Annotated in this window: 36 protein-coding genes and 1 rRNA gene (1 of these 37 running past the window's edge); 13 read left to right on the top strand and 24 right to left on the bottom strand. The window is 63.0% G+C overall.

Going from position 1 to position 57671, the window contains the following annotated elements:
- From ACQ4WN_RS08375 to ACQ4WN_RS08300, 16 genes are all read right to left on the bottom strand, one after another.
- Positions 1–3886, bottom strand: the 5' portion of a protein-coding gene (locus tag ACQ4WN_RS08375) for a glutamate synthase-related protein (protein ID WP_436551111.1). It extends 815 nt beyond the left edge of the window; the window shows 3886 of its 4701 coding nt (coding positions 1–3886); the start codon lies at positions 3884–3886; its stop codon lies off the left edge, out of view.
- A 194-nt stretch (positions 3887–4080) separates the two neighbouring features.
- On the bottom strand, positions 4081–4788 hold the full coding sequence (locus ACQ4WN_RS08370) for a transposase (RefSeq protein WP_436551110.1): 708 nt from the start codon (positions 4786–4788) through the stop codon (positions 4081–4083).
- Between the two features lie 154 nt (positions 4789–4942).
- The gene (locus tag ACQ4WN_RS08365; protein WP_426073973.1) at positions 4943–5623 is read right to left on the bottom strand and encodes a response regulator transcription factor; all 681 of its coding nucleotides are present in this window, start codon (positions 5621–5623) and stop codon (positions 4943–4945) included.
- 85 nt (positions 5624–5708) lie between these two features.
- Complete coding sequence (locus tag ACQ4WN_RS08360; RefSeq protein ID WP_436551109.1) at positions 5709–6890, bottom strand: PAS domain-containing sensor histidine kinase; 1182 nt, start codon at positions 6888–6890, stop codon at positions 5709–5711.
- 49 nt (positions 6891–6939) lie between these two features.
- Positions 6940–10044 carry a DEAD/DEAH box helicase gene (locus ACQ4WN_RS08355; RefSeq protein WP_436551108.1) on the bottom strand — a complete coding sequence of 1035 codons (3105 nt, stop codon included), beginning with the start codon at positions 10042–10044 and terminating at the stop codon, positions 6940–6942.
- 208 nt (positions 10045–10252) lie between these two features.
- Entirely contained in the window at positions 10253–10744 is a 492-nt protein-coding gene (locus ACQ4WN_RS08350) for a YbjN domain-containing protein (protein WP_436551107.1), read from the bottom strand.
- Between the two features lie 25 nt (positions 10745–10769).
- A complete protein-coding gene (locus tag ACQ4WN_RS08345) occupies positions 10770–11465 on the bottom strand; it encodes a hypothetical protein (protein ID WP_436551106.1) in 696 nt (231 codons plus the stop codon).
- A 6-nt stretch (positions 11466–11471) separates the two neighbouring features.
- Positions 11472–13211, bottom strand: coding sequence for a putative porin (locus tag ACQ4WN_RS08340; protein ID WP_436551105.1), 1740 nt, complete (start codon positions 13209–13211; stop codon positions 11472–11474).
- Positions 13212–13247: 36 nt separating this feature from the next.
- The gene (locus ACQ4WN_RS08335) at positions 13248–13964 is read right to left on the bottom strand and encodes an energy transducer TonB family protein (RefSeq protein WP_436551104.1); all 717 of its coding nucleotides are present in this window, start codon (positions 13962–13964) and stop codon (positions 13248–13250) included.
- 10 nt (positions 13965–13974) lie between these two features.
- The gene (locus ACQ4WN_RS08330) at positions 13975–14385 is read right to left on the bottom strand and encodes an ExbD/TolR family protein (protein WP_034753784.1); all 411 of its coding nucleotides are present in this window, start codon (positions 14383–14385) and stop codon (positions 13975–13977) included.
- Positions 14386–14398: 13 nt separating this feature from the next.
- Positions 14399–16180 (bottom strand): DUF2341 domain-containing protein, encoded by a 1782-nt coding sequence (locus ACQ4WN_RS08325; RefSeq protein ID WP_436551103.1) that lies wholly within the window; start codon positions 16178–16180, stop codon positions 14399–14401.
- Between the two features lie 56 nt (positions 16181–16236).
- On the bottom strand, positions 16237–17868 hold the full coding sequence (locus ACQ4WN_RS08320) for a ShlB/FhaC/HecB family hemolysin secretion/activation protein (RefSeq protein ID WP_436551102.1): 1632 nt from the start codon (positions 17866–17868) through the stop codon (positions 16237–16239).
- 153 nt (positions 17869–18021) lie between these two features.
- Positions 18022–31665, bottom strand: coding sequence for a filamentous hemagglutinin family protein (locus ACQ4WN_RS08315; RefSeq protein ID WP_436551101.1), 13644 nt, complete (start codon positions 31663–31665; stop codon positions 18022–18024).
- A gap of 199 nt (positions 31666–31864) precedes the next feature.
- Positions 31865–32812, bottom strand: coding sequence for a FecR family protein (locus ACQ4WN_RS08310; RefSeq protein WP_436551100.1), 948 nt, complete (start codon positions 32810–32812; stop codon positions 31865–31867).
- Positions 32805–33362 carry an RNA polymerase sigma factor gene (locus ACQ4WN_RS08305; protein WP_436551099.1) on the bottom strand — a complete coding sequence of 186 codons (558 nt, stop codon included), beginning with the start codon at positions 33360–33362 and terminating at the stop codon, positions 32805–32807. The genes ACQ4WN_RS08310 and ACQ4WN_RS08305 overlap by 8 nt, the downstream gene beginning before the upstream one ends.
- Before the next feature lie 2 nt (positions 33363–33364).
- Positions 33365–34093, bottom strand: a complete 729-nt coding sequence (locus ACQ4WN_RS08300) for a secretin and TonB N-terminal domain-containing protein (RefSeq protein ID WP_436551098.1) — start codon at positions 34091–34093, stop codon at positions 33365–33367.
- Between the two features lie 191 nt (positions 34094–34284).
- On the opposite strand from ACQ4WN_RS08300, the gene ACQ4WN_RS08295 reads away from it, so the two are divergent.
- The 5 genes from ACQ4WN_RS08295 (at position 34285) to ACQ4WN_RS08275 (ending at position 38602) form a co-directional block, all read left to right on the top strand.
- Positions 34285–34650, top strand: coding sequence for a hypothetical protein (locus ACQ4WN_RS08295; protein WP_436551097.1), 366 nt, complete (start codon positions 34285–34287; stop codon positions 34648–34650).
- A gap of 94 nt (positions 34651–34744) precedes the next feature.
- Entirely contained in the window at positions 34745–37093 is a 2349-nt protein-coding gene (locus tag ACQ4WN_RS08290; RefSeq protein WP_436551096.1) for a Tex family protein, read from the top strand.
- 4 nt (positions 37094–37097) lie between these two features.
- Complete coding sequence (locus ACQ4WN_RS08285; protein ID WP_436551095.1) at positions 37098–37610, top strand: GNAT family N-acetyltransferase; 513 nt, start codon at positions 37098–37100, stop codon at positions 37608–37610.
- 73 nt (positions 37611–37683) lie between these two features.
- On the top strand, positions 37684–37995 hold the full coding sequence (gene grxD / locus ACQ4WN_RS08280) for a Grx4 family monothiol glutaredoxin (protein ID WP_436476003.1): 312 nt from the start codon (positions 37684–37686) through the stop codon (positions 37993–37995).
- A complete protein-coding gene (locus ACQ4WN_RS08275; RefSeq protein ID WP_436551094.1) occupies positions 37988–38602 on the top strand; it encodes a UbiX family flavin prenyltransferase in 615 nt (204 codons plus the stop codon). Before grxD ends, ACQ4WN_RS08275 begins: the two co-directional genes overlap by 8 nt.
- Before the next feature lie 133 nt (positions 38603–38735).
- Here the strand turns inward: ACQ4WN_RS08275 and ACQ4WN_RS08270 are convergent, their stop codons facing one another.
- Together ACQ4WN_RS08270 and ACQ4WN_RS08265 are read right to left on the bottom strand one after the other, a co-directional pair.
- Positions 38736–39062 carry a hypothetical protein gene (locus ACQ4WN_RS08270; protein WP_102123441.1) on the bottom strand — a complete coding sequence of 109 codons (327 nt, stop codon included), beginning with the start codon at positions 39060–39062 and terminating at the stop codon, positions 38736–38738.
- An 89-nt stretch (positions 39063–39151) separates the two neighbouring features.
- On the bottom strand, positions 39152–39559 hold the full coding sequence (locus tag ACQ4WN_RS08265; RefSeq protein ID WP_034753756.1) for a hypothetical protein: 408 nt from the start codon (positions 39557–39559) through the stop codon (positions 39152–39154).
- A 712-nt stretch (positions 39560–40271) separates the two neighbouring features.
- Here ACQ4WN_RS08265 and ACQ4WN_RS08260 point away from each other — a divergent pair.
- From ACQ4WN_RS08260 to ACQ4WN_RS08235, 6 genes are all read left to right on the top strand, one after another.
- Positions 40272–40676, top strand: coding sequence for a MerR family transcriptional regulator (locus ACQ4WN_RS08260; protein ID WP_436551239.1), 405 nt, complete (start codon positions 40272–40274; stop codon positions 40674–40676).
- 124 nt (positions 40677–40800) lie between these two features.
- Entirely contained in the window at positions 40801–41985 is a 1185-nt protein-coding gene (locus tag ACQ4WN_RS08255; protein WP_436551093.1) for an isovaleryl-CoA dehydrogenase, read from the top strand.
- A 53-nt stretch (positions 41986–42038) separates the two neighbouring features.
- Positions 42039–43853 (top strand): bifunctional isocitrate dehydrogenase kinase/phosphatase, encoded by a 1815-nt coding sequence (aceK, locus tag ACQ4WN_RS08250; protein WP_436551092.1) that lies wholly within the window; start codon positions 42039–42041, stop codon positions 43851–43853.
- Positions 43835–45031: an acetyl-CoA C-acyltransferase gene (locus tag ACQ4WN_RS08245; RefSeq protein ID WP_436551091.1), complete on the top strand. Its 1197-nt coding sequence runs from the start codon at positions 43835–43837 to the stop codon at positions 45029–45031. The genes aceK and ACQ4WN_RS08245 overlap by 19 nt, the downstream gene beginning before the upstream one ends.
- A 76-nt stretch (positions 45032–45107) precedes the next feature.
- Positions 45108–45776: an SDR family oxidoreductase gene (locus tag ACQ4WN_RS08240; protein WP_436551090.1), complete on the top strand. Its 669-nt coding sequence runs from the start codon at positions 45108–45110 to the stop codon at positions 45774–45776.
- 39 nt (positions 45777–45815) lie between these two features.
- Complete coding sequence (locus ACQ4WN_RS08235; protein ID WP_436551089.1) at positions 45816–46943, top strand: acyl-CoA dehydrogenase family protein; 1128 nt, start codon at positions 45816–45818, stop codon at positions 46941–46943.
- A 475-nt stretch (positions 46944–47418) separates the two neighbouring features.
- Here ACQ4WN_RS08235 and ACQ4WN_RS08230 read toward each other — a convergent pair whose 3' ends face one another.
- The 5 genes from ACQ4WN_RS08230 to ACQ4WN_RS08210 form a co-directional block, all read right to left on the bottom strand.
- On the bottom strand, positions 47419–48312 hold the full coding sequence (locus tag ACQ4WN_RS08230) for a YihY/virulence factor BrkB family protein (RefSeq protein WP_436551088.1): 894 nt from the start codon (positions 48310–48312) through the stop codon (positions 47419–47421).
- Between the two features lie 88 nt (positions 48313–48400).
- On the bottom strand, positions 48401–49366 hold the full coding sequence (locus ACQ4WN_RS08225) for a S66 peptidase family protein (RefSeq protein ID WP_436551087.1): 966 nt from the start codon (positions 49364–49366) through the stop codon (positions 48401–48403).
- A gap of 202 nt (positions 49367–49568) precedes the next feature.
- Positions 49569–51449, bottom strand: coding sequence for a TonB-dependent receptor domain-containing protein (locus ACQ4WN_RS08220; RefSeq protein ID WP_436551086.1), 1881 nt, complete (start codon positions 51447–51449; stop codon positions 49569–49571).
- A gap of 15 nt (positions 51450–51464) precedes the next feature.
- Positions 51465–52322, bottom strand: coding sequence for a TonB-dependent receptor plug domain-containing protein (locus ACQ4WN_RS08215; protein WP_436551085.1), 858 nt, complete (start codon positions 52320–52322; stop codon positions 51465–51467).
- 217 nt (positions 52323–52539) lie between these two features.
- On the bottom strand, positions 52540–54342 hold the full coding sequence (locus tag ACQ4WN_RS08210; RefSeq protein WP_436551238.1) for an ABC transporter substrate-binding protein: 1803 nt from the start codon (positions 54340–54342) through the stop codon (positions 52540–52542).
- A 218-nt stretch (positions 54343–54560) separates the two neighbouring features.
- On the opposite strand from ACQ4WN_RS08210, the gene ACQ4WN_RS08205 reads away from it, so the two are divergent.
- The gene (locus tag ACQ4WN_RS08205; RefSeq protein WP_100874942.1) at positions 54561–55799 is read left to right on the top strand and encodes a nucleoside recognition domain-containing protein; all 1239 of its coding nucleotides are present in this window, start codon (positions 54561–54563) and stop codon (positions 55797–55799) included.
- 8 nt (positions 55800–55807) lie between these two features.
- Positions 55808–57310, top strand: coding sequence for a D-alanyl-D-alanine carboxypeptidase/D-alanyl-D-alanine endopeptidase (gene dacB / locus ACQ4WN_RS08200; protein WP_436551084.1), 1503 nt, complete (start codon positions 55808–55810; stop codon positions 57308–57310).
- Between the two features lie 254 nt (positions 57311–57564).
- On the opposite strand, the gene rrf is transcribed toward dacB, so the two are convergent.
- Positions 57565–57671: ribosomal RNA gene (rrf, locus tag ACQ4WN_RS08195) — 5S ribosomal RNA — on the bottom strand; the annotation flags it as partial.

Raw genomic sequence — 57671 nt, 5'->3', positions numbered from 1 at the left:
TGAAGGACACGCGCTCGCCCTTTTCCAGCGCCGCGCGCGCTTGCGCGATCAGCTTGTGATCGAGTGCTTTCTCCAGCGCATGATCCTGGAATTCCACGTGGCGACAGGCTTGGCCATCCGGCGTTTCCGGCTTGTAGAAGATGGCCGAGAAGTCCAGGCCTTGCGCCTTCCAGTGCGAAATCGCCTTCGACTTATCGAGCAAATCGACTCTGCCGATCAGTTCGTCATACGTGCGGATACCCAGCTGCGCCATCAATTGACGCGCTTCCTCGGCAACGAAGAAGAAGTAATTGACGACATACTCGGGTTTGCCCGAGAACTTGGCGCGCAGCACGGGGTCTTGCGTGGCCACGCCCACCGGGCAGGTGTTCAGATGGCATTTGCGCATCATGATGCAGCCTTCGACCACCAGCGGCGCCGTGGCGAAACCGATTTCGTCGGCACCCAGCAGGGCGGCGATGACCACGTCGCGGCCCGTCTTCATCTGGCCATCGGCTTGCACGCGGATACGGCTGCGCAAGCCGTTCAAGACCAGCGTTTGTTGCGTTTCTGCCAGACCCAGCTCCCACGGCGTGCCCGCATGTTTCACGGACGACAATGGCGAGGCGCCCGTGCCGCCATCGTGACCCGCGACGACCACGTGGTCGGCCTTCGCCTTGGTGACGCCGGCGGCCACCGTGCCGATACCCACTTCCGACACCAGTTTCACGGAAATCGAGGCACGCGGATTGGCGTTCTTCAAATCATGGATCAGCTGCGCCAGGTCTTCGATCGAATAGATATCGTGGTGCGGCGGCGGCGAAATCAGGCCCACGCCCGGCACGGAGAAGCGCAGGCTGGCGATGTATTCCGACACTTTATGGCCCGGCAACTGGCCGCCTTCGCCAGGTTTCGCGCCCTGCGCCATCTTGATCTGGATCTGGTCGGCGGAATTGAGGTAGGCGGCCGTCACGCCGAAACGTCCCGACGCCACCTGCTTGATGCGCGAGCGCATGGAATCGCCTTCCTGCAGCGGAATATCGACGACGATCTGCTCGGCGCCCACGATGGAAGCCATGGTGTCGCCCTGGCGGATCGGGATGCCCTTCAATTCCTGCGTGTAGCGGTTCGGATCTTCGCCGCCTTCGCCCGTATTCGACTTGCCGCCGATGCGGTTCATGGCCACTGCCAGGGTCGCATGCGCTTCCGTGCTGATCGAACCGAGCGACATGGCGCCCGTGGCGAAACGCTTGACGATTTCCTTGGCCGGTTCCACTTCATCGAGCGGTATCGCCTTGGTCGGATCGAGCTTGAATTCGAACAGGCCGCGCAGGGTCAGGTGGCGACGGCTCTGGTCGTTGATGATTTGCGCGTACTCTTTATAGCTGGAGAAATTGTTGCTGCGCGTGGAGTGCTGCAACTTCGCAATCGCATCCGGCGTCCACATGTGGTCTTCGCCACGCACGCGGAATGCATATTCGCCACCCGCGTCGAGCTTATCCATCAGCACGGGATCGTTGCCGAAGGCCAGCGCATGCAGGCGCAGCGCTTCCTCCGCCACTTCAAACACGCCGATGCCTTCCACGTTCGACGCCGTGCCCTTGAAGTATTTGTCCACCAGCGACTTGTTCAAGCCGATGGCTTCGAAGATTTGCGCGCCGCAGTACGACATATACGTCGAAATGCCCATCTTCGACATGACTTTCATCAAGCCTTTGCCCACCGCCTTGGTGTAGTTATAAATGGCTTTGTCGGCCGACAAATCGCCGGGCAAGCCGTGCGCCATCTCGGCCAGGGTTTCCATGGCCAGGTAGGGGTGGACGGCTTCCGCGCCGTAACCTGCCAGCAGGGCAAAGTGGTGCGTTTCGCGGGCCGAGCCCGTTTCCACGACGAGGCCGGTGGACGCGCGCAAGCCCTTGCTCACCAGGTGCTGGTGCACGGTCGAGGTGGCCAGCAGCGCGGGGATCGCCACCTGGTCGGCGCAAATGGCGCGGTCCGAGACGATCAGGATGTTGTGGCCGGATTTCACGGCATCGACGGCTTCGGCGCACAGCGAGGCCAGGCAGGCTTCCACGCCTTCCTTGCCCCAGGCCAGCGGGTAGCAGATGTCCAGTTCGTACGACTTGAACTTGCCGCCCGTGTGGGCGCTGATGTTGCGCAGACGCGCCATGTCGTCAAAGCCCAGTACGGGCTGCGCCACTTCCAGGCGCATCGGCGGGTTGACGTTGTTGGTATCGAGCAAGTTCGGTTTCGGGCCGATGAACGACACCAGCGACATCACCATCGCTTCGCGGATCGGGTCGATCGGCGGGTTCGTCACTTGCGCGAACAGTTGCTTGAAGTAGTTATACAGCGGCTTCAATTTGTTCGACATGACAGCCAGCGGCGAGTCATTGCCCATCGAACCCGTCGCCTCTTCGCCGGCCACGGCCATCGGCGCCATGAGGAATTTCAAGTCTTCCTGCGTGTAGCCGAACGCCTGCTGGCGGTCCAGCAGCGATGGCTGCTCTTTTTCGCCCTGCGCGCGGTCTTGCTTGGCTTGTCCTTCGGCCATCTTGATCTCGTCGAGCTTGATGCGCACGGAGTTGATCCACGCTTTATACGGCTTGGCGTTGGCGTAAGTGTTTTTCAATTCCTGGTCGTCGATGATGCGGCCCGCTTCCAGGTCGATCAGGAACATCTTGCCAGGCTGCAAGCGCCATTTCTGGATAATTTTCGATTCGGGAATCGGCAGCACGCCCGACTCCGACGCCATCACCACCAGGTCGTCGTCCGTGACGATATAGCGCGCCGGACGCAAGCCATTGCGGTCCAGCGTGCCACCGATGTGGCGGCCATCCGTAAACGCCATGGCTGCCGGGCCGTCCCACGGTTCCATCATGGCCGCGTGGTATTCATAGAAGGCGCGGCGGTTGTCATCCATGGTCGTGTGGTTTTCCCACGCTTCCGGGATCATCATCATCATCGCCTGGGCGATCGGATAACCGGCCATCAACAGCAGTTCCAGCGCATTGTCGAAGCACGCCGTGTCGGACTGGCCTTCATAGATCAGCGGAAAGAGTTTCTGCAGGTCGTCGCCCAGCACGGCCGACTTCATCACGCCTTCGCGCGCGCGCATCCAGTTGAAGTTGCCTTTGACGGTGTTGATCTCGCCGTTATGGGCGATCAAGCGGTAAGGGTGGGCCAGCGGCCATTCGGGGAAAGTATTCGTCGAGAAACGCTGGTGCACCAGGGCCAGGGCCGAGATGCAGCGCGCGTCCTGCAAGTCCTTGTAATACACGCCCACCTGGTCAGCCAGCAGCAAGCCTTTGTACACAATGGTACGGGCCGACATCGATGGCACAAAGAATTCCTTGCCGTGCAGCAGCTTCAAGGCCTGGATGGCGTGGCCCGACGATTTGCGGATCACATACAGTTTGCGCTCGAGCGCGTCGGTGACCATGATGTCCGGGCCGCGGCCGATGAAAATCTGGCGGATCACGGGTTCCTTGGCGCGCACGGTGGGCGACATCGGCATGTCCGTATCGATGGGCACGTTGCGCCAGCCCAGCACGACCTGGCCTTCGATGCGCACGGCGCGTTCGATTTCCTGCTCGCAGGCGATGCGCGACGCGTGTTCCTTCGGCAAGAAGACCATGCCCACGCCGTATTCGCCAGGCGGCGGCAATTCCACGCCCTGCTTGGCCATTTCTTCGCGGTAGTACTGGTCGGGAATCTGGATCAGGATGCCGGCGCCATCACCCATCAGCGCATCGGCGCCCACGGCGCCCCGGTGATCGAGGTTTTTCAGAATCAGCAAACCCTGTTCGACGATTGAATGGGTCTTGTTGCCCTTGATATGGGCGACGAAACCGACGCCGCAGGCATCGTGTTCATTGGCTGGGTCGTACAGGCCTTGCGCTTTCATGGGCTTCTCCGCTGCATATGACTATCGAAAAACTAGAGTAGTGCAACGCAACAAAAAACTCAACCACAACAATTAGGGTCGGAGTCGAATTAAATTTGTTTGCGTCTCCCTAAAAATTTAATAGGGACATAGTCAAGAGAATCTCATTAAAACATCAGGAAGTGATGATTTTTTGTTTTAGCTGCTCCTGCGTGTCAGTTGGCGTCCGCTGCGGCTGCGACTTTGCGGGGACGACCCCGCTTGGCGGGCAGCACTTGCCGCTGCATTTTCTGCTCCAGCGCTTGCTTGAACGCTTCCGAACCCAGCGGCCAGCCCTTCAGTACAGCCTCTTCCACCACCTTCACCTGGCTGCTGCCCAGGCCTTGCTCAAACAGACGCAGATACGCTGCCTCGCGGTCAAACGGCGTATTGCCCAGCGCCCAGTACAGCGCATGGTCGGTGATGAGGGGATCGGGGCATACACCCGCATGGTGGGCATAGCTGGACCAGTTGTAATCGAGCGCCTGGCCCGCCTGGCCCGTTTGCACGGGCACGCATTCCAGGTAGCGGCAGCAAGTAAGAAAGAAATTGTCGGGATCGATGACGGAGGTTTTGTAGCGTCCCTGCCACAAAGCGCCTTCGCGGCCATACTTTTGATTGAAATACGGCACGTAATAGCGACCCAGCCACTGCATTAGCTGTCCCAGGCCCGTGGCATCGCTGGGAGTGGCCAATAAATGTAGCTGATCTGGCAATAAAACGTAGGCATGGATGGCCACCTTGAACATTTTCGCACCCGTTTTTAGCCAGGACAGGAATTGCGCATAATCAAGCGCATCCTGGAACACAGGCTGGCGGTTGCTGCCGCGCTGGATCACGTAATGGGGCAGTGCGGGAATGATGAGACGGGGCAAACGGGCCATGGCAGAGTCAGTAAGATAGGCTAAGGCCTTGATTTTACACACTCCGGAGTGCAAGACGCGACTCTGACCCTGTTTTATTGAAAATACCGGGAAAAACGATTGACTCTGTCCCTTTTATGCAGCCAGCACGCTTGCGGGTGGCTGGCATCGAGTATCAGGACAGGTTAAAACTGGCCGACAGGCTGTAGCCTTCGCCATACGCGCTGCGCAGCGGCAAGTCCTGACCCAGGCCCGTCTTGGCTTTCTTGCGCAGGCGGTACACGAGCATATCGACGCGGCGGCCCGCATCAGGGTCTTCACCGCCCATGCCGGCCACGATGACGTCGCGCGGCACGGGGCGGGTATTGATGGTCAACAGGTGCAGGAAGTTGAATTCCTTTTCCGTCAGGGCAATGACGGCGCCCATCAGTTCAAGTTGGCGAGCGCTTACTTTCAAGGTCCACTTGCCCGGCTCCAGCACGGGATCTTGCGGCCCGACGCGGCGGTCAAGCGCCTCGATGTGGGCGGCCAGTTCGGGAAATTTGATCGGCTTGGTCAGGTAATGGTCAGCGCCAAGGCGCAAGCCCAGGATGCGGCTGTCGAAAGCGACACGCCCCGTCAGCACCAGTACGCCGATTTGCGGATACAGCTGGCGCATGCGGGGGATGACGTTGAAGCCGTCTTCATCGGGCAAGCCCAGGTCCAGTACGACCACGCCGACATTGCCATGACTCAACGCCGTCCACATCCCGCCAGCGGAGCTGGTGATATGAACTTCGTGTTCGAGTTCAACGAGAAACTCCGCCATGTCTTCGGCGTAGTCCAGATTGTCTTCGACGATCAGTATTTTCGTCATTGCTACGCCATTCTTCCGTTAGTGAGCTACCGTGGGCAAACCATGTGCCATTCACTTCTGCACCATGATGGACGGCACAATAGGTTTACGTCAAGGAATTATCACGGTTGCCTTTAGCGGAAGCAAGGCTTTTCCTTGCCTGGACAGGAAGCGGCAGCCAAATGCGGAAAATGGCCCCGCCTTCGGGCAGATTATGCCCCTGCAAACTCCCCCCGTGCACTTCGACGACGGCGCGTGCCATGTACAGGCCCAGGCCCGCACCCGGATGCGTCGCATGGATTCCACGGCTTCCTTTTTCGAACAAATGCGCCAGTTCTTCTTCCAGCAGGCCGGGCCCCGCATCGCGCACGCACAGCGCCACGCCGCCCTCGGGCACCAGCTTGCCCGACAAGGTGATGCTAGTCCCCGGCGCGCTGAACTTGACGGCGTTATCGAGCAGGATTTTCAGGCATAGTGCCATGCCCGGCACGTCGCAGCGCAGGCTGGCCGGCAAGTCTTCGTCCAGTTCCAGCTGCACCGGGTGGCTGGCGGGCACGGTGGCAGCCGCCTGCTGCAGCAAGGTCAGCGGCGCGATGCCGTCGGCAGTCCGCTCGCGGCCGATGGCCGCCATGCGTTCGGGTGACAAATAATCGTCGATCATGCCCAGCAGGCGGTCGACGGCCGTCTGGATTTTCACATAGCGCTTGCGCGTGGCCTCATCGGCATCTTGCGATGTCGAGACGAGGCGCTGGATGGCGCCGTCGATGGTGGCCAGCGGCGTGCGGAATTCATGCGACAACATCGACGCGAAGCGCTTCTGCTCCTTTTCCCGCTCCGCTTCCTGTGCCTGGGCGGCGCTGACATCGCGCAGCGTGCCCGCCACAGTGACCCCGCGCCCTGACGCAGCGGGCACGATGGTCGAGCTGATTTCCAGCGCCAACGGATGCCCGTCCGCATGCGGCAGCTCCACTTCGCGCAACAGGGTCAAACGGCTGACGTCGCCATCGTGCCAGCGCTGCAGCCGGGCCGGCAAGTCTTGCGCCAGGCGCGCCGCATGCTCGCGCAAGGCGGCCGGGTCATGGCCCGTCAGGCGCTGCGCGGCGGGGCTGATGTAGAGTAATTCGAGGGTAGTGGCGTCGAGCAGGAAGGCCGCGTCGCGGCCGTGTTCGGCCAGCAGGCGGAACTGCGTTTCGCCCGCCCGCGCGCGCAGCAGGGCGCGGCGCAACTGGACGAAACGCAGCGCCATGAGGATGGCGCCCGCAAGCAGCAAGAGGAAAAAGGGCAGCATGCTTTATACCTGGCAAGAAAGATTCGCCAAGTATAGGGCCAGCGGCGCCTTAATCTTCCAGTGGAGCGAAAATCTGCTGCAAGTCCTCTTGCGTCAGCGCCATCTTCTGCGCTTCGCCTTCGGCCAGGATCGATTGCGCCAGTTCCGATTTCTTTTGCTGCAGCAGCTGGATTTTTTCTTCCAGGGTGCCCTTCGCAATCAATTTGTAGACGAACACGGGCTTGTCCTGGCCGATGCGCCAGGCACGGTCGGTGGCCTGGTTTTCCGCCGCCGGATTCCACCACGGATCGTAGTGGATCACCGTGTCGGCCGCCGTCAGGTTCAAGCCCACGCCGCCCGCCTTCAGGCTGATCAGGAAGATGGGCACGGCACCCTGCTGGAAGGCCGCCACTTGCGCACCCCGGTCCTTCGTTTCGCCCGTCAGCAAGGCGTAGGGAATGTCGCGCGATTCCAGCTCTTCCTCGATCAATTCCAGCATGCTGGTAAATTGCGAGAAAACGAGAATCTTGCGCCCTTCGTCGAGCAAGTCTTCCACCATCTGCATCAAATCAATCAGCTTGGCCGAACCGGCCGACTGCTTCTTCGCCGGCAAGGATTTCACCAGGCGCGGGTCGCAGCAGACCTGGCGCAGTTTCAACAGCGCTTCGAGGATGACGATCTGGCTGCGCGCCACGCCCTTCTTGTCGATTTCTTCGCGTACTTTCTGATCCATCGCCAGACGCACGGTTTCATACAGGTCGCGCTGCGGGCCCGTCAATTCCACCTTGCGCACCATTTCCGTTTTCGGCGGGAGTTCTTTGGCCACATTGTCTTTCGTGCGGCGCAGCAGGAAGGGCTTGATGCGACGGTTCAGGAGCATGCGGCGCAGCGGGTCGTCCTGGCGCTCGATCGGATGGCGGAACTGCGTGTTAAACGTCTTTTCGTCGCCCAGCAAGCCCGGCAGCAGGAAATGGAATTGCGACCACAATTCGCCCAAGTGGTTTTCCAGCGGCGTGCCGGACAAACACAGGCGGTGGCGCGCGCGCAACAGGCCCGCGCTTTGCGCCGCCTTGCTGCGCGTATTCTTGATGTAATGCGATTCGTCGAGGATGACCAGGTGGAAATCATGCTCGCGCAGGGTTTCCTCGTCGCGCGGCAACAGCGCGTACGTCGTCAGCACCAGGTCGCATTGATCGATCTGGTCGAATTGCTGCGCGCGGTCCTTGCCTTGCAGCAGCAACACTTTCAGGCTGGGCGCGAACTTGGCCGCCTCGTCCTGCCAGTTGCCCATCAAACTCGTCGGTGCAATCACCAGCGCCGGATGCGTCAAACGGCCCGCTTCCTTTTCCACCAGGATATGCGCCAGCGTCTGCACGGTCTTGCCGAGACCCATGTCATCGGCCAAAATACCGGCCAGGTCATGGTCGCGCAGGAATTGCATCCACGCCAGGCCATCGGCTTGATAATCGCGCAGGGTCGCTTGCAAACCGGCTGGCGCCGCTACTTTTTGCACGGAACCGAACTGGCTCAGCTTGCGCCCCATGGCGCGCAGCTGCTCGCCGCCCGTCCAGCGCAATTCCAGGCCCCGCGCCAGCTCTTCCAGGCGCGCCGCATCCAGAGTCGACATGCGCACCGCATGTTTGATCTTGTCGCTGAAATACAGTTCCCCCAAGGTGTTCAAGATGGGGCGCACTCTGCCCCACGGCAGGGCCACACGCGTGCCGTCCGGCAAGGTCGCCAGCATCTGGTCGTCGTCCGCATGCGCTTCGATGACTTTCGGGTTGAAATCGTTGGGTGCGTTGCGGATCAGCTGCACCAGCACGGGCAGCAGCGGCACGCGCTCATGGTTGACGACGATGCCCAGTTCCAGCTCGAACCAGGCGTTGCCGCTATCCGGGTCCTGGTCGTCGATCTCCGCATACCAGTCACCGGCTTCGCTCACGTCGTAGCGGTACTTGGCCGTCTTTTCCACGATCCATCCCTGCTCCAGCAAGGCATCGATGCCGGACTCGGCAAAACGCAGCCATTCCGCCTGGGACGGCAGCAGCAAGGCGCCCTTCAAGCCACTCAAGGGAGCGGAGCCCGGCTTCTTGAATTGCAGCTCGGCCAGGGTGGCCAGGGCACGCGCTTCATCGAGCGTATTTCTCTGGATAATTTCCGTCACCTCGCCCACTTGCCGCACCACGCGCTGCGACGGGTCGAACGCGACGCGCTCGCCATCGTAGTCGTAGGACAGCACGGCGAAATCGCTCCAGCGCTGCGCGCTGCCATCGGCCAGCATGGCGCTGTCGAGCAGCAGGACCGGTTGCGCGGGTACATCCTTGCGCAAGCGCTGCGGCAGCGGTTGCGGCAGCGGCATCAAATGCTGCAAGCCCTGCGCCAGCAGCAGTTGCGACACGCGCACCTTGTCGTTCGCATTCAGGGGCGGCGCCTGCGCCACCAGCGCTTGTAGATCGGCGAGGGAAATGTCGAAGCCGCCCTGGTTCAGTTCCAGCACGCCGCACGACAGGTTGTCGATGTACCACGGCGGATCGGTGGGCAGCATGTAGTCGATCTGGTCGGCGCCATGGTGCTTCGCGCCTTCCGGCGGGTCCACTTGCCAGCCCAGGCGCATGGTCTTGCCTTCGTCGCGCCAGAACAGGCGCGCAGGGCGCACGGGACCTTCCTTCAATGGATACACGAGGCCATTGCCGACATCGGCCCAGGAATTGGCCCACAACAATTTATCCTGCTCGGCCAGCATTTTCAGCAGGGCCGCGCCCACCTTGCCCTTCGGTTCCGTGGCGCTGCCCGTCTGCGAATTCTGTCCGCTGCGCATGGCCACGAAGAAACGCACGAGGTCTTCATCTGCCGGCGTCAAAAAGGTGGGCGGCGCCGACAGCAGGGAAAAGATTTCGCTGATGGGGGAAGCCGCTGCCACGTCGCCATTCGGCCGCAGCCGCGCCTTGTACAGGCACAGGGCAACGTGGCGGCCACCGCTGGTGGGCGCCAGCACGTAGATCAATCGATGCTGGTTGAGTTTCGGGTCCGGCTCGGCAATCGTCAGCACGGCCTTCGGATGGGCAGCTGCCTCCACCCGCTGCAGCCAGGTGGCGACGGCGTACGGCAAAGGCGCTCCCGGCGCGCTGGCCGGGGCAACTGGGGTTTCACTGGTTTCGTCGCGGGTAAAATCCATGGGGCGCATTTTTGTGTAAAGGTCGTATCCAAATCGGCAACAGGCAATATTATCCGCCATACAGGCGTTGCTGGCTTGATTCACACACGCTCTTTGAGCAGTTTTAATGCGCGATGCCTAAAAAATAAGTATTTAATACGACACTTGGGACCCGCAAGCGGCAAAAAAGGCCCGTCATGGGCCTTTTTCACCGCCTTTGGCCAGCTTATCAGGCCGGCACAGTTTCTTCTTCTGCCACGCTGGCGGCCTCCACTACTGGTGCAGTGCTCGTGTCAGCGGGCGTAAAGTTGCGCAAAAACAAGAAGAACTGGCCCATCATCTGCGTCCACAGTTGCAGATTGATATTCAGGTACTCGCGGCTGACGCCGCCGGCGACCAGTACATCCATTTCCAGCACGACGAAATCGCCATGCTGGGCCACGCGGGCAAAACGCTTGCTGCGGTGCCATTCGGCCAGCAAGCCGGCCGGCAAGTCGCCGCCCTGCACGCGCAGCGGACAGCTCAGGGTCAGGTCCGCGTATTGGCCAGGCGATGCTTCATTGCCCCACAGCACTTGAAAGCCGATGCCATGGCTGGCGCTGTGCAGGCGCACGACGCCGTCGTGTTCGATGCTCGTCACGGCGCAGCCGGCCGCCTTGATGGCGTCAGCCGTTTGTTCTGCATTCAGGGTGGTCAGCAAGTTGGTGTTGGTGTGTTCCATCGTCATTCCATTTCAGCAAATAAAATTATTGGGGTGCCGGTGCGGGAGCGGCCGGCGTGTCACTTGTTTGACGCGCATCGAAGCGGCCCTGGTACAACTGGTCGCCATACTGCTGGGCGATTTGCTCGAGCTTGACGCGGCTTTGCGCGGCGAACGGCTGGCGCGCTTGCATGACGTCCAGCACGTTGAGGCCCTCATACGCTTGCAGGATTTCCTGCCCGGTCGCATACAGCTGGGCATTCTTGCTTTCGCAGCGCGCCAACGCACCGCGCTGCGACGCCACTTCACCGTCGAGGCGCGCACGCTCCGCTTCGATCTGCTTGCTCGTGGCGGCCAGCTGTTCGCTAGCCTGGCGGTACTGCGCCAAATTCGCGGCCGCCTCTTGCGCGGCGGCGGCGGCGCTGCGCTGTTGCTCAGCTGCCAGTTTTTCCCGCTGTGCGCGCTCCTGCGCCAGCTGCGACTGGCTGCGGGCCAGCTCCTTTTTCAAGCCATCGCCGGCGGCAGCGGCCACGGGTGCCGCCTTGGCGGCAGGCACACCCTTGGCTTTGAGCAAGTCCAGCTCGCCGCGCGTCTGCTGCAATTGCGCCGTGACATTGCGCAACTCGGCCCGCAGGCGCTCTTCCATGCTTTGCCCCTTCTGTCCCTGCGCCTGGGCGGCGCCACCGGCCAGCAGCATCAGCAGCAAAACCGGCAAGCGCGTTTTGTTGAATATCAACATCATGGCTCCTTAAAAACGCGCGTTCAATTCGATTTGCAGGGTGTCGATCGACAGCGCCGAGCCGAACACTTCGCGGCTCGACGTCCAGCGGCCGTTCAACCATGTATTCTTGTCGAGCGCATACGCGCCGCCCAGGTAATACCCGCGCGCATTCGTGCCGCCCAGGTGGAAGGTGGAATCGTTGTAGGCGTCCGGCAAGGCGTCCGGTTCGATGCGCTTGTAGCCGAGCAGCACATTCCAGTCGCCGCGCGCCACCGGGCTGGCCTTGCCCAGGGTCGCCTGCAGCATGTAGGCATTGCCCCCGCTCCTGAAATCGGCTTGCGAGACGCCGCCCGTGCCGCCGAAGTTGTTCATGATGCCGCCCTTGGCGCGCGCCCACATGGCATTCTTGTCGTAGGCCATGTTGCGCACATAATCGCCTTCGATGCGCAAGTCCGTGCCACCGGCTACCTTGCTATCCCAGCGCGCATTCAGATTGGCCAGGCGGAATTTCGAGGCCAGGCCGACGAATTGCGGCTGCGGCGTATTCGCCGGGTCGAGCGGGTTCAGGGCGATATTGCGCAGCAGCATCAAGCTATTGCCCTTTTGCATGCTCGACGGACGCGACCAGTCCGTGCTGCAGCCATCGGCACCCGCGTACAGCGCGCACGGCTGCGAATATTCTCCGCTGATGTTGCGGAAGTTGTAGTAGGCCAGCGCACCGCGCAATTGATGGTCGCTATTGATTTTCCACGAGGCGCCCACTTGCGCACCCAGCAGCCACTTGTTTTCGCTGGACATTTTTGCCTGGCTGCGGCTAGGCGCATTGTCGGACGAATACTCGAGCGGAATCAGGCCCAGCGTACCGAACACGGTGACGTCCTTGCTGTCGCCGAGCCCTTGCTGCACCTTGGCGGCGATGCCGTCAAAATTGAGTTCGCTGGAAAACAGTTCGTCGCCCGACACAAACGGGTTATCGAAACGACCCGCCGTCAGTTTCAGCCACGAAGCGGGCTGGTACGACAGCCAGGCCTGGTCCAGCCAGATGTTTTTCTTGCCCAGACCACCGCCCAGGGTTTGCGTGGTGGACACCGGGCTGTCATCGTTGCCGCTGGCCAGGCGAATGCCCGCTTGCGTGCTGTCGGAAATGTCGGCCAGGATACCCAGGCGGGCACGCGCGCGCAGCAAGTTCTTGCGGTCTTCACGCGTGTTGAGCAGCGCCGGCAGGGCCAGGTTGGTGTTTGAATTGACGTCGTAGCCGCTGCCGCTGTTGAGGGAGCGCCAGTCGATCTCGATATTGCTGTTGGCCATGTCGTAATAGCGCGATTCGTAGCGCGCGCGCACATCGCCTTCGACGCGGATGCGCTTGGTCCAGGCCGGTGTTTCATTCGGCGCCGCCCAGCCGCCCGCCTTCGCTTCGGCCATGACCTGGCCCTTGATCTCGTCGCGGATCTGCTCGCGCACGGTTTGTGAAATATACGGCACGCGCACGTCGCCTGGCTGGACCTGCGCCAGGGCCGCTGGCGCAGCAGCCGGACGCGCTTGCGCCGCTGCCAGCGCTTCGCTCTGCGCCTGCGCCAGCAAGGCTTCGCCGGCATCCTTGTTCAGGGCGCCGCTCTGGATCAAGCCACGAATCAGTTTGACCATGGTGCTGTCGGCCGGTGCCTGCGCCTGGGCTTGCACGGCGCCTGCAGCCACACTCAGGGCCAAGGCAGCCAGCGCCAGCGGAAGGCGGCGCGCACGCTGTGGAGAGGAAAATAAGGAATTCATTGTTTCTTTCGGTAAAAATTAATATGAATGTGGGCGCTACGGCCGGCGGCCCTTGATCGATACTCTCGCGGGAAAACGCAATGACGCCGGTGGCCGCTCATCGGCGCGGAAGTCGCGCACCATGGCCAGTACCTGTTCATCCGTCTGCGCATTGCCCGTGCCTTGCACCAGCTGCACCTTCGACGTCCGGCCTTCCGTATCGAGCCACAGGTCGACGCGGATGTCGGCAAACGCCAGCTGGCGCGTGCGCGGGTCGCGGGCGAAGGCCAGCTGCAGCGCGTTGGCCACATAGCGGCCATACGATCCCGCACCGAGTCCGCCACCGCCGCCACCGCCCGTCATGCCGCCGCCGCGCCCGGCCTGGATGCCGAAGGCGTCACTGCCAGCCTGCGCCGCGCCATCGATGGTGACGGGGTCGCCCTTGTCCGGCGACGGACTTTCCGGCGCGTCATCCATGGGCTTGTCGGCCGGCGTCGGTTCCGGCTCCGACACTTCCGGCACCACCTTGTCGGGCGTCGGTTCCGGCAGTTTTTCCGGTTCCGGCGGCGGCGGTGGCGGCGGTGGCAGCATCAGCATCGGCGGGGCCGCCACTTCGCGCTTGGTGGCCGCCGTGTCGGACAGCAAATACCAGACCAGCGCGGCCAGCGCACCGGCCAGCAGCGCGCCGCCGGCCACGCCGCCCCAGCGACGCCACCACTGCGCCGCGTTCGATGGTTCCGAGGCAGCCGTCTTCATCATGTCGTCACGCTTCACCTTGCGCTCCTCATGCCGGCTTGCCGGTCACCAGGCCCACCTGGTTCAGGTCGATGCGGCGCAGCAAGTCGAGCACTTCGACCACTTTCGCGTATTGCACGGCGGCATCGCCGCGCACGATCACGGGAAAGTCGGGCGTCAAGGCCTTTTCCGTGCGCAAGCGCTCTTCCAGCTCGGGCAGGGTGACGGGATAGGCATCGAGGAAGACCTGGCCCGCGTTGTCGATGGTGATGGCCTTGGTCTTCGGTTTTTCCAGCGCCATGGCCGAGCTGGCCTTGGGCAGGTCGACCTTGATGCCGGGAATGCTGGCGTTGCTGGTCAGAATGAAGATCACCAGCACCACCAGCAACACGTCGACGAAGGGCGTGATGTTGATGCCGCCGCTACGCTTGCGGGGGGTAAACTTGGCGGAGGTGGCCATGGTTATGCGCCCCTCACGCCTGTTGCAGCACGGGACGCATCTGCCGTCCGTCGCCCTGCTCTTCAGCCAGACGCGTGGCAAATTCATCGACGAAGACAGCCATATCGGCGACGATGGCGTCCGAACGCGAGGACAGCCAGTTGTAGCCGAACAGGGCGGGAATCGCCACGCCCAGGCCAGCAGCCGTACACAGCAGCGCAGCAGCCATGCCCGGCGCCACCGAGTTGATGTCCACGGCGCCCGCCATGGCGGCCACGACGAACACCAGCATGATGCCGATCACGGTACCGAACAGGCCCACGTATGGCGCGCCTTCGATGGTGGTCGAGAGCCAGATCATGCGTTTCGACATGCGTTCGCTTTCGCGCACCATCACGCCATCCATGGCCGCGCGGATGGCGCCGATGGTCGCGTTCGAGACGGCGTTCAAGTCGTAGCCCCGGTCATGGCGGCGGCGCATCTCGTCGATGGCCACGTCATACAGGCGCCACAGCGAGGAATCCGTCTTCACGGAAGCGCTCAGCTTGCCGTTGCGCGCCAGGTGGTCCAGCGGCGCGCCGGCCGCTTCGTGGAACGACTGCATGAATTGCGCATTGGCGCGCGCGATGGCGCCATAGCTGCGGCCCTTGCCGATCATGATGATCCACGACAAGGCCATCATCAGGCCCAGCAAGCCGACGACGATCCAGGCGTCGAGCGGCATGGCGGCGATGATGAAGCCGAAATGGCTTTTACCGGCCTGCTGTTCATCTGGGCCAAACACGGCCAGGCGCGATTCGGAACCTTGCGAGACGGCATCGGCCAGCAGCAGCGCATCGGGACGGGCCGTACGCGACAGGCGCAGCTCGTCGATGGCGCCCGTGAAGCTGGCCAGGGTGTCGGCGCCGGAGGCGGCCGGCGACGCATCGGCGCCTACCGACGCGGCCGTGGCGAAGGCTGGCAGGGCGGTGGCCAGCGACACGGCCGGACGGCCACCCACATACAGGGCCACATTGGCTTTATCGGCCTTGACAGCCAGGTGCGACCATTGCGCGGCCTGGATCGGCTGGCCGGGCTTGCTGCGCTGACCATTCACCTGCACGAACGGCACGCCCTGGTCGATACCGATCAGCAATTCACTGCTGCCGTCGCGGCGTGCATACAGCACTTGTCGCGCGCCCAGGCTGTCCGGGCGCACCCAGGCCGAGAATGTAAATGGCGCACCGGCGGCCAGCGCCAGCGAAGGCGAGGCGGGCAGCATCAATGGCGTGGTGCCCAGACGGGCACCGGCGCCGATGACGGAACCGTCGAGCGCCGGCACGGCCGTCTGGGCATGGTTGCCGTAGGCGGTGCTGTCGCGCGAGGGAACGCCAGGCTCGGTGAAGTGGTACACCAGGCTGTAGTCGGGATCGAAGGTGCGCTGGCCATTGCCGGAAGCGGGTGCCTTCGGATTGCCGTAGTACATCCACAATTTTTGCGGTGTTCCGGCGCTCAGGGCCGGCACGTCGACCCAGATCAGGGCGATGCCCAGCAGCGGATTGAATTGCTCGATCTGGTGGTTCAGCACCGTCTTGTCGTCGCCCGCCACGAAGCGCAGGTCGGCGCCGTTGTCGCTGACGCCTTCAAAGTTGAAATTACCCGAATGCAAGCGCAGCAGCACGGGAATGCGGCCGGGATCGCCGCCGACGGCACCGGCCTTCGGGCCGGCATCGACGGTGACGGGTTTGCGGTAAGCCCAGTCGGGCTGCCACCAGGCATGCGCCAGGCCGGGAACGAGCGTGCCCAGGATCGTGAGCAGAAAAAGAAAACGTTGCATGACAGTGATTCTCCGAAGAAAAGTCTAAAAAAGTACAGTGCTGGTGAGCTGGCCCGTCAGTAGCTGGCCGACAGGTTGAAATTGATGCGGCGCACGTGTTTGTGCGTGCGTGGGCCATCGCGCAGCGGGTAGGCAAAATCGATGCGGCCATTCAGGTAGCGCAGGAACTGGAAGCTGCTGCCCACGCCCACGGATGCCAGGCCGAACAGGTCTTTCTGTTCCACCATCGGATCGCGCAGGCGCAGACGCGCGCCATCGGCAAACGCATATAGACGCCAGTTTTCCAGGCGGCTGAAATACGTCAGCTGGGGCGTGCGCCATTCGACCGTGCCCGAGACACCGTAGTCGCCCGTCGCTTCGGCCGACAGATAGCCGCGCACGGAATTGGCGCCGCCGGCGGCCATCTGCTCGCCCGACACCAGCGCCGCATCGGCCAGCTGGCCCGCCAGCTTGCCGTACAGCTGCGCGCCGCTGCCCAGGGTGGTGGTCACGTTGGCATCGCCCTTCAGCACGAGGAAGCTGGGCGAGGCCTTGTAGCGCTTGTTGTCGTAGGCGGCGCTGTCGCTGCCATAGCCGAACGCGGCGCGCGTGCCGGCCACCAGCGACAGACCCAGGCCATAGGTCGCCGTCTCCGTCTGTGCAAAGCCGTTGTAGGCCACGCTGAGCGGTACATATTTCAAGGGAATGCTGGAACCGGCGCCATTCAATTGCAGCGCCTCCTGGTTATCCTTGAAATCGATGCCGGCAGAAAAGCTGTGCCACCAGATGCCGCTGTTGGGCACCGTGTAGTTGAGCTTCATGCCCAGCGCATGGCCCTTGCCCAGCACGCTGGTACCGCCCGTGCTGGCCACGTTGCTGTTCGACTGGTAGCCGGTCGCTTCCACGCTCCAGCCCTGCGTGCCGATGGGCGCCACGTACGAGGCGGACCACACGCGGGTCTGATTCAGGTCACCCGGCGTGCCGAAAAAGCTGATCGTGGCGCTATGCCCGAGCTGCCACAGGTTGTCGTGACCGAGCGACACGCTGCTGCGCAACTTTTTCGTATCGGCGCTGTAATCGTTGTTCAAGCCCACGCTGGCGCGCCACGGGCTGCTGTCTTCCACTTTCAAGTCCACGTCCATGGTGCCGGGCAGGCTGCCCTGCTTGACCAGCGGCATCACCTGGCGCTTGGGTCCGCGGTTCAGGGCCGTCAGTTCCACTTGCGCCTGCGTAAAGTCGGGCACCTTGCCCTCCGTCAGTGCCGGCACTTGCTGGCGTACGTCGAGCGGCGAGTTGTATTGCGCACCGACCACGCGCAAACGACCCACCTTGGTTTCGCTCACCTGCAGCACCACCACGCCCTGCTCCACCTGCTGCTCGGGCAAATCCACGTAGACGGACTGGTAACCGCGCGCCTGGTAGGCGGCGACCAAGGCGTCGCGCGCCCCTTCCACGTCCTTCAGGGTGCGGCCCGGCCCCAGGAAGGGCGTGACCGCCTCTTCGATGGCACGCGCATCGAGCACGGTATTGCCGCGCACCAGGTATTCCTCGATCGTCACTTGCCGTTCCGGCGCGGCCGGCGCGGCGACAACTGTTTCCTGAGCGCAGCTCATGCCGGGCAGCGCCAGCATGGCCAGGCACAGCATCGTCAAGGCGGTCGCGGGTGCCGCGGGTGCTGCCCCCTTGCCCTGTTTTTTCATCTCACGCATCTTCCATTCACCTTAAAATCAAACGGTTGCCCTGTGTTGCGGCGCTGGGCCGGCGTTTTGTACTGCGGATGTGGTCCACCGAAGCTTGTCTACTGATGCCTAGACAGCCGCCGCGCGCGGCGACTGTCGAATGTCATCAAATGTTCATAAAACTCACGGTTGCATGCCGCGCCGCTCGTTCGGCGTGAGTGCCTGCAGCTGCGGCGCCGTCAATGGCCCCGCCCCCAGCACCTGCACCACGCCGGCCGGCTGGTAGCTGGACGCTTGCGGCTCGCCGCCCTGGACCTTGCCGACATTGCCCTCGTCCGCCCGCTCGTTGCCAAAGCCCAGCACTTTCACCGTGAACAGCGACGGCAGCGCCTGGCGCGTGGCGGCCCGTTCACGCTGCAGCACGTCCTGCGCCGCGCCCACGGCCTGTGTCGCGGCCGCGCTGGCATTGCTGAGCGCACCCACGTTCACTGCGGCGATGACCGGCATGCCCGCCGACTTGCCCTGCACCTGGATGTTTGCCGCATTCACCACCTGCAAGGCCGCCAGGTTGACGTTGCCCGAGACGCGGATGCCCGCCTCGCCCGCGTCGATGCTGCCCAGCGGGGCGATCAGGTCGATGTCGCCGGGCGGCACCTCCGGGATCGGGTTCAGGGTGGCGATGCCGGCGCCCGTGCTCGGCGTGCTGGGCGACAGGCTGACCAGGCCGATGCTGTCGTACACCCGGCGCTGCGGCGTGTAGACGACGGTGGACTTGGTGCCGCGGCCCGCATTGATGTCGCCCGTGGCCGACCAGGCCAGGATGTTGCCGCCGAAGGTGGTGAAAATGCGGCTCTGGCCTAGCAGGATGCTGTCTTTCGCATACATCTGGATCTCGCCCGCCCCCTGCGTCAACACGCCCGAGCCTTCGCCCGGCGCATAGCCGCCATCGACGCCGATCAGCGCGCGCCCGCCCGGCACCGTGATGCCGATATCGCCGCCGAAATCCGTGTGGATGCCGGCATCGTTGACGATCACGTGCGGCACGTCCATCGATGGACGCCCCGCCTCGGCCCACTCCTGCGGGCTCAGGTAGCGCACGCCAGCCAGCGGCCGCTTGGTGTAAATTCCCCCGTAGTCATCGACCGTGTACAGCGCGCTGCTGAACATCGTCAGGTCGCCCTGGTAGGCTATCTTCTTGCCCGCCTTGTCCTGCGATGGGAACAGGGTGGCGATGGCTTCCCGGCCGCGCAGGTAGCTGCCGCGGCGCATGCCGTCGGGATCGTTGTATTCGCGCCCGGCCGCCTTCAGCTCGGCAAAGTAGACATTGCTCAGGTACACCTGCTGCTGTTCCTTCGGCAAGGCGGCAAAGAAGCTGCGCGCATCGGTGGCCGGGTCATAGCGGATGCCCAGGCCGCTGTCGCCGCCAAAGCGCGTCGTCAGCCAGTTCACCAGGTGCAGCTGGCTCACCAACGCATATTCGCGCGTCAGGTCGCGCCGCACGCCGCCCGTCTGCTGGCCGGCCTTTTCCAGTTCAGCCTGCTTCGTACCGAGGAAGGCGGACGCCCCCGCTTCGTCGCCTGTGTAGCCGAACTGCCCGCGCAGCCAGTCGGCCAGGGTCAGCTTGCCGCCGTAGGCATACACGGCGCTGCCGGCCTGGTCGGCCAGCGGCCGGCCTGGGTCGGCCAGCTTGGCCGGGTCCAGGTAGCGCGCGGCGAAGGCCGCATAGTCGGGACCATTGCGGCCCACGCCGGCGGCCACGCTGATGCCGGCACCGTTGCCGCGTTCGCCGGGGCCGGTGCTGACGATGGAACCGAGGCTGCGCAATTCCGCCTTGTCGGCCATGTACAGGTCACGCCCGGCGCTCACGTTCAGCTGGCCCGGTCCCGCCACATAGAAGGTACTGTAGCGGATATCGCGTCCGGCGCTGACGACGGAAACGTCGGCGGCATTGCGGTGCACGAACAGGTTGCCGCGCGCGGACGAGCCGCCAGTAATGACCGGCTTGTCCGGGTAGTCGGGCCGGCCGACGAAGCCCTTGCTGGTCCATCCCGCCGCGCCTTCCGGCACGCCCTCGACGCTACCGAGCGGCGTGCCGGAATTGACGATGTCGCGTCCGGCGCGCACGGCAACGGCGCCGCCGCCCTCGTACCACACGCCCTGCGGGCCAGTTTCGCCCCTCAGTGTCGCCCGGTACACGATGCCGCCCGTGCGCAGGCCAACGATGTCGCCGCTGTTGGCATAGAAATGCGCGGGCACCTGGCCCAGCGGCACATACTCCGACACCGTCGGCGCCGTCATGCTGAACAGCGGATAGGTCTGTTGAAAATCGCCGGCGCCGTTGGGATTCGAACCAAAAGAGAACAGTGGCGAAGGCGCCAGCGCATTCGCATTGACGTTATGCAGTGGCAACAGGCCGAACCAGACCGCATCGAGCGCGCCGACGAAGCCAGGGTTGAACGGGTTCGGCAACAGGCGCGGATCGGCGCCCGATGGCGTGATCGGATAGCCGGCCGCATGGATGGAGTCGGCGGCCAGCATTTCCAGCTGCCCCGTGCCAGTCCTGACAAATTGCGGCGCCACCGGCGACGGCGCCAGGATCACGCCGTTCTGCGGCATATCAACCTTGCCGACCTCGCCCAGCCTGCCCAGGCTGGCGTTGCCGTAGTACAAGCTGCCGCTGGCGGCCACGGCGCGCAGCACGGATGGCATGACATAACGCCCGTCCGATGGCGCGTGGTTGTCGCCCGTCACCGATTGGATCCAGGCGGACGTCGGCGTCAGATTGCCGCCGGCGCTGAACAGGTCGATGGCCGTGGCCGGCGTCCACAGCGAGAACCAGCTCCAGCCCTCGCCCTTGCGCTCCACGCCCTGGTAATTGAATGGCGAGCCATTGGACAGCTGCTTCACGCGGCCCGCATCGGCCGTGCCGCCCAGCACCAGGTCGCCACGCGCATCGATGCGCACGCCGCTGTCGCCTGGCACCAGGATAGGCCCGCCGCTGGCAATCGCCGTGCCCGCCACATAGGTTTCATACGGCCGCGATTCCTTGGGATCGGCGCGGTCGAAACGCAGCTCGACGCCACCCACGGCACCCGCTTCCATGCGCAGCGCGCCGCGCAGATTGGTGAGGGTGCTGTTGAGCGTGGGATACTGGCGCTCGAAGCGCGTATCGGCATTCGGGAAATCGCTGTTGGCATCGAAACTGCGCACTTCGGCGACCGGATTGAGGCCGCCGCCGATGCGGATGTCGAGGTCACCGCCGCCCGTCAGCAGCAGCTTGCCGTCCGGCGTTACCCTGCCCGTGCTACCCACGGCCACGTTCAAGCCCTGGCTGCGCGGCGTGTATGCGCCGCCCGGATCGGCGCGCGAGGTCAGCATGCCGGCGTCGCCACCCGCCTGCAGCAGCACATTGCCGCCGCCCAGGGTGCCGATGCCCGTAAAGCCCGACACGATCGGCTGGCCGGCAAACAGGTCGCCGCCTTCGGGGCGCGCGACATAGGTGCCGAAGTTGATCCACCATGCCGTGGGCACACCCGCCCCCGTGCTGCCACTGCCCTGGCGCCACAGCCAGGTGCCGATATCGCTCGTATCCTGCTGCGCGTTCAGAGTGCCGATGGCATCCTCGCGCCGGCCGAGGGCGGTGCCCACGGTATCGCCCTTGACGTCGCCCTGAGCGCGCAGCAGCAAATTGCCGCCGTGCTCGGGATACCAGGCGCGGTACAGGTTCTCGCTGCCGCCATCGACGAAGCGCGTCAACGGGTCGCCCAGGGCGCCGAGCAACTTGCCCTTGGCGCTCAGGCCGCGCGGCAGGTTGAACAGATCCTTGCCACCGACCAGCGGCGAGGCCGACTGCGTGCCCGCCGTGTAGACGCCATACAGTGTACGCATGTCGAAGTCGCCGGCGGCCAGCAGGTCGAGGTCGCCCGTGCCCGTGCGCAGCACGCTGAACAGGGGCTGGCGCGCCGGCTCCACGTTGGTCACATACTCGGGCGGCGTACCATCGGCCACCTTGGTCACCAGGTCCGCGCCATACAGCAGCAAGAGCTCTTCGCTACCAAACCAAGCCACAATATCGACCTCGCCTTCCGGATAGCCCTGGCTGATGGCCTCTTCGTTGAAGATATAGGTGCCCGGCAAGCCCGTGCCCGGCTTGATCGATGTCCTCTCGCCCATGCCGTAATGTGTATCGGCCAGCATCAGATGGGCATCCTTCGCATGCGGCCGCAGCGCGCGCGTATCGGCGGCGGCCGTATCGGCGCCGCCCACCAGGCGCAGCGACCACGCTTGCGACCCCTGGGCCAGCATGGGTGCCAGCGCCAGGTTGCGGCCCTGGCTGCCCGTGCCGTCGCCGGCGCGCAGCGAGACCATGGTCGCGTCGCCAGGCAGCTTGACAAGCGTGCCGGCGGGCAGCACGCTGCCCTTGTCCAGCGCCAGCGCCGAGGCCAGCACCACGCCGTTGACGAGATTGACACTATCGCCCGTATCCGTGGGCTTGCCTTCCGGGAAGGGCAAGGCGACATTCGCCGGCCACAGCATGGCCGCCACCTTGGCCGCGCCGGGCAGGCGCAGGCCGGGATCGAGCTGCATGCCTGTGGATAAAGTCAGCGCCTTTTGCAAGACCGTGCCGGCCGCATACAGCACGCTGCCGTCGGCATTGCGCACGGCGCCGCCCAGCACGCTGCCGGCAGGCAGGTTCAGCTCATCCGTCAAGGTGGCGCGCGCCGCCAGCAAGGTACCGCCACGCAACTGCATGGCTTTCATCGGCACGGCGAAATTGACGCTCGTACCCGATTTGAAATACGTGTCTTCGGCCAGGGTCACCAGGCCCGCTTGCGGCACGACGACCTCGCCGCCCCACGGCAAGCGGCCCTTCACCAGTTGCCAGCCCTTGTCGTCCGACGTGATGGGCAGGGTGCGGGTATCGAAGCCATCCGTGATACTGCCGAAGACGCTGAGCTTGCCACCGGCGCGCAGCACCAGTGCGCCCGCCTCGCCCGAGCCGTACACGCTGCTCAGGCGCGCCAGGGGATTGACGCCGTCGTAGCGGTGGCCGGACAGGTCGATGTCGCCATCGACGTGCAGGTCGCCGCCCGGCGTGGCGCTGACGATCTCGACACCGGGGCGCAAATGGAAGGCGTTTGCATCGCCGCGCAAGCCGCGCAGTTTGCTGTTCATCAAGTTACCGTTGGCCAGCGCGTGGGCCATGAAATCCTGGCTGTCCCCATGTTTTTCGTCCAGGTAAGCCTGGTTGATGCCCTGATAGCTGCGGCCATCCGCATCCTTGCCCGTACCGGCGAGCGCATCCTTGTATTGCCAGAAGGCGTTGACGTTGATGTTGCGCGCGCCGGCGATGTTCAGTGTGCCAGCCGCATCGATGTCGATATCGTCGCCCGTGGCGCCGCCCAGGCGGCGCGCGTTCAGGTCGATGCTGCCATAGTTGCCGCCCTTGTCTCCGCTGCGCAGGTCGAAACGTGCGCCGCCTTCCAGGGTCAGGCGTCCGCCAGGCGAGGCCAGTTCGATCACGGCGCGGTTCGGCGCCTCGATCACCTGGCCGTAGCTGTCCGTGCGCAACACCGTGCCATGCGCGTCGAGTACGGCGCCGGCCTTGATGGTGACGCCGTCGCGGCCGGCCAGGCGGATGCTGCCCACCTGTTCGCCGCTGGCATCGATACGGCCGTTCACCGTCAAGCTGCCGCCGTCGACGGACACGCTCACTTCGCGCGCCTTGAGCTCGTCGCCGATGGCCAGATCGCCCTGCTTGAGCTGGAAGCTGCGGCTGCCGAATACCTTGCCCGTGTTCAGGCGCTGGTTCAGGCCGGCGAAGTCGCCGACATGCTGGGCGCGGATCTCCGCGCCGCCAGCCGCGTACGCTACCTGGGTGCCGCCCGCGTCATAGCTGCCGCTGGCACCGCCCAGCAAGGTGCCGCGCAAGTCGGCCGTGCCGGCCGCGTCGCCCGTGGCGATCACGCTCAGCTTGCCGGCGCGGTTGTTCACGGCCGACACATCGATCACGGAGGCGGCCGACTGGCGCACATCGCCTTCGCGGCTGTCGAGTATCACGTCGCCACCCCAGCTGTACTTGCTGGTGTCGTAGAAATCGATCTTGCGGCCTGCCAGGTCCAGCTTGGCCTTGTCGCCCAGCAACACATCGCGCTCGGCCGACAGGGTCAGTTTTCCGCTCGGCAAGACCACCGAGGTATCCACGCTGACGCTGTTGCCGCTCAGCGCCACTTCGGCGCCCAGGGCGCCGGCCAGCGCCGCATTCGTCGGCGTGGCGGCGCCTGCGCCTGCGGGCGCGCTCACCTTCAGCTCGCCGCCCGCCGTGATGCGGTTGACGGAGCCGGCCGCGCCCGTCAGCAGCGGCGTGTTGATGAGCACATTGCCACCACTGTAGCGGTAGCCGTTGATGGCCGTATCCCACGCGCCCTGCGACTGGTAGATGGACAGGCTGCCCTTGTTGTTGGCGGTGACTTGCTCGCTGGCATTGAGCGCCACCTGGCCAAAGCCCAGTATCAAACGGTCCAGGTTATGGATGGTGTCGGGACGGCTGTCCGGCGTGAAACCGAACTCGATGCGCTTGGCGTCGACCTGCAGGCGGCCGCTGCCCGTACCGGGGCCATTGGCAACCACGGCGCCGGGCGCATTCGTCGCGCCCTGCCACACCAGGGTGTCGGTATGGATGCGCGCCAGCGCGTCCGTGCCGCCATAACCGTAGATGGCGGGCGTATTGAGTACCAGGCGCGACAGCGACGACTTGCCCGTGGCCGCATCGATAGTCGACAGCTGCGCAGAATCATAGAAGTTGAAGGAGTTGCGCGCCGTCAAGCCCAAGCTTTCCAGCGCCGGCGCGCCCGTGCTGGTGTCGCCGCGCAGCAGGCGGTCGAGCACGCCCTGGTTCAGCGCCAGGCCGTCCGGCAGAGCGCCGCGGGCGCGGGCGTCGGCCAGCGCAGCTTCGCTGCCGATATTGATCGCCCCCATCGCCAGCACCAGGTTGCGCGTGCCGTAGCGCACGTTGTCGCGCAGGGTGAAGGCGCGCTCCGTCACGGCGGCGATAGTGCCTTCCGAATACAGCGAGGTCGTACCGCCGCAGGCGACTATCGTCTTCGCGCACGCGCCGATGTCGATGATGCCGGGACCATCCGAATCGGACGGCGTGCGCACGGCCGGCAGCAGGTCCAGCCAGCCGTTCGAGACGGCCAGCACGCTACCCATGGGCTGGTACACATAGCCGTCGCGCGAATCCCAGGCCGCCTTGCCGCGGCCCAGCGTATTGATGCCCGATCCTTGCTCGAGGAAGATGCCGTCGTTGGGTCTCGTGGTCACCAGGAACACTTCGGCCGCCTTCAGCACGGCGCCGTCGCGCAGCACGATGCCGCCCGCCGATTCCTTGATGGCGGCGATATTGGCGCGCTGGTTGCTGCCCGTAAGGAAATCGTTGTAGCTGACGCGTGGCAAGCCGCCTATGCCCACACGCTGGGCGCCGAAGGCGTTGATCTGCGAGGCATGCACGGACACGCCTTGGAAGTCCGCCAGCGGCGCCGTGCCGTCGGCCAACACTTCGTAGCGCGTCGATACATGGGTACCCGTGCCCAGCAGCAGTGAGCCGCCGAAGCCGCCCTCGGCCGGCGTGTACAGGGCGCTGCCATCCATCATCAATGGCGTGTGGTTATTCTCGACGCTGTGCAGGAACGGGGCGATCAGCTGCAGCCGCACGGCCTTGGCGTCGCGCTCCAGCATGGCGCGCGGCACGCCGTCGCGCGTGGCTTGCGCCACGGCAAAGGCGGCATAGCCCGTTTCATTGTATTGCGAATAGCTGCGCAGCACGTCGGCCGGCGTCAGGATGACCTGGCCGGGCACGGCGTCGCGGATGGCCGTGCCGACGATCCCCGTCTGCGCCGCCGTGGCATACGAACCATTGCGCATGGCCACCGTGCTACCCGCCTCGACAGCGCCGGCCAGGCCATTCAATTCCACGCGGAAGGCACCCGGCAGCAGGGCGAAATTCGATGGCAGCAAGGTGTAGGTGCCGGCCGCCAGGCCGGGCACGCCCGCAGCTATCGTGATCTGGCGCCCTACGGCTGGCTTGCCCGCGCCTTGCTCGGGAGTCAAAGGCGCCACGTCCGGCTGCACGCCGGGAATGATGGCGTACACGGGGTTGGTATTCAGGCCGGGCAGGGTGAAGCCGCCGTTCGGCTTCATCTGCACCAGCGGATTGAGGCGCGCATCGGTGGAGCCGCCGCGCCCGGCCAGGAAGGCCGCGCCCGTCAGGGTGCCCCCACCCGTCAGGTCGAGCACGGCGCCCGCTTGCACGTCGACGGCGGCGCCCGTCAAGGCGATCTCGGGGCCATTGCCCACGCCCTTGAACACGACGTCGTTGCCGTCATACAGATAGCTGAGGCCATCGAGCGTGCCGCCATACGGCATCGTCAAGCCCTTGGCGCTGACGGACGTCAGGCTGCCCGGCAACAGCTTGACATGGCCGGTGTTGGCTTCATAGCCTTCGGCGCCCAGGGTGATCTGGCCCAGCGGCGCGCGCAGCACGCCATGCTGCTTGATGGTGGGAGCAATCAGGTTCAGGCTGCCAAACACGGAATAGGGCTGGTTCGGCGTGGCGCCGTCACCGCTGCGCTCGATATTGAGCGTGCGCAAGGGGTCGAGCGTGACGCGCACATTGCCGTACTCGTCGACCCGGCTGCTCTGGCCCACCATGACCATGCCGCTGTCGCCCGTGGCAGGATAAATCTGCGCGGCGGCCAGGGTGGCGTTGCCAGGCTGGTACAGGGCGGCGTTGTTCGACAGGCGCAAGTCGCCACGGCTGTTGAGGGTCAGCTGCTCGAAGGCATCGCGTTCGACCACCAGGTCGGCGCCGCTGCTCTGCGCGATGGTGCCGCGCGTGCCCATGTTGACCTCGCCCGCGAGATCGAGCATGCCCGCATCGATCTGCAGCAGGGAGCCATCGGCCACCAGCGGCACGCCCAGCAAGCCGCGCCCCTTGCCCGAGTTTTTCGACCCTTTCACGGCATTGGGCACGATGTAATCGTCCTTCTGTCCGCGCATGGCCGTACCCAGGCGCACATACGGCGCCGCCAAATGCACCTGGCTGGCAAGGCTTTGCAACTTGTCCCGGCCGTCCGCATCCGGCTGCGGCCGTGCCGCCAGCCCCAGCGAACTGGCGCTCAGGCGCAGGCTCTGGCCCAGCGTCAGCTTGACGTCGCCATCCACGCTGAGCATGCCGTTGACATGCATGGCCAGGTTATCGAAGCCGCCGGCCTGCACGCGGTCGGCCCCCAGGCGCGCAGTGCCGTAGCGCAAGGCCTCATCCTGCTGGCCGGCGCGCAGGTCGGCCGGCAAGACGCTGTCGCCCTGCACCTGGGCCAGCACGAATTCGCGCGGCACCCGCACCACATTGTCGACACTGGCGCCTTGCAGCGTCAGGCGGTTCACCTGGCCATAGTTGGGCGTGTCCAGCGCCATCGCCAGCGTACCGCCGGCCGCGCCAGCGCCACCGGCCGCCGCACGCAGAGTGCCATCGGCAAAGATGCCGTTGTAGGAACTGAGCGCAATCAAGCCGCCGTTGCCGGCCACGTTGACAGCGCCCTGGTTCGGCAAGTCCAGCGTGGCTTGCGCGCCGCTGGCGTCGAGCAGTGCGCCCGGGCGCACCACGACAAAGGCATCGGCCGCGTCGACGCTGGCAGCGTCGGCCTTGTAGCGCGCACCGATTTCGATGCTGCCGCCCTTGTCGGCACGGCCATAGCGCCCGCCCCGCATGTCGGTGGCCACAGTGGCGCGACCGGCGACATCGAGCACGGCGTGTTCGCCGATCCAGATCGAGGTGGCTTGCCCCTTGCCGTTCGGCACATCGGCATCTCTGCCAGTGCCAAACGTGCCCGGCAGGATGGCGATCTTGCCGCCCCAGGCATCGAGCCGGCCATCGATGCTTATCTGGTCATTGCCCGTCAGGCTGATCTGACGGCCCGGATCGACCGTGACGACGGCGCCTTGCGCCACCGCCAGGGCGCCCTTCACGTTCGGACTGCCGGCCGTCAGCGTCAGGTCGGCGCCGGCGCGCTGCGTCAGGCGGCCCTTGCGCGCATCTTCCTGGTTCAGCTGCGGCATCCACACTTCCAGCGCGGCGCCAGGATCAGTGCCGCCCGCTACCGTGTGGCCGGTGGCGGGATTGAAGCGCAGCACGGGCATCCGCACATCGATCTGCGCATCCTTGACCACCACCACGCCGTCGCGGCCCGTGACTGCATAATCGGCAAAGCCGCTCTGGAACAGGCTGGCACCCAGCGCCAGCATGGGCTGCACGGCAACGTCGCGTCCCAGCATGATGCCAGTCGGCAGCAGCACGCCGCGCGGCGTGCGCAGGTTGTCGGCCGCGATGCTGCCGGCCGCATACTGCGTCGTCATCGGCTGGATGGGCAAGCCGTTCGGAAAGGCCGCCGCCGAGACCACGAATCCCGTAGTGAGACCGTTGAGGGCCGTCAACACGCTGCCGGCGGGAGCGATGGAGCCGCCCCAGACATACGTCGTACCGTTGATAACGACGTTCGCGCCCGGCGGCACCAGCAAGTCGGCCCCCAGCACCAGCGGCTTCGTCGCCGACACGTCGACCGTCACGGGCTTGGCCAGGGTCTGGCCCGGCTTGATCAGGCTGGTGCTGAGCGCGAAATCAAAGGGGATCTTCTCGCCCTTGGCAATCAGGAATTCATCGACCAGGCGCAGGCCGACGGGGGCGCTGCTGCCCGCTGGCAGCACGTCGCCTTCGAGCAGCTTGCCACCGATGCTGACAGCCGTGCCGCTATCGATCACCAGCCGCCCGCCGCCCTTCACGCCATGGCCACGCAACTCGCCGTCGAGCTTGAGCAAGGCGCCGGTAGAGGCTTTTTCACGCGGCAAGTCGACCGCCAGGGTAATGTCGCCACCGCGTCCTCCCTGCAGGCTGCCATTGCTCATCAGGGCGGCGCCGGACGAGACGTCGATGACGCTGCCACCAGCCAGTTCGATGCCGCCGGAGCTCTTCAGGGTGACCTTGCCGCCATTCATATACGGCAAGCCGGCGCTGGCACCCGGGTCCAGTTCCAGGTTGCTCCACAGGCCACGCGCATCGAGACGCACACCGGGCGCCACACGCACGCCGGCCGGGCCCGTGGGACGCCCTTCCGGCGACACGGGCGCATCGAGCCACACGGCGCCCGTGTTGGCCAGATAGCGCGACACCATATTGCCGGCGGCGATGCTGCCGCTGCGCGCACTCACATTGGCCTTGATCGCCACATCGTTGGCGTGCAGGGCGATGTCGCCGCCATCGGCCACACGCACGTCGGCATTCACGTCGAGCTTGTCGTAAGCGTAGATATTCAGTGCGCCCAGTTCCAGTCCGTTGAGCCAGTCCGCGTCGAGTTGCAAGGCTTTGCTGCGCGCGGCCGGCAAGGCGTCGCCCAGCAGTTGGCCATCGGCGATGCCGGCCACCTTGCCGATTTGCACGTTCTCCAGCACGGCTTGCGGGCTGTCGCGCAGCTGGCCCGTCCTGGTATCAAAGACGGGCGTCATTTTGCCCACGATCAGTTGACCGGCACGCGCCGCCGCCGTCTGCGCCTGCTTGTAGCTCTCCATGCCGTCATCGCGCTTGCGCTGCTGGCGCTCGCCCTGGAATACGGAGGTATCGATATCGCCTTCCAGCACGGCGGCGCCCGTGGAAACGATCAGGCGGCCCGCATCGCGGCCCACCGTATAGCCGTTTTCCAGGCGCTCGCGCGGGCCGATCAAGGCATTCGCGTACGTCTCCGTCGTGTTCGCGCCCCAGCGCGCATGCGTGCTTTCGTAGCCGCGATACAGGCCCGTGTACAGATTGTCGCCGGGCGCTGTGCTCAGCTTGACCATCGCGCCATCGGCGCCCTTCAGCCACGTCTGCCTGACCATGCCCGTCTGCACGTCCAGCGAACCGCCGGCGATGTTGATGCGCGAACCGGCCTGCGTCACCACTTCACCACCGCCAAAGGCCACGGTGCCACCCTGGGCCGCCCATTCGCCGATGCCGTGGCCGCTGGTGTTCAGGTAGCCGCTCACTTCCAGCAAGCCGCCTGCCGTGTACCAGCGGTCCGTGGCGTAGCCATTCGTGCCGGCCGGCACCAGCACCAGGTCGCGGCGGTCGACCCACACGTCGCTGTTGTTCAGGTATTTCGCGTCCCGGCTGCCGGGCGCGTCGCGCTGCTCGTTGCCCTGCACGTTGATCAGCACATTGTTGCTGCTCATGTCGACCTTCACGCCGACGGCGCCGGAAACGTCGATGGCGGCGCCGCGCGCCACGTGGCTGCGGCGGGCCGCATCGACCAGCACCTGGCCGCCCGTGGCCAGGGTCAGCGAGTCGCCTTCGAGCTCGACGTTGCCGGCGGAGACGATGCGCACCAGCGACTGGTCGCGCCGGTCCCCGATGCCTTCGGTGCCCTTGCCCGTGTCTTTCAGCAAGGTATCGCGCTGCACATCCAGCGCCGTGGCGCCGTTGTTATCGATGAGGATGGCGCTGACGCTGCCGCGCGCCAGGGTGACGCCGGCGTTCTCGCCGGCCGCCGCCAGGTGGATGGTGCCGCGGCCATTGACGGTCGTGCTCGACAGCAGCACGCCATCCTGGCGCAGGCTATTGCCGCTGAGCGTGATGTCGCCCGTCGCCGCCTGGATCACGCCGTTGTTGACAACGCTGCCGGCGCTGCTACCGGTCACGCGCAGCATCTCGACTTCATTGCCGCGCGTGCTCGAATACTGGTTCTTGTCCGTGCCCATGCCCTGGCGCACGACGATGGCGTCGCCTGCAGCCAGAGTCGTCTGGCCATTTGGCGTGGTGATGGCGCCCGCGTTTTCAACGTTGCGGCCGGCCAGCAGCACATAGCCGCCGCCTTCCGTCACCGTCTGCGGCTTGCGCGTGTCGATGCGCGCGCCGGCAGTCACGACGACGTCGGCCTGGGCCTTGCCATGCGTGTAGGTATTCTGGCCCAACAGCAAGTCATTCGCGAAGGTCGGCACGGCGCCCGTGCCCTGCGCCTTGCCGTACAGGCCGCTCTTGAACTGGCTGTCGCTCATGCCCATGGCGGCCGCCGCCAGATTGCGCGTATCGACCTGGCTGCTGCCCGTAAACACGATGCCGTTGCGGTTGACGATCATCACCGTGCCGTCGGCCTTGATCTGGCCCTGGATCTGGCTGGGGCGCGCCAGCGGATCATTCACGCGGTTCAACACGGACCAGTTCGATTTCTGGTCGAATTGCAAGGTGGTGTTCTTGCCGACGTTAAAGCTTTCCCAGTTCAGGATCGCCTTGTCATCCGTCTGCACAACCTTGACGACGGTCTTGCCGTCGGCCTGGGTCTGCACGGGCCCCTGGGCATTGAGCCAGCCGGCCGTCAGGCTGTTGCTGTCGACCTGCAAGCCGCCCTTGACCAGGCCGTTGGGGCTGCCGCCCGCCGCCAGCGCCGCCTCGCGCGCGGCCGCCTGCACCGCCTGCTCGGCGGCGATGCCGCGCGCGGCCAGCAAGAGATTGTTCAGCGATTGCTGCAGCTTGCCTTCGGCCTTCTGCTGCTGCAGCAAAGGATTGTTCAGCGATGTTGCCGGCTGGCCATTCGGCAAGCGTCCCGTGGCCGCAGCCGTGCCCTGCTGCGCGCCCTTGCCGGCGAACCAGGCGCCGCTGAACGGCTGCTGCGCCTGCGCGCCGCCCGCCTGCAGCAGCATGGCGATGGCCAGCGCCAGCGGCTTCAATCGCACCGGGCGCCCGGTCCGGTTGCCCGCCATGGCGGAGGAGGATGCGTGTTTCGTGACCGACTTGCTTCGCTGCATGGCGACATTCCCTTTTCATGTTCCGTTGCTGACCGATATCGCGAGGCGGCGCGCGGCACGCACGGGGCGGGCGGCAGGCACTGATTCGCGGCTTCCAGCAGCATTGACAGGGAATAAGGTCCGGGACTGCAAAAGGTCATGAAAATGTCATAATTGGCGCCCCGCCTTGGCGCGCAGCCTTGGCGCGCCAAGGCGGGGCTCAACCAAACAGGACGATGCCGCCCGGCAGCCGCGTCACGCGCGCGCCATACGCATCCTGGATCAGGGCGATCACGTCATCGAGGCGGTCGAGCGAAAAGCTGGCTTGCACACGCGTATGTTTCAACGTGTCGCCATTGAGGATCAGCTTGCCGGGACGGTAGCGGTTCACCTCGTCCACCACCTCGGCCAGCGTACTTTGCTTGAACACCAGCAGGCGCTGGCGCCAGGCGCTGACGTCGCCCCTCGCCACCGCGCGGGCGATGCCGAAATGCTCGGGCCGGTAGCGCAGCTGCTGGCCCGCCGCCAGTTCCGCGTCGTTGCCGGCCTGCGCCACGCGCAAGCGGCCCGCCAGGCAGGTCACGCACACTTCCCGGCCGAATAGCCGAATATTGAAGCGCGCGCTGCCAGCCGACACCGTGCCGTCGCCCGCCTGCACGCGCACGCGCGCCGCGCCGCGCAGGCCGGCCTGGAATTCCGCTTCGCCCGCCAGCAGCACCAGCGCTGCGGCGCCGTCCTGCACGGGCGCCGCATCGAGGCGCGTCTGCGTATTCATCTGCACCAGCACGCCGCCATCGAGCGCCACTTCGCGCTGCTCGCCCGTGCCCGTGGCGTAGTCGGCGCCCAGGCCCGCCACGGCCGGCCACAGGTCCGTGGGCGGGCGCAGCACCAGCAAGCCCAGCGAGGCGGCAACGGCGCCACCCAGCCAGGCGCGCCGCGCCATGTTCACTGGCTGCTGCGCCCGCTTGACGGCGCGCGCAGCGGGCGCCATGGCACCCCATACGGCACGCGCCTCGGCAAACGCGTTGGCATGCCTGCGGCTGCGCGCACACCAGTGGCGAAATACTTGCGCATCGCGCTCGCTGACCTGGCCCGAGGCCAGGCGCACGACCCACGCCTGCGCTTCCTGCTGGATGACACTCATGTCGTCTTCCGCTTGTTCAATCATGATGTTTAGACGTTTTTCCCGCGCCGGGACCGAAGCGCTGGATGAAATCGCGTCCCATGCGTTCGCAGCAATGTTCGAGGCCGGCGCGCAATTCCTTCTCCACCGTGCGGGCGGAAATGCCGAAGCGCTCGGCGATGTCGCGGTGCGGCAACTGGTCGACGCGGGCGGCGATGACGATGGCGCGCCGGCGTTTCGGCAACTCCTGCAAGGCCCGTTCCAGTTCTTCCAGTTCGGCGCGCGCGCTGAAGGTGCGGGCCGGGTCGGCCAATTCATCGGCCATCTCGTACAAATCGTCGATATCGGGCAGGCTGAGCAGGCGTGCATTGTTGCGGCGTTGATCTTCCGCAATATTGATGGCGATGCGCATCAGATACGCGGACGGGTAGCTGATCGCCTCGGGCGCGTTCATCCGTTCCACCCGCAAATATGTTTCATGCAGCGCATCATTGGCCAGGTCTTCCGAGCCAAGGCGGCGCTGCAGGTGACGGCGAAACTGTCCGTAGCGTTCGAGGAACAGCTTGCGCAAGGTGGCTTTCAGCAAATCCGACATGCTCAGGACGCCCCGGACACGAGGTAGGGTGCGCAATCGGCGTCCGGATCGGGCCGCGGCGTCAACAGGATCGTCAGCGGCTGCGGCAAGCCCGCCGGTGGCGCGCCATCCATCAGCAGGCTGCGCAAGCGCTGCAGCACGGCGCGGTCGCGCTGCGCCACGCCGCTCCCTTCGAGTACGTGTACGGCGCGCACCTTGCCCCGTTCATCGAGCCACAGCTGGAAGGCCAGGCGGTAGCGGCCGAAGGCATCCGGATGCAAACGGCACAGGGTGCGCGTGAGCGAGCGCTGCAGGATGGCAGCATAACCTTGCAATGGTGCGGTGGCGGGGGTAACTTCGGCCGGCACGGGCGCCGGTGCCACGGGCGCGTCGGCCAGCGCCAGCAAGGTAAAGGCATTGCTGCCGCTGAAGCGCACGCCCAGCTGCGTGCCCGCCAGCAAGCGCTGCAACGCCTCGGCCGGCGTGTAGTCGCCGCGCACGGGCGAGGCCACGCGCCCCGCCGCCAGCTGGCTGCTGACCAGCACGGAATACCCGGTCACTTCGCCAAACGCCACCAGCGCCGCATCGAGCGGCTGGGTGGGCAAGTCGAAGCGCAAGGTGGTGTGCGCGGCGGCATCAGCACCGTCCGCACTGGCAGCCGGCCGCACGAATGTCATCAATGTCATCAATGTCATCAGCAAGCAGGCGGACAGGGCATTGCCCGTTGCGGCGTGGCGGTGGGTTAGTGTCATTTTCCAGGGAAATCAACGAGAGCCTGCTCATGAAGTGTCTTGACTGCAATATTTCAAGCAGAATGGCAAGATGGTAGCTTCATAAAATGACAACTGCATGACATAGGTCACAAAGCGACCGGGCTTGCGTGTCATCACTGCGACATATGACTTTGCTATGCTGAGCGTTTCCCACCGCTCCGGGAGCCGTCATGGCGCGCCTGTTATTGCTGTTGCTGTTTGCCTGTGCCACCCTGCCCGCGCAGGCGGACGAGCACACCGTCGTCGTCAAGGCCGCCGCGCCCGAGAGGGGCTGCGTGGAGGTGGAAGTGAATGGCAAGCGCGCGCAATCGATATCTTGCTTGAACGAAAAATTATTACCTAGCAGCAATACTGTGAACCGGCCGCCGCCCACCCTGTCCGGCGCGGAAGCGACCGTGCAGCGTCCGTCGAACCAGTTGGGCCTGTACAACCGCGCCGCCCTCGAACACCGCATGGGCAATGCCTTTGGCAAATCCGTCACGCCGCAGAGGCCGGCACCGCCGCCGCCCGCCAGCCCCCTGCTGCCGCCCCGTTGACGCGGTTGTCAACGCACAGTCCATTTGCGCTGTCAAGATTGCGCAATCGCGCCGATTGCGTATCATTCCAGGCTTGATCGCTCTGGAAATAACCATGCTGCCCACTATCGAACAACGCCTTGCCCTTGAACTTGCCGCCAAACCGGTGCAGGTTGCCGCCGCCATCGAACTGCTCGACGAAGGCGCCACCGTGCCCTTCATCGCCCGTTACCGCAAGGAAGCGACCGGCGGCCTGGACGATATCCAGCTGCGTCTGCTCGAAGAGCGCTTGCGCTACCTGCGCGAACTGGAAGAGCGGCGCGCCGCCATCGTGGCCTCGATCACGGAACAGAACAAGATGACGCCCGAGCTGCTCGATGCCGTCATGCACGCGGAAGACAAGACGCGCCTGGAAGATTTGTATCTGCCGTACAAGCAAAAGCGCCGCACGAAGGCGCAGATCGCCATCGAGGCGGGCCTGATGCCGCTGGCCGACGGCTTGCTGGAGAATCCGGAACTGACGCCGGAAATGGAAGCGGGCAAGTTCTTGCGCGACGCGTTTACCAGTGCCGACGGGAATAATCCGGGCGTGGCCGACACCAAGGCGGCCCTCGACGGCGCGCGCCAGATTCTGATGGAGCGTTTCGCCGAAGACGCGACCTTGCTGCAAACCTTGCGCGAATACGTGCAGGAACACGGCATTGTCGAATCGAAAGTGGTGGAAGGCAAGCAGGAGGAAGGCGAAAAATTCGCCGATTATTTCGATTACTCGGAAACCATTTCCACCGTTCCCTCGCACCGCGCGCTGGCCCTGTTGCGCGGCCGCCGCGAAGGCATCCTCGACGTCACCCTGCGCCTGGATACGGAAGCGGAAAAACCGAAATGGGATGCGCCGCATAATCCGTGCGAAGGCCGCATCGCCGCCCGCTTCGGCATCAAGAACCTGGGCCGCCCGGCCGACAAATGGCTGGCCGACACGGCGCGCTGGACGTGGCGCGTGAAAAGCTTTATGCACCTGGAAACGGAACTGATGGGCGCGCTGCGCGAACGCTCGGAACTCGATGCCATCAACGTCTTTGCCACCAATTTGAAGGCGCTGCTGCTGGCCGCACCGGCCGGCCAGCGTGCCACCATGGGCCTCGACCCAGGCTTGCGCACGGGCGTGAAAGTGGCGGTGGTCGATGCCACCGGTAAAGTCGTCGACACGGCCGTGATCTACCCGCACCAGCCGAAAAACGATTGGGATGGCTCGCTGCACACCCTGGGCCGCCTGGCCGCCAAGCACAATGTGTCGCTCATTTCCATTGGCAACGGCACCGCTTCGCGCGAGACGGACAAGCTGGCGCAAGACCTGATCAAGCAACACCCGGAAGCGAAGATGACGAAGATCGTCGTCTCGGAAGCGGGCGCGTCCGTGTATTCGGCGTCCGAATTCGCCTCGAAAGAGTTGCCGGACATGGATGTGTCCCTGCGCGGTGCCGTGTCGATTGCGCGCCGCCTGCAAGACCCGCTGGCCGAACTGGTCAAGATTGACCCGAAATCGATCGGCGTGGGCCAGTACCAGCATGATGTGAGCCAAAGCCAGCTGGCCCGCTCGCTCGATGCCGTAGTGGAAGATTGCGTGAACGCCGTGGGCGTCGATGTGAACACGGCCTCGGCGCCCCTGCTGGCGCGCGTCTCCGGCCTGTCGGCCAGCGTGGCGCAAAGCATCGTCAGCTACCGCGACATGAAGGGCGCGTTCACTTCGCGCGCGGCCTTGAAAGCCGTGCCGCGCCTGGGCGATAAAACGTTCGAACAGGCAGCGGGCTTCTTGCGTGTAATGGGTGGCGAAAACCCGCTGGATGCCTCGGCCGTCCACCCGGAATCGTACCCGCTGGTGGAAAAGATCCTGGCCGACATCAAGAAGGATATCAAGGCCGTCATCGGCGAAACGGCCCTGCTGAAAACCCTCAGCCCCGCAAAGTATGCGGATGACACGTTTGGCGTGCCGACTATTACCGATATTTTGAAGGAACTGGAAAAACCGGGCCGCGACCCGCGTCCTGAATTTACCACCGCCACCTTCAAGGAAGGCGTGGAAGAAATCCGCGACTTGCGCCCGGACATGATCCTCGAGGGCGTGGTCACCAACGTGGCCGCCTTTGGCGCCTTCGTCGACATCGGTGTGCACCAGGATGGCCTCGTGCACATCTCGGCCCTGTCCAGCACCTTCGTCAAGGACCCGCACACGGTGGTCAAGGCTGGGCAAGTCGTGCGCGTGAAAGTGCTGGAAGTCGATGAAAAGCGCAAGCGCATCGCGCTGACCATGCGCCTGACGGACAGCGCGCCGCAGGCGGGCAGCAAGCCGGAGCAAAAGGGCGACCGCAACGACCGCCGCAGCATGGCGCAGCACCAGTCGCAGTCGCGCAACGCCCCTGAGCCCGCCGGCAGCATGGCCGCCGCGTTCGCCAAGCTGCGCGGTTAAGCAGATGGCCGCCAGGCATGACCTTGTCATCCTGGCGGTGGACGCCGCCACTGCCGGGGCGCAGTTGCTGCTCGACGAATTGTCGGACGTGCTGCTGCGCATCAATGGCGACAGCGGCCGTTCCTCCTTCGATGTCGAGGCGGCAACGACGCGCGGCGGCTTTTACGTGGCCCGCGACGGTGCTGGAAACCTGCTGGGTTGTGCCGCCCTGCGGCCGCTGGGCGAGCCGGACAGTCCCACGGCAGAACTCAAGCGTATGTATGCGCGTCCGGGCCACGCTGGCGTGGGCGCGGCGCTGCTGGCCCATGTGGAGGCGCAGGCGCGCCAGCATGGCTACCAGGCCGTGCACCTGTCCACCCGCGTGGCAAATAGCCGTGCCGTGGCGTTTTATGCCAAACACGGCTATGTGCCCATCCTTGCCTGGGGCAAATACGTGGGCGCGGCACAATCGGTTTGTCTGGGCAGGCAGTTATCAGTAGCAACGAGCATCAACGTGGCTGACTTCCCCGATTTATGACTTGAGCGCATACCCGTGCCGTCGTTTTCTTATAAAATGACGGCATCTATTTATTTATCCATCAGAGGCAGCTATGAGCGACGTACAAACCTGGATCAAAGAAACCGTGACGAACACGCCGGTCGTGCTGTTCATGAAGGGCACCGCCCAGTTCCCGCAGTGCGGCTTTTCCGGCCGCGCCATCCAGATCCTGAAAGCGTGCGGCGTGGAAAACATCGCCACCGTCAACGTGCTGGATGACCCGGAAGTGCGCCAGGGCATCAAGGATTACTCGAACTGGCCGACCATTCCACAGCTGTATGTCAAAGGCGAGTTCATCGGTGGTTCCGATATCATGAATGAAATGTTTGAATCGGGCGAACTGAAATCCCTGATCGATGCCTGATAGCCAACTTGCGCGGCCGCGCCGTATCGTGGTGGCCATCACGGGTGCCACGGGCGCCGTGTATGGCTTGCGGCTGCTGCAATTGCTGGTCGCCATCCCTGGCGTCGAGACGCATCTGGTCTTGTCAGACGCGGCCGTACTGACCCTGCATCAGGAAACGGGCGTGGGGCGCAAGGAAATCGAGGCGCAGGCGCACGTGGTGCACAAGCTGCGCGATATCGGCGCGAGTATTGCCAGCGGCTCGTTTCAATCGGATGGCATGGTCGTCGCACCGTGCTCGATGAAAACGCTGGCGGCCGTGGCACATGGCTTGTCGGATAATTTGATTACGCGGGCAGCCGATGTGGTGCTCAAGGAGCGCCGGCGCCTGATTTTGATGGTACGCGAAACGCCATTCAACCTGGCGCACCTGCGCAATATGACAGCCGTGACCGAAATGGGCGGCATCATCTTCCCGCCACTCCCCAGCTTTTATCACCACCCGCAGAGCATCGCGGAGATGGTCGACCATACGGTGGCGCGCATCATCGACCTGCTCGGCATCGAACACGGCCTGGCGCCGCGATGGAATGGTCTTAAGTCCGCTGGCGACAGCCCTATCCTCTAGTTGGCGTCACGATGCCTGACACAAGCATAGCGAGCGGCAGTGAGGCTCGGCGCCCCCTTGTGGCCAAGAAGCACGGTGAGCATCGCCGGCCGCAAAGCGCGACGCGCAGCAGCGTAGCTCAGGCATCCACCACTCAACGCTTCTCAAACTGAACGGCACTTGCCTGCTTCAAATCCCTGGCTTCTTCAACCATCCTGCGATGGGCGATCCGTTTGCGCATGACTTCCGCATGTTGCGCGGCAGTCATGGGGGGCACGGTCATCAAGTCCTTCAGCTGCGCGGTATTGCTGTAGTTACTTTTCATAAGACGGCTCAAATGCTCGGCTCCGTAGTGGATGAACTGGCTGCTTCTGATGTGATTATGCGCTGGTATTGGCCGCTGCGCCGCTGCGTACGGGATTATTGTCAAATAATTCCGCTGCAGCGCAACATGCGAGATCTTATTGTGCGGCAAAATCATGTCTCCAGTATGACGCTGCGCAAATAAAAGGACAGGAGGAGCACCGTCAGCGAAAGGCGGACGGCGCCGGCCGGGGATGGCCTGGATGCTTACTTTTGGTAGTTGACTCTGACCAGCATGCGAATAAATTCACGCGCGATTTGACGATGATGTTCATCTAATCTTTGCAAATCGGCAATTAATTTCACATCGGCGGACTCAAAACGCGACAAAGCGCTGCCCGCTTCGCCATTTGGCGTGGCGCTTTCCGGGCCGCCAAAACGCAACCATTCCGCCGGAACGCCCAACCATTGGGCAATCATGCGCAATTTTTCTTGCGTGGGAATTGCTTCACCTACTAACCATTTCCTAGCAGCATGCACGGTAATCGGGCGTCCGTCGAAACGGATGTTGAATTCCCGGGCCAGTCTGGTCGGGCTGTCTGGAGAGTAATGGGCGTTTTTGAGAGCCAACTGAAGTCGCTGGCTGAAGCTTTCGCGTTCGTTAGAAGAATTCATAGGTGTACTATTTCATGTTGTAACATGAAAGTCAGTTTCTTGAATGACCATACAGATTGTTACATTTGAAAAGAGTATAAATTAACAATTAACACTCCGGACGGCCTTTTCGGGTAAAAATATGGCCGAATTTTCTCTTGTGATTCTGTGCGGCTTCGGTTCAAATTCGCGGCTAGCCTTGATTTTCGCACTGCAGCACGATTCAAAGCCTCGGTTTGGCATTACAACGTACGGTATCGGATAATGCTCTCCTCTACCGGTACGCGCAATGCCCATGCCATACAATTTCTTGCAGACAAAGTTTTCATAATAGCTATTTTATTTCCAATATAGAAACATTTTAAACAACGTGCTCATAGTGAAACGGGGTTTTCTGATCGTGCCTACTGGAAAGAATCTACACTCAAAAATTTTACTGCCATCATAGCGAAAAGAATGTCGCAGTTATGCCAGGAAAGCTCTTTTTGGTGTCATCTTGGCCACCAACTCTCGATCTTAAGCGTGTTTGCGCGAGAAGAATCAATTTATTTTCAGCAATTGTTGTCTTATTCGCCAAATTGCCTGTCGACACCCTCTTTTTTCTTTGTTGCAGCACGGGCAGGGCACGCTACAATAGTATTGACGTTGACGTAAACGGCACTTTGCCACCCGCCTGCCTCGCAGCACCCCATCTATCGACCGATCACCCATGCAACCAACACCGCCCGCAGCAATGACGACCTATACCATTACCGAACTGGCGCGGGAATTCGACATCACGGCGCGCGCCATCCGTTTCTATGAAGACCAGGGCTTGCTCAGCCCGAAGCGCGAAGGCGCTGGCGGGCGCAGCCGCGTCTATACGCCGCGCGACCGCACCCGTCTCAAACTGACCCTGCGCGGCAAACGCCTGGGCCTGGCGCTGTCGGAAATCAAGAGCCTGGTCGACATGTACGAGTCGCCGAAGGACACGCGCGCGCAAATGGACCGTTTCCTGGGCGTGCTGGCGCAGCACCGGCAGACGCTGGAGCAACAGCGCATTGATATCGAAATGGCGCTGGCGGAAATCAGCGCGCATGAAGACGCCTGCGCGCGCATGCTGGCGGACTTGAACTTGGACAAGGTGCCAACAAGCTGAGTGGCCACGCGGCAGACGCAGGCCGCGCGCGCTTCACTTTACGTTTACGTAAACGTCACAACTGAGTATCATAGCTTCACTGACCCTGCATCCATGACCGACACACTATAACGACGAGGACGACATGCTCCATCTCCCAGGCTTGACCTTTGACCACGGCGAGGACATCGCCTCCCTGCGCGAAGCGATCCAACAATTTGCCGCCGCCGAAATCGCGCCGCGCGCGGCCGAAATCGACCGTACCGACCAGTTCCCCATGGACCTGTGGCGCAAGATGGGCGACATGGGCTTGCTCGGCATCACCGTCAGCGAAGAATACGGCGGCGCCGGCATGGGCTACCTGGCGCACATCATCGCCATGGAAGAAATCTCGCGCGCCTCGGCCTCCGTCGGCCTGTCCTACGGTGCCCACTCGAACCTGTGCGTCAACCAGATCAAGCGCAACGGCACGGCCGAGCAAAAGGCCAAGTACCTGCCGAAACTGATCACAGGCGAGCACATCGGTGCCCTCGCCATGTCGGAGCCGAATGCAGGCTCGGATGTCGTCAGCATGAAGCTGCGCGCCGACTTCAAGGGCGACCGCTGGGTCTTGAACGGCACCAAGATGTGGATCACCAATGGTCCCGACGCGGACGTGCTGGTGGTGTACGCGAAAAACGACCTGGAAGCGGGTCCGCGCGGCATGACGGCGTTCCTGATCGAAAAGAATTTCAAGGGATTTTCCATCGCGCAAAAGCTCGACAAGCTGGGCATGCGCGGCTCACACACGGGCGAACTGGTGTTCCAGGATTGCGAAGTGCCGGCCGAAAACGTGCTGGGCGGTTTGGGCAAGGGCGTCAACGTGCTGATGTCGGGCCTCGATTTCGAGCGCACCGTGCTGTCCGGCGGACCGCTGGGCATCATGCAGGCTTGCATGGACCTGGTCGTGCCTTACGTGCATGACCGCAAGCAATTCGGCCAGGCCATCGGCGAATTCCAATTGATGCAAGGCAAACTAGCCGATATGTATTCGACCATGATGGCGTGCAAGGCTTATGTGTATGCCGTGGGCCAGGCTTGCGACCGCGCCACCACGCCGGAAGCCGTGCGCCAGTTGCGCAAGGATGCGGCCGGTGCCATTCTGTATAGTGCGGAGAAGGCGACCTGGATGGCGGGCGAAGCGATCCAGGCGCTGGGCGGCAACGGCTACATCAACGAGTATCCGGCCGGCCGCCTGTGGCGCGATGCCAAGCTGTATGAAATCGGCGCCGGGACCAGCGAAATCCGCCGCATGCTGATAGGCCGTGAACTGTTTGCGGAAACCAAGTAAGCACGGGTGCGCGGTTATCGACTGGGTGATGCGCTATTCATGCGAGCACAACTATGACGCAAATTGCCTTCCCCAAATTGCTCTCTTCCCAGATTGCATTCGATATCGCGCGCACCATCCGCGACGGCTTTGACAAGCATTACCGTCTGTTCCGTGAAACGAGCCAGCACGCCAAGCGGTATTTCGAGCAAGGCGCCTGGAGCGCGGCACAGACGGCGGCCCGCGAACGCATCGACTTTTATGACAAGCGCGTGCAGGAATGCGTGCAGATGCTCGAAGATGAGTACGAAGAGTCGGAGTTGAGCGACGAAGTGTGGCGCGAACTCAAGCTGCACTACATCGGCATGCTGACGGAACACAAGCAGCCAGAACTGGCGGAAACCTTCTTCAATTCCGTCTGCTGCAACATCCTGCACCGCACGTATTTCAATAACGACTATATTTTCGTGCGTCCCGTCGTCTCCACGGAGTACATCGACACGCAAGACCCGGTGCCCACTTACCGCGTGTATTACCCGGGCAAGGATGGCTTGCGCCACACCCTGACGCGCATGCTGAGCAACTTCCAGCTGGACTGCGCATTTGCCAACCTGGAGCGTGACGTGGCCCAGGTGGAAGCGCGTTTGCAGCAGCTGTTCGGCGGCGACAGGCTGGAGCCGAACCACCAGCTGCAGGTCTTGACCAGTTTGTTCTACCGCAACAAGGGCGCTTATCTGGTCGGCAAGGGCATCAACGGCAACCGCGAATACCCGTTTGTCGTACCCATCCTGCACAACCGCCACGGCAAGCTGGTACTCGACACGGTGCTGTTCGAGCAGCAGCAGATTGCCGTGCTGTTTTCGTTTACGCGTGCGTATTTCCTGGTGGATATGGAAGTGCCATCGGCCTATGTGCAATTCCTGCGCAGCTTGCTGCCGCGCAAACCGCGTAGCGAAATCTATACGATACTGGGCCTGCAAAAACAGGGCAAGACGCTGTTTTACCGCGACTACCTGCAGCATCTGAAACACTCGTCGGACCACTTTGAAAGTGCGCCCGGCATCCGCGGCCTGGTGATGCTGGTGTTTGCCCTGCCGTCGTTTCCCTATGTCTTCAAGGTCATCAAGGATTTCTTTCCTCCCCCCAAGGAAACCACGCGTGCGCAAGTCCAGCAAAAGTATTTGCTGGTGAAACATCACGACAGAGTGGGCCGCATGGCCGACACGCTCGAGTATTCCAACGTGGCCTTTCCCCGCGCCCGCTTTGCCGCAGAATTGCTGGCCGAACTGAAACAATTCGCCCCCTCGCTGGTCGAGGAAGACCACGAGCAGATCATCATCCGCCACCTGTACATCGAGCGGCGTATGGTGCCGCTGAACATGTGGCTGAGCAATGCCGAAAAGGAAGGCCGCGATGACCTGGTCGAACACGCCATCGTGGAGTACGGCAACGCCATCAAGGAGCTGGTGGCCGCAAATATCTTTCCGGGCGACATGCTGTACAAAAACTTTGGCGTGACCCGTCATCAGCGTGTCGTTTTTTACGATTACGATGAAATCGAGTACATCACCGATTGCCAGTTCCGCGTCATTCCCCAGGCGCGCACGGAGGAGGAAGAAATGTCGGCCGAACCATGGTATCCCATCGGCAAGCACGATGTGTTTCCCGAACAATTCGGCACGTTCCTGCTGGGCAATCCCCGCATCCGCACCTATTTCATGCAGCACCATGCCGACCTGCTGACGGCGCAATACTGGCAGGCGCGCAAGCAGCGCATCGAAGACGGCCATATCGAGGACGTCTTCCCTTATCCGCAGCACCTGCGTTTTTGTATGCAGTCACCTTCCCCACCCTTAACCGGAGATCCAACATGCATGATCCAGTCGTAATCGTCGGTGCCGCGCGCACCCCCATGGGCGCCTTCCAGGGCGACTTTGCCAATGTCACCGCCAGCGACCTGGGCGCCGTGGCCATCCGCGCCGCCGTGGAACGGGCCGGCGTGGCACCGGATGCCGTTGAACACGTGTATTTCGGCAATTGCCTGATGGCCGGCCAGGGCCAGGCGCCTGCGCGCCAAGCCTTGCGCAAGGCTGGCTTGCCCGACTCCACCGGCGCCGTGACGCTGTCGAAAATGTGCGGCTCGGCCATGCAGACGACCATGTTCGCACACGATACCTTGCTCGCCGGCAGCGCCGACGTGGTGGTGGCCGGCGGCATGGAATCGATGACCAACGCCCCCTACCTGGTGCCGAAGGCGCGCGGCGGCTACCGCATCGGCCACGGCATGATCTATGACCACATGATGATGGATGGCCTGGAAGACGCCTACAGCCGCGATGAAAAGGGCAATGCACGCTCGATGGGCACGTTTGCAGAAGAGTGCGCCAGCCAGTACAGCTTCACGCGCGAAGCGCAAGATGCGTTTGCCATCGAATCGGTGAAACGCGCGCAAGCGGCCACCAAGGATGGCAGTTTCGAATGGGAAATCGTTCCCGTGACCGTTTCCGGCCGCGGCGGCGACACCGTCGTCAGCATCGATGAAGGCCCGCAAAAGGCTCGCCTGGAAAAAATCCCGACCTTGAAAGCCGCGTTCAAGAAAGACGGCACCATCACGGCAGCCTCGTCTTCGTCCATCAACGATGGCGCGGCCGCCCTGGTGCTGATGCGCGAATCGACGGCGAAAAAACTCGGTTGCACCGTCATCGCAAAAATCCACGGCCACGCCACGCACGCGCAGGCACCGAACGAGTTCACCACGGCCCCCATCGGCGCCATCAAGAAGCTGTACGCCAAAACGGGCTGGAGCAGCAGCAAGGTAGACTTGTTCGAGATCAATGAAGCGTTCGCCGCCGTGCCGATGGCCGCCATGCACGACCTCGACATTCCGCACAGCAAGATCAACATCCACGGCGGCGCGTGCGCGCTGGGCCACCCGATCGGCGCCTCGGGCGCGCGCATCATCGTCACGTTGCTGGGCGCATTGAAGAAAACCGGCGGCAAGCGCGGCGTGGCGGCCCTGTGCATCGGCGGCGGCGAAGCGACGGCGATGGCGATCGAACTGGTATAAGCTGCGCTGAAGCACGGGCGCGCACGGCCATCATGGCCACGTGCGCGCCCTTTCATTCATTCCAGGGAGAAAACACATGCCTACCGCATTGATCATCGGCGCCTCGCGCGGCATCGGCCACGAAATCGTCCGTCAATACCGTCACGATGGCTGGCGGGTGATCGCCACAGCGCGCACACCGGACGCTTGCGATGCCCTCAAGCAACTGGGCGCGGAAGCGCACCAGCTCGACGTGACGGATGTGGAAGGCTGTGCCGCACTGGGCTGGAAGTTCGACGATGAAAAGCTCGACGTGGCCATCCTCAACGCGGGCGTGTATGGCCCCCGTCACGATGGGTTTCCTGCACAAGCAGATTTTGATCTCGTCATGCACACGAACGTGCTGGCAGCCATGCGCCTGCTGCCGATACTGGCGCCGCTGGTAGCGAATGCCAAGGGCAAACTGGCCGTGCTGTCCTCGCACATGGGCTCCTTGAGCGAACGGGGCAACCCCAGCGGTTCGCTGTATCGCGCCAGCAAGGCCGCCTTGAATTCCGTGCTGATCGACACGGCCCTCGTGCATGGCCCGCAAGGCGTCAGCTGCGTGGCTATCCATCCGGGCTGGGTACGCACGGACATGGGCGGCGCCGGCGCCGATATTTCACCAGAGCAAAGCGCTGCCGGCATCCGCGCCACCCTGGCCAGCCTGCCGGCCACGGACAAGGCCGTGTTCCGCAACTACGATGGCAAGCCCATCGCCTGGTAATTCCCCCACACACCATAAAAACAAACGAGACGACGTCCCATGATACTGAATGAAGAACAGACAATGATCCAGGAAGCGCTGCGCAATTTTTCGCGCGAGCGCCTGGCGCCCCATGCGGCCCGCTGGGACAAGGAACATCATTTCCCCAAGGAAGAATTGCAGGAACTGGCCGCGCTGGGCGCCTTTGGCGTGGCCGTGCCGGAAGCGCTCGGTGGCGCCGGCCTCGACTACGTGTCGCTGGCCCTGGTACTGGAAGAAATCGCCGCCGGTGATGGCGGCACCTCGACCATCATTTCGGTGAATAATTGCCCCGTGTGCAGCATCGGCATGATGTACGCCAACGAGGCACAGAAAGAACAGTGGCTGCGCCCGCTGGCACAAGGCAGCATGCTGGGGGCATTTTGCCTGACGGAACCGCACACGGGCAGCGACGCGTCTGCGCTGCGCACCACGGCCACCCTCGACGGCAATGCATACGTCATCAACGGCACGAAACAATTCATTACCAGCGGCAAGTATGCGGACGTGGCCATCGTCATGGCCGTCACGGACAAGGCGGCCGGCAAGCGCGGCATCAGCGCCTTCTGGGTGCCGACGAACACACAAGGCTACATCGTGGCGGGACTGGAACAGAAGATGGGCCAGCACTCGTCGGACACGGCGCAAATCCTGTTCGACAACTGCCGCATTCCGGCGGAAAATCTGATTGGCGAAGAAGGACAAGGCTACAAGATCGCGCTGTCCGGCCTGGAAGGCGGACGCATCGGCATCGCTTCGCAAGCCGTGGGCATGGCGCGCGCCGCGTACGAAGCGGCCCTGAGCTATGCGCGCGAACGCGAAAGTTTCGGCAAACCCATCTATGAACACCAGGCCGTGCAATTCCGCCTGGCTGACATGGCCACGCAAATCGAAGCGGCGCGCCAGCTGATACGCCACGCGGCGTCGATGAAGGATGCGGGCTTGCCATGCCTGAAGGAAGCGGCCATGGCCAAGCTGTTTGCGTCGGAAATGGCGGAAAAAGTGTGCTCGGACGCCATCCAGGTGCACGGCGGCTATGGTTACGTGTCCGACTTCCCCGTCGAGCGTATCTATCGCGACGTGCGCGTATGCCAGATTTATGAGGGGACCAGCGATATTCAGAAAATCCTGATCGCCAGGGCCTTGTAAAAGTATTTGGAAGTAAGAGTCTCAGCGCTTTTAGAAACCGTAGCGAGCAAGCCCGATATCGGATTGAGTAACGCAGCCGTACTTCGGTACGGCGAGTAACGCCGATTCGAGAGCGGGCTGCGCAGTAGGTTGATAAACGCGCCCACCAGACGAAAAAAAAGCCTACTCAGGGTAGGCTTCGTTCCAATGTATTACCAATGCTTTAATCGTGTCATGGACGCCAGTGCTATCTGCAAAGTGCCTCCTGATTTTCGGACTCCCATGCTATCTGCATGGTGACTCCAAGTGTAAATCGACCAACGTATCCGGAATTACAAAATCCACTCTTCGCGCTGTCACGCCATCGACATTACACCTGTCGGTCGCCGCGCTGAAACTGGATGGTGAGATAATTTGCTGCCAAATCTCAATCACTGAACGGAGTATAGCACAGCTTTTTGTGCGGTGCAATAACGAATTTAATCCACACTTTCAATCAAGTCCTTAGCGCCAGCGGCTTTTCTTCTTCGCCGCCACGCACCACTCTTTCATATTCGGAAATCACTTGCGCGCCCAGCAGCAGCAGGGTGGCGCCGATTTCCAGGCTGAACATGACGACGATGGCCGTCGTCATCGAGCCATACACGACATTCACCTGCGACAAGGTGGAAAAATACCAGACCAGCACATGGCGGGCGATTTCCCACAGCAGGGCCGCCGTCACGCCGCCGATCAGCGCATGCGTAATCGATAACCTTCCCACCGGCATGACCAGGTAAATCGAGCTCAGTACGAGGATTTCCCCTCCCAGCCCGAGCAAGTACAGCAGCACGCCAGACACCCCTTCCAGGCCCCAGTCATGGCGCAAGAAGCGCACGCTTTCATCGCCCATCACTTGCAGGCCGCCCGCCACCAGGGTGATCAGCAAGATGCCCACGCCCAGGCACAGGATGTAGCAGTACGGCAGCACGGCGGAAATGAGGAAATGGCGGCGGCGGATGGCCACGCGGTGCACGAAAATCACGCTCATGGCGTTTTCCAGCACGGTAAACGCCAGCGAGCTGAAAAACAACATGGTCAGCAGCAGCAGCCAGCCGATCACGCCCCGGTTATTGAGGAAATGCGCGACTTCGGCCACGATGGCTTTCGATTGCCCTGGCACCAGCCATTCCAGGTAATGGCCGATGGTCCGCAACAGCTCGTCTTCTGCAATCACGTGCGACAGGGCCACCACTACCAGCATCAGCAGGGGCACGATGGACAGCAGCGAGTAATACGCGACGGCGCCCGCCAGCAGCAAGCCCTGGTTGGCGCGGAATCCCTTCAGCACCTGCAGCGCGAAGGCCAGCGGATGGCTGAGGATGTAGGTACTGGCGTGGCGGTTGATCATGTCGGGGGGCGGTGAAGAAAGCGGCGCGGCCTCGTGCCACGCCTGCAATCACACTAGCATACTGACAATCGCCCTGCTGCACCGTACGCTAGCAGACGGCCGGCTCCAGCAAGGTCAAGGTTTGCCGGTCCGCATCAAGCGTAGCCAGGATGCCCATGGGGAGCGTGAACTGGTGGCGGATGTGGCCAAACGAATAGCCGCTGACGGCCGGTACTCTCAATGGCAGCAAATGCTGGTCCAGGGTCGCATCGAGGGTCAGCGCCGTGTCGCCCTCGGCCGCCTCGCAATGCTCGAAAATGCCCAGCATCAAGGCCGCCGCCTTGTTGAACCCCACGGACAGGTCGAGCTGGCATAACATCCTGTCGATGCGATACGGCACTTCATTGATTTCTTCCAGGAAAAGGATGCGCTCGCGGAAATCAGCCGCATACGGCGTGCCGGCCAGTGCGCTGACCATGCACAGGTTGCCGCCCGTCAAGCGTCCCGTCGCCTGGCCGCCATGCACGGTGCGGATGGCGAAGTTGGCGTGCGTCTGCGCGCGGCGGTGGTTGTCCAGCGCCATCGGGATCGTGTAACTGTCTTGCGGCGTCATCAGCACATTGCGCAGCTGCGTCACCGTGTACTCGGAAAACGTGGACGAGGCCACGGGGCCGTGGAAGGTCACCAGGCCCGTCTGGCGGCCGATGGCCAGGTGCAGGGCCGTGATGTCGGAATAGCCGACCAGCACTTTTGGGTTGCGCTGGATCAAGGCGTAGTCGAGCAGCGCCAGCAGCGAGATGCAGCCGGAGCCGCCACGGATGGCCCACACAGCCTTGACTTCCGGGTCACGAAACACCGCGTGCAAGTCGTCGAGGCGCTGCTGCACCGTGCCCGCATAGTTGCCGTGCACGGCGCGGATGTTGGCACCCAGGCTGGTGCGCAAGCCCAGCGATTCGATATTACGCTGGGCCTTGGCGATGGCCTCCTCATCCGTAAAACCGCCCGGTGCGATGATGGCCACCAGGTCGCCTTCGCGCAGGCGCGCCGGTTTGATCAATGCGTGTTGCTGTTGCATGCGTTTTCCCTTCCCTTGCGCGGCCGCCGCCCACGCCGGTGTGCCTGCCGCCCCAAAAGTGGCGGCCAGCAAGCCGCCAAAGCGGCACCGGCTGAGATTGGTCTGACTGGACATGCGGCCCTTTCCTGGAATAAGAACGGCGACGCCAGGCGCCGCCGCACGAGAGTAGCATGCCGGCAATCTTGCCGCCGGCATCGCTGCCTTACAGGAACTTGTACTTCAGCTGGAAGGTGAAGGCGCGGCCGCGCGGGTCGGCCACGCGGGGATCCCAGCCGGCCCCCACCACTTCATCCACGTTGTGCGCGGTGAACGGTGGATCGCGGTCGAACAGGTTCTGGATGCCCACGGTGATGGTGGTATTCTTGAAGCCAGTGTAGCTGCCCGACAAGTTATACGTGGTGTAGCTGGACACATCGGACTTGAAGCCTGGCGGCGGCGTGCCCTTGCCGTCATTCGGTACCTGGTCCTTGTAGCCGGAAGCAAAACTCTGGATCAGCAAGCCGCTCCAGTCGCCGCGCGACACGCCAAAGCTGGCATTGTGTTTCCAGCGCAAGTACAAATCACGCGTGTAGAAATTGCCAACCAGCTCCTTGTATTCTTGCCCCTTGTATTCGGCAAACTTGAAGCTGTCCATATACGTGCCGTCCAGGGTCGCCGTCCATTTCGCGTCCTGCACCTTGCCTTCGCCGCGCAAGCTCACGTCCAGGCCGCGCACGCGGCTGCCCCCCGCATTGAACCAGCCCGCCTGTACGTAATCGATGGTGCCATCGGCCTTGCGGAAAATATACTGGTTCAGCGCCTGGTAATTGGCCAGCACGACTTGCGGCGTGCGTTTCAGGAGCTGGTCCTGGGTATTGATGGCCCAGTAATCGAACGAGGCAGAGTAACCCTTTACAGGTTCGATGACGATACCGACGCTGCCCTGCTTCGACGTCTCCGGCTTCAGGTTCAGGTTGCCGCCCGTCGTGTAAATGAGGCGGGGAATGGAACAATATTCGGCCACGCCAGGATTCCTGGCGCAGCCTTCCGGATCCTTCGAGCCGTTTGGCAGCTCCTGCGTCAGCACGCCCGAATACAACTGGTCGAAACTGGGCGCCAGGAAGCCCTTGCTGGCCGAGGCGCGGAACAGGACGAAGTCGGCCGGTTGGTAGCGCAAGGCAATCTTCGGATTCGTGGTGGCGCCCACCTGGCTGTAATCATCACGGCGCACGGCCAGCTGCATTTCCAGGTCTTTCATGATGGGTACCAGCAACTCGGCATACACGGCCTTGACGTTGCGGCTGACATCCTTCAATGCGGCATTTCCAGGCGCCAACAGAATCAGATTGGCATCGACATCCTGTCCGAAACTGTAGCCCTCGCGGCGCAAGTCAAAACCGGCGGCCATCGCCACGGCGCCAGCCGGCAGCTGGAACAGCTCGCCGGAAACAGAGCCATCGATCTGCGTCAGGGTCGTCTTGCCATGCTGGAAGGCGCCACGGAACTTGGTCGACTCGATCAATTGTTTGGCCGCGTCCGTCTGGCTTTGGCCCGCGCCTATCCAGGGATTGATGATGCCTGTCCCCAGGGCCGCGTACAACTTGTCCGTGTAGGAATAGCCATCGGTCAGCTTGGTCTTCGTGGTGCTCTGTGCGTAGGAAACGCCGGTCTTGTAATCCCATTTGCCGAAGTTGCCTTCAAAGCCCAGCAACACGCGCGCGTTGTCGGTGGTATTTTCCTGCGTACGGTTGCCCACGTCATTGGCGCGCCATTTGTAGGCAATCGGCTTGGTATTGTCGAAAGACGGGATGTAGGCCGACAAATCCTGGTAATACGCGCCACCCACCGGATACACGGCCTTGTTGGCGATGCTCGTCTGCACCTGCATCGGCGTCAAAATGGCCGTGGCCTTGGTACGCGAGCCGAGCACCTCGACAAACATGCGGTGGTCGGGCGCCAGCTTGAACGTGCCGCGCGACAGGAAATTGGCTCGCTCCACAGGGAATTGCAGCACATAGTCGGCGCCATAGTCGTACGCACACGAATACCTGGTGCGCAGCGGCGAGGTCACGTCTTTCCACAGCTCCGTCTGGTATTGCGACATGCCAGCTACTGTGTCTCACTTGCCCTGGAAGCTCAAGGGATTGGCTTGCAGGTATTTATTCGGGTCGCCAGGCAGCTGGAACGCGGTGCCCAGTGCCGTGCCGGCACCCGTCAGCTGGTTGGCAAACGGCGTACCCGTGGTGTCCGGCGACAGCCCCCGGCCCGGCTGGTAGCCGTTGACGAAGGAGCGGTCGCTGCCGTTCAGGCGCTGCGCCTTGTCGACCGTCAGGCTGGCCATGATGTTGTAGCGATCCTCTTCCAGCGAACCCGTGCCGGCCAGTATGGAAGCGCGGCGCGTGGCGCCGCCGCCCGCTTGCGTATCGTTGGTGGAAACGGAGGCTTCCACGCCGGTGTAATTGGTCTTCAGAATGAAATTGATCACGCCGCCGATGGCGTCCGTGCCATAGATGGCCGAGGCGCCATCCTTGAGAATTTCCACGCGAGATATTGCACCCAGTGGAATGGAATTCAAGTCGACAGCGCGGCCACTGGCGCCATGCGTGGCCACGCGACGGCCATTCAGCAGCACCAGGGTTGAGCTGGGTCCCAGGCCCCGCAGCGAGGCGAACGAGGCGCCGCCGGCCAGGCGGTCGGCATCGGCGCCAAACACGTTATTGCCCGAAGTCATGTTCTCGGCGCCCGTGCCATTGGCCGACAGGGTACGCACCAGTTGCTCAGCCGTCGTGATGCCCTGTTTTTCCATCTGGTCAAAGGTGATGACTTGCACCGGCAGCGCGCCTTCCTTGGCCACGCGCTTGATGCTGCTGCCCGTCACTTCGACCCGTTGCATCGCTGGCGGTACCGCTTCCTGTGCCATCACCGGCCCCACTACCCCCATCAATGCCACCAACTGCGCTAGCTTCTTCAATTTCACAGGTCTTCTCCTTGTTGGGCAATCGAAACTTGAGTGATCAAGTCAGGCTGTCTAGATATGTCGCAACGTCTGTCTCGCGGTACATTTTTTTATGACATTTGCGCATGACTTTATTTGTTTTCATTTTCAGAGTAGCGCGATGCATCCGCGGCCAGCCAATGAAAAATGCTTTCCTAACCATAACTTTTTGGAATGAATGCCCTTTTCAGCGACGTGGTCACTTGCCTGCGGGGCGGCCCTTGGCGGAATCGACGTCCAGATAGCGCCAGGACGTGAATTCCACGGGGTGGCGCCTGTAGTTTTTTAGCCACGGTTGCTGCAGGTCGGCAGAGATGGGATGTGTCAGCAACACCCACGGCGTGTAAGCGTGGATCAGCTGAAACAGGTCGAAGTACAGACTGTGTCGGCGCGGCGTATCGGATAGCAGGCGCGCCTCCTCATAGCGTTTATTGTAATCGGGCAAGTTGAAGCGGGCATAGTTGGCGCGGCCGACGTTGCCGCCATACAACAATTGCATAAAGTTATCGCCATCGGGGAAGTCGGCGATCCAGTTGGTCTCGAACATCTGCACCTTGCCCAGGCGCGACGCCTTGATAATCTCCGTCTTCTTGTCGCTTTTAAATTCCACGCGCAAGCCGATGGCGTTCAGATTGCGCCGCCACAATTCATCGCGCAGCCGTCCCACCGTGCTCGGCTCCGTGTGCATGGTCAAGGTCAAGGGCCTGCCATCGGGCTGCGTACGGAAACCGTCGACGCCCGCCTTGTAGCCGAAGCGGTCCAGCAGCGCGCGCGCCAGCACGGGATCGTAGCCGACGGGGCTGCGGTAGCTCTTGTCGTACCCGAGCACATTGGGCGGCAGCGGCGACTGCGCCGGCAAGGCCAGCCCCTTTTTCAGCAGCGCGATGTCTTCGCGGCTGTTGTAGCTGAGGGCAATGGCGCGCCGCAGGGCCAGCTTGTCCTTGCTCGTGCCGCCCAGCACGGGATCGTCCATATTCATCCACATGTAATACGTTTGCAGCACGGGAAAGCGCGTCAGCTGCAAGCCCTTGGCGGCCAGCGCCGGTTTCAGCGCGCCGTTTTCCAGCACCATGTCCGTCATCGATTCGGGCACTTGCTCCAGGTAGTCGAATTCGCCTTTCAGAAAACCCAGCATGCGCGATTGATATTCTTCAACGATGCGCACCTCGATGCGCTCAACCAGAGGCAGACGCTGGCCTTCCAGCGAAGCGGCGATGGCGCGCGCGTCGACCGGCAAGGCGGCCAGCGCCTTGGCCTCGGTACGGAACACGGTGGCACGGAAAGTTGGATTGGCTTGCAGAACGATCTTGTCGCTGCGCTTCCATTCCTTCACCAGGAACGGCCCCGTGCCCACGGGATGGTTGCCGATCTGCCCCGGCGCCGCATACGCTTCGGCCACCTCACGCGCCACCACAGCTGTCGCAGGCATGGCCAGGTAAAACAGGAAATTCGGGTCGACGCCGTTCAGGCGGATGCGCAGGGTGTATTTGTCCAGCGCCTGCAAGCCGGCGATCGGCGTGTCGTAGCTGAACTTGGCTTTCAGGGCGGCATCGCCCACCAGCTTGTCTTCCAGCAAGAACAGCCACGGCGACTTCAGGCTGGGGTCATACAACCGCGTCAGGCTATACACATAATCTTGCGCCGTCACCTCGCGCGGCTGGCCCTTGAAAGCGGGGTCGGGCGTGAAGTACACGCCGGGCTGCAAATGAAAGATATACGTGCGCCCATCATCCTCGACCTTTGGCAAGCCGCGCGCCGTGTTGCCCTGCAGCTGCACGGGGCGCGCCAGGTAGTCATAGCGCAGCAGCGGATCGAAGATGTTTTCCATCAAATTCAGGCTGGCCAGGTCGGACGCCACGGCCGGGTCCAGGCCCGTCTCGCTGGTACTCAAAAACAAGTGCAGGGTCTTGTTCGCGCGGGCATCGGCGGCGGCATGAGCAGGCGCAGTGAAGAGCGTCAACAGTGCCAGGCCGGCGGCGCAAGCGGTTTTGCGTAAAAACATCATCAGTGATCCAGTGCAGACAGGGGTAGCAAACAAACGTGAAGAACAGGCATCACCGAGACTACTCGGGCAAAGTACGGGACGCCAATGAAAACAGGCTGCCAGCTTATAACTTTTTGGCATGTGATTGCTGCATTCTTTCATCAACTCGTATCGGGCTGCCTCTATACTTTGCTTGCAGCTCCTTTCACCTCCCCGTCACACAGAACTGATCGCATATGGCACTTAATTACATCTGGTCCGGCTTTTTCCTCGTTGGCTTCCTGGCCGCAGTGCTGCAGTGGCTATTTCTCGGCGATACCGATATCTTCAAGCGCATCATCGACGGCACGTTCGAAACGGCGCGCATGGGCGTGATGGATATCGCCCTGCCGCTGGCGGGCGTGATGACCTTGTGGCTGGGCATCATGAACATCGGTGAAAAGGCGGGCATCGTCGGCTGGCTGGCAAAAGTCATCGCGCCCTTCTTTTCACGCATCTTTCCGGAAATTCCGAAAGACCACCCGGCCACCGGCCACATGGTGATGAATTTCTCGGCCAACCTGCTGGGCCTGGACAATGCGGCCACGCCCTTTGGCTTGAAGGCCATGGAAAGCCTGCAGACCTTGAATCCGAACAAGGAAGAGGCGACGAATGCGCAAATCATGTTTTTGGTGCTGCACACCTCGGGCCTGACCCTGATCCCGCTGGCCATCATGGCGCAGCGCTCCATCCTCGGCGCGGCCGATCCATCCGATATCTTCATCCCCTGCATGATCGCCACCTATGTCGCCACCATGGTCGGCATCATCACGGTGTCCATCAAGCAACGCATCAACTTGCTCAACAGGGTCGTTCTTGGCTGGATGGGCGGCATGACGAGCGCCATCGTGGCCATGATCTGGTACTTCACGCAATACCTGACGAAACAGGAAATCGAGTTGGTGTCGAAGGTGGTCAGCAACCTGGTATTAATCAGCGTTATCGCCATCTTCATCATCGGCGCCCTGCGCAAGAAGGTGAACGTGTATGACGCCTTCATCGAGGGCGCGAAAGGCGGCATCCAGACCTCGATCACCGTGATTCCCTACCTGGTCGGCATGCTGGTCGCCATCAGCGTGATCCGCAATGCGGGCGTGTTCAATTTCCTGATGAGCGGCATGAACTGGTTCTTCGCCAACCTGGGCATCAATACGGATTTCGTGCCCGCCCTGCCGACGGCCATGATGAAGCCGCTCAGCGGCTCCGGCTCGAAAGCCATGATGATCGACGCCATGAATACCTACGGCGTCGACTCCTTCGTCGGGCGCCTGGCCTGCGTGTTCCAGGGCTCAGCCGACACCACTTTCTATATCGTGGCCCTGTACTTCGGCTCGGTGGGCATTCGCAAGACGCGCTATGCGATCACGGCCGGCCTCATCGCCGATTTCGCTGGCGTGGTCACGGCCGTCTTTGTCGCCTACGTCTTTTTCCACTAAGGAGCGCCATGTTTCGTCCCATCCTCATCGCCGCCTTGCTGGCTGGCATCGGCCTGTCGACAGCCCACGCGCAATTACCCGAGTCCGTCAGCCTGCTATTGCGCAGCGCGAATATTCCCGAAGACGCCATGGGCGCCATCGTCTTACGCGGCAACACCACTGTGCTGTCGCATGGCGCCGAACGCAGCATGCAGCCAGCGTCCACCATGAAACTGGTGACGACGGCCGTGGGCCTGGAGCAACTGGGTCCCATCTTCCGCGGCCGCACAGAGTTGCGCACCAGCGCCGACGTCATCAATGGCGTACTGAAGGGCGACCTGATCCTGCGCGGCGGCGCCGACACGGATTTCAACGCGGACGTGCTGGCGCACATGCTGCAAACCCTGCGCAACCAGGGCATCGTGAAAATCAAGGGCGATTTGATCCTCGACCGCCAGCTGTTCCAGCCGGCCCGGCCCGATATCGGTGCACCGCCCTTCGATGAGTCGGCCGAGTTCCGCTACAACGTCATCCCCGATGCCTTATTGCTGAATACCAATTTGCTCGATATCAACATGAGCTCGACGGACCGGCAGTTGAGCATCCTCATGCAGCCGCCACTCGAGAATGTCAGCATCACGAGCGACATGAAGCTGGTCAAGGGCAGCTGCGCCCGGTGGGAAGATGGCTGGCGCCCGCCCGAATACCGGCGCGATGCGAGCGGCAAGCTGCAGGTGATACTGCACGGCACCTTCCCGCAAAATTGCAACAAGGCCACCAGCATCAATGTGCTAGATCGCAACGACTATGCGGACCGTTTGTTCCGTGCGACCTGGAAACGCCTGGGTGGCACGATCTCGGGCACGGTGCGCGAAGCGCCGTTTACGGGCTTGCCGCCGACGGCCGAACCGGTCGGCACGCGTATGCTGGCCGACCATGTGGCGCGCGCCTTGCCTGAGGTCTTGCGCGATATCAACAAGACATCCGACAACACCCTGGCCCGCACCTTGTTCCTGAGCTTGGGCAGCTTGCAAAGCGATGGCTGGCTGGGCAGCCGTCCCGTTGCCATGGCGGCGCCGGAAGACACGGCCAGCCGGGCGCGGCTAGTCATCCAAGAATGGTTCCAGCGGCACCATATCGATACCCAGGGCATGCTGGTCGACAACGGTTCCGGCCTGTCGCGCACGGGACGCATTACGCCGGCGCAACTGTCCGGCGTGCTGCAAGCGATGCAGCAAAGCCCGTGGGCGCCCGAGTTCCAGTCCAGCCTGCCCATCGTGGCGCTGGACGGCACCATGCGCAAGCGCCTGCTGAATAGTCCTGCAGCCACGCGGGCCCGCATCAAGACGGGAACCTTGAAGAATGTGGTGGCCATCGCAGGCTATGTGCCCGATGCCAACAATCAACTGTGCGTGGTGGTCGCCATGATCAATAGCGACCTGGTGGGCAACGGCAATGGCCGTGCGGCTGTCGATGCGCTGATCGAGTGGGTGGCCAGGAGCGGCGCTAGGCCGGTAGTGGCTGCTCAATAAAAGGGAAGCAAAGACAGAAAGGCAGCGCTGCGCGCTGCCTTTTTTACGCCTGCTGAACAGCCGGGGTCAGACCCTCCATGCCGCTAACGCAAAAGTCATTGCTAACGAGCGAGGCGGGGGGATGCGCCCCAGTGGGGCACATCCCGATCACGAAGTGACTGACCCCAGCCTTCGCTTGGGGCTCACACTAAAACCACCAGACGAAAAAAAACCCCACCATTGCTGGCGGGGTTTTTCTCTACTGCGAATAACAAGCCTGACGATAACCTACTTTCACACTGGTTGCAGCACTATCATCGGCGCAAAGTTGTTTCACGGTCCTGTTCGGGATGGGAAGGGGTGGGACCAACTTGCTATGGTC

This window comes from Janthinobacterium pasteuri (assembly GCF_051380775.1).
GTDB lineage: Bacteria > Pseudomonadota > Gammaproteobacteria > Burkholderiales > Burkholderiaceae_D > Janthinobacterium.
Note: the sequence above shows the minus strand (reverse complement) of the source record. Positions and strands in the feature narration are given on the sequence as shown.

What these genes read in the sequence shown, in the direction of transcription:
- ACQ4WN_RS08270 (WP_102123441.1), bottom strand. Translation starts at nt 39,062, where the DNA reads ATGATTTTGCCGCACAATAAGATCTCGCATGTTGCGCTGCAGCGGAAT.
- ACQ4WN_RS08230 (WP_436551088.1), bottom strand. Translation starts at nt 48,312, where the DNA reads ATGATCAACCGCCACGCCAGTACCTACATCCTCAGCCATCCGCTGGCC.
- ACQ4WN_RS08235 (WP_436551089.1), top strand. Translation starts at nt 45,816, where the DNA reads ATGATACTGAATGAAGAACAGACAATGATCCAGGAAGCGCTGCGCAAT.
- ACQ4WN_RS08325 (WP_436551103.1), bottom strand. Translation starts at nt 16,180, where the DNA reads ATGCAACGTTTTCTTTTTCTGCTCACGATCCTGGGCACGCTCGTTCCC.
- ACQ4WN_RS08295 (WP_436551097.1), top strand. Translation starts at nt 34,285, where the DNA reads ATGGCGCGCCTGTTATTGCTGTTGCTGTTTGCCTGTGCCACCCTGCCC.
- ACQ4WN_RS08355 (WP_436551108.1), bottom strand. Translation starts at nt 10,044, where the DNA reads ATGGATTTTACCCGCGACGAAACCAGTGAAACCCCAGTTGCCCCGGCC.
- ACQ4WN_RS08300 (WP_436551098.1), bottom strand. Translation starts at nt 34,093, where the DNA reads ATGACACTAACCCACCGCCACGCCGCAACGGGCAATGCCCTGTCCGCC.
- grxD (WP_436476003.1), top strand. Translation starts at nt 37,684, where the DNA reads ATGAGCGACGTACAAACCTGGATCAAAGAAACCGTGACGAACACGCCG.
- ACQ4WN_RS08205 (WP_100874942.1), top strand. Translation starts at nt 54,561, where the DNA reads ATGGCACTTAATTACATCTGGTCCGGCTTTTTCCTCGTTGGCTTCCTG.
- ACQ4WN_RS08245 (WP_436551091.1), top strand. Translation starts at nt 43,835, where the DNA reads ATGCATGATCCAGTCGTAATCGTCGGTGCCGCGCGCACCCCCATGGGC.
- ACQ4WN_RS08340 (WP_436551105.1), bottom strand. Translation starts at nt 13,211, where the DNA reads ATGAATTCCTTATTTTCCTCTCCACAGCGTGCGCGCCGCCTTCCGCTG.
- ACQ4WN_RS08330 (WP_034753784.1), bottom strand. Translation starts at nt 14,385, where the DNA reads ATGGCCACCTCCGCCAAGTTTACCCCCCGCAAGCGTAGCGGCGGCATC.
- ACQ4WN_RS08210 (WP_436551238.1), bottom strand. Translation starts at nt 54,342, where the DNA reads ATGTTTTTACGCAAAACCGCTTGCGCCGCCGGCCTGGCACTGTTGACG.
- ACQ4WN_RS08370 (WP_436551110.1), bottom strand. Translation starts at nt 4,788, where the DNA reads ATGGCCCGTTTGCCCCGTCTCATCATTCCCGCACTGCCCCATTACGTG.
- ACQ4WN_RS08260 (WP_436551239.1), top strand. Translation starts at nt 40,272, where the DNA reads ATGACGACCTATACCATTACCGAACTGGCGCGGGAATTCGACATCACG.
- dacB (WP_436551084.1), top strand. Translation starts at nt 55,808, where the DNA reads ATGTTTCGTCCCATCCTCATCGCCGCCTTGCTGGCTGGCATCGGCCTG.
- ACQ4WN_RS08255 (WP_436551093.1), top strand. Translation starts at nt 40,801, where the DNA reads ATGCTCCATCTCCCAGGCTTGACCTTTGACCACGGCGAGGACATCGCC.
- ACQ4WN_RS08275 (WP_436551094.1), top strand. Translation starts at nt 37,988, where the DNA reads ATGCCTGATAGCCAACTTGCGCGGCCGCGCCGTATCGTGGTGGCCATC.
- ACQ4WN_RS08365 (WP_426073973.1), bottom strand. Translation starts at nt 5,623, where the DNA reads ATGACGAAAATACTGATCGTCGAAGACAATCTGGACTACGCCGAAGAC.
- ACQ4WN_RS08265 (WP_034753756.1), bottom strand. Translation starts at nt 39,559, where the DNA reads ATGAATTCTTCTAACGAACGCGAAAGCTTCAGCCAGCGACTTCAGTTG.
- ACQ4WN_RS08220 (WP_436551086.1), bottom strand. Translation starts at nt 51,449, where the DNA reads ATGTCGCAATACCAGACGGAGCTGTGGAAAGACGTGACCTCGCCGCTG.
- ACQ4WN_RS08360 (WP_436551109.1), bottom strand. Translation starts at nt 6,890, where the DNA reads ATGCTGCCCTTTTTCCTCTTGCTGCTTGCGGGCGCCATCCTCATGGCG.
- aceK (WP_436551092.1), top strand. Translation starts at nt 42,039, where the DNA reads ATGACGCAAATTGCCTTCCCCAAATTGCTCTCTTCCCAGATTGCATTC.
- ACQ4WN_RS08350 (WP_436551107.1), bottom strand. Translation starts at nt 10,744, where the DNA reads ATGGAACACACCAACACCAACTTGCTGACCACCCTGAATGCAGAACAA.
- ACQ4WN_RS08315 (WP_436551101.1), bottom strand. Translation starts at nt 31,665, where the DNA reads ATGCAGCGAAGCAAGTCGGTCACGAAACACGCATCCTCCTCCGCCATG.
- ACQ4WN_RS08285 (WP_436551095.1), top strand. Translation starts at nt 37,098, where the DNA reads ATGGCCGCCAGGCATGACCTTGTCATCCTGGCGGTGGACGCCGCCACT.
- ACQ4WN_RS08225 (WP_436551087.1), bottom strand. Translation starts at nt 49,366, where the DNA reads ATGCAACAGCAACACGCATTGATCAAACCGGCGCGCCTGCGCGAAGGC.
- ACQ4WN_RS08345 (WP_436551106.1), bottom strand. Translation starts at nt 11,465, where the DNA reads ATGATGTTGATATTCAACAAAACGCGCTTGCCGGTTTTGCTGCTGATG.
- ACQ4WN_RS08320 (WP_436551102.1), bottom strand. Translation starts at nt 17,868, where the DNA reads ATGCGTGAGATGAAAAAACAGGGCAAGGGGGCAGCACCCGCGGCACCC.
- ACQ4WN_RS08290 (WP_436551096.1), top strand. Translation starts at nt 34,745, where the DNA reads ATGCTGCCCACTATCGAACAACGCCTTGCCCTTGAACTTGCCGCCAAA.
- ACQ4WN_RS08305 (WP_436551099.1), bottom strand. Translation starts at nt 33,362, where the DNA reads ATGTCGGATTTGCTGAAAGCCACCTTGCGCAAGCTGTTCCTCGAACGC.
- ACQ4WN_RS08240 (WP_436551090.1), top strand. Translation starts at nt 45,108, where the DNA reads ATGCCTACCGCATTGATCATCGGCGCCTCGCGCGGCATCGGCCACGAA.
- ACQ4WN_RS08310 (WP_436551100.1), bottom strand. Translation starts at nt 32,812, where the DNA reads ATGATTGAACAAGCGGAAGACGACATGAGTGTCATCCAGCAGGAAGCG.